This window comes from Pseudonocardia halophobica, from assembly GCF_050948485.1.
GTDB lineage: Bacteria > Actinomycetota > Actinomycetes > Mycobacteriales > Pseudonocardiaceae > Pseudonocardia > Pseudonocardia halophobica.
This window is the reverse complement of record NZ_CP192046.1, coordinates 3,227,687-3,283,087: the sequence shown is the minus strand read 5'-3', so window position 1 is coordinate 3,283,087 and position 55,401 is coordinate 3,227,687. Positions and strand designations below refer to the sequence as shown.

General features: G+C 74.5%; 53 protein-coding genes and 1 pseudogene (2 of these 54 only partly in view). 22 read left to right on the top strand and 32 right to left on the bottom strand.

Annotated elements, in window-relative coordinates:
* Positions 1 to 701, bottom strand: partial view of an alpha/beta fold hydrolase gene (locus ACQP04_RS15825; protein WP_433507790.1) — the 5' portion only. The gene continues 175 nt to the left of window position 1, outside the view; the window shows 701 of its 876 coding nt (coding positions 1–701); it begins with the start codon at positions 699 to 701; its stop codon lies beyond the left edge, outside the window.
* Positions 702 to 878: 177 nt separating this feature from the next.
* Here ACQP04_RS15825 and ACQP04_RS15820 point away from each other — a divergent pair, with 177 nt between their 5' ends.
* Together ACQP04_RS15820 and ACQP04_RS15815 are read left to right on the top strand one after the other, a co-directional pair.
* Entirely contained in the window at positions 879 to 2,033 is a 1,155-nt protein-coding gene (locus tag ACQP04_RS15820) for an LLM class flavin-dependent oxidoreductase (RefSeq protein WP_433507789.1), read from the top strand.
* A 19-nt stretch (positions 2,034 to 2,052) separates the two neighbouring features.
* The gene (locus tag ACQP04_RS15815) at positions 2,053 to 3,426 is read left to right on the top strand and encodes an NtaA/DmoA family FMN-dependent monooxygenase (protein ID WP_433507788.1); all 1,374 of its coding nucleotides are present in this window, start codon (positions 2,053 to 2,055) and stop codon (positions 3,424 to 3,426) included.
* A 3-nt stretch (positions 3,427 to 3,429) separates the two neighbouring features.
* On the opposite strand, the gene ACQP04_RS15810 is transcribed toward ACQP04_RS15815, so the two are convergent.
* The 3 genes from ACQP04_RS15810 to deoC all read right to left on the bottom strand — a co-directional run bounded on the left by ACQP04_RS15810 (position 3,430) and on the right by deoC (position 5,033).
* The gene (locus tag ACQP04_RS15810) at positions 3,430 to 4,197 is read right to left on the bottom strand and encodes an SDR family NAD(P)-dependent oxidoreductase (RefSeq protein ID WP_433507787.1); all 768 of its coding nucleotides are present in this window, start codon (positions 4,195 to 4,197) and stop codon (positions 3,430 to 3,432) included.
* 90 nt (positions 4,198 to 4,287) lie between these two features.
* Positions 4,288 to 4,572, bottom strand: a complete 285-nt coding sequence (locus ACQP04_RS15805; RefSeq protein ID WP_433507786.1) for a hypothetical protein — start codon at positions 4,570 to 4,572, stop codon at positions 4,288 to 4,290.
* Positions 4,569 to 5,033, bottom strand: coding sequence for a deoxyribose-phosphate aldolase (deoC, locus tag ACQP04_RS15800; protein ID WP_433507785.1), 465 nt, complete (start codon positions 5,031 to 5,033; stop codon positions 4,569 to 4,571). Before deoC ends, ACQP04_RS15805 begins: the two co-directional genes overlap by 4 nt.
* A gap of 293 nt (positions 5,034 to 5,326) precedes the next feature.
* Between deoC and ACQP04_RS15795 the strand changes: the two genes are divergently transcribed.
* Complete coding sequence (locus ACQP04_RS15795) at positions 5,327 to 5,629, top strand: hypothetical protein (protein ID WP_433507784.1); 303 nt, start codon at positions 5,327 to 5,329, stop codon at positions 5,627 to 5,629.
* Between the two features lie 6 nt (positions 5,630 to 5,635).
* Here ACQP04_RS15795 and ACQP04_RS15790 read toward each other — a convergent pair whose 3' ends face one another.
* Genes ACQP04_RS15790 through ACQP04_RS15780 form a run of 3 tightly spaced genes read right to left on the bottom strand, consistent with a single transcriptional unit; the run spans position 5,636 to position 7,265 of the window.
* Entirely contained in the window at positions 5,636 to 6,265 is a 630-nt protein-coding gene (locus ACQP04_RS15790) for an anti-sigma factor family protein (protein ID WP_433507783.1), read from the bottom strand.
* On the bottom strand, positions 6,262 to 6,840 hold the full coding sequence (locus ACQP04_RS15785) for an RNA polymerase sigma factor (protein WP_433507782.1): 579 nt from the start codon (positions 6,838 to 6,840) through the stop codon (positions 6,262 to 6,264). Before ACQP04_RS15785 ends, ACQP04_RS15790 begins: the two co-directional genes overlap by 4 nt.
* 23 nt (positions 6,841 to 6,863) lie before the next feature.
* Positions 6,864 to 7,265, bottom strand: a complete 402-nt coding sequence (locus ACQP04_RS15780) for a hypothetical protein (protein WP_433507781.1) — start codon at positions 7,263 to 7,265, stop codon at positions 6,864 to 6,866.
* Positions 7,266 to 7,606: 341 nt separating this feature from the next.
* On the opposite strand from ACQP04_RS15780, the gene ACQP04_RS15775 reads away from it, so the two are divergent.
* The gene (locus ACQP04_RS15775) at positions 7,607 to 8,395 is read left to right on the top strand and encodes a peptidoglycan-binding domain-containing protein (RefSeq protein WP_433507780.1); all 789 of its coding nucleotides are present in this window, start codon (positions 7,607 to 7,609) and stop codon (positions 8,393 to 8,395) included.
* A gap of 90 nt (positions 8,396 to 8,485) precedes the next feature.
* Here ACQP04_RS15775 and ACQP04_RS15770 read toward each other — a convergent pair whose 3' ends face one another.
* Positions 8,486 to 9,142 (bottom strand): response regulator, encoded by a 657-nt coding sequence (locus tag ACQP04_RS15770; protein WP_051737959.1) that lies wholly within the window; start codon positions 9,140 to 9,142, stop codon positions 8,486 to 8,488.
* 54 nt (positions 9,143 to 9,196) lie between these two features.
* On the opposite strand from ACQP04_RS15770, the gene ACQP04_RS15765 reads away from it, so the two are divergent.
* On the top strand, positions 9,197 to 10,432 hold the full coding sequence (locus ACQP04_RS15765; RefSeq protein WP_433507779.1) for a sensor histidine kinase: 1,236 nt from the start codon (positions 9,197 to 9,199) through the stop codon (positions 10,430 to 10,432).
* 3 nt (positions 10,433 to 10,435) lie between these two features.
* Here ACQP04_RS15765 and ACQP04_RS15760 read toward each other — a convergent pair whose 3' ends face one another.
* The 6 genes from ACQP04_RS15760 to ACQP04_RS15735 all read right to left on the bottom strand — a co-directional run bounded on the left by ACQP04_RS15760 (position 10,436) and on the right by ACQP04_RS15735 (position 17,118).
* Positions 10,436 to 10,798, bottom strand: a complete 363-nt coding sequence (locus tag ACQP04_RS15760; RefSeq protein ID WP_433507778.1) for an STAS domain-containing protein — start codon at positions 10,796 to 10,798, stop codon at positions 10,436 to 10,438.
* Positions 10,795 to 11,883, bottom strand: coding sequence for a cobalamin B12-binding domain-containing protein (locus ACQP04_RS15755; RefSeq protein WP_433507777.1), 1,089 nt, complete (start codon positions 11,881 to 11,883; stop codon positions 10,795 to 10,797). The genes ACQP04_RS15760 and ACQP04_RS15755 overlap by 4 nt, the downstream gene beginning before the upstream one ends.
* Positions 11,880 to 13,538 (bottom strand): PP2C family protein-serine/threonine phosphatase, encoded by a 1,659-nt coding sequence (locus tag ACQP04_RS15750; RefSeq protein ID WP_433507776.1) that lies wholly within the window; start codon positions 13,536 to 13,538, stop codon positions 11,880 to 11,882. The genes ACQP04_RS15755 and ACQP04_RS15750 overlap by 4 nt, the downstream gene beginning before the upstream one ends.
* A gap of 139 nt (positions 13,539 to 13,677) precedes the next feature.
* On the bottom strand, positions 13,678 to 14,436 hold the full coding sequence (locus tag ACQP04_RS15745; RefSeq protein ID WP_433507775.1) for an ATP-binding protein: 759 nt from the start codon (positions 14,434 to 14,436) through the stop codon (positions 13,678 to 13,680).
* 61 nt (positions 14,437 to 14,497) lie between these two features.
* Entirely contained in the window at positions 14,498 to 15,847 is a 1,350-nt protein-coding gene (locus tag ACQP04_RS15740; protein WP_433507774.1) for a GAF domain-containing SpoIIE family protein phosphatase, read from the bottom strand.
* Between the two features lie 122 nt (positions 15,848 to 15,969).
* Positions 15,970 to 17,118 carry a PucR family transcriptional regulator gene (locus tag ACQP04_RS15735; RefSeq protein WP_433507773.1) on the bottom strand — a complete coding sequence of 383 codons (1,149 nt, stop codon included), beginning with the start codon at positions 17,116 to 17,118 and terminating at the stop codon, positions 15,970 to 15,972.
* Positions 17,119 to 17,257: 139 nt separating this feature from the next.
* On the opposite strand from ACQP04_RS15735, the gene ACQP04_RS15730 reads away from it, so the two are divergent.
* Complete coding sequence (locus ACQP04_RS15730) at positions 17,258 to 18,163, top strand: proline dehydrogenase family protein (protein WP_433507772.1); 906 nt, start codon at positions 17,258 to 17,260, stop codon at positions 18,161 to 18,163.
* Between the two features lie 22 nt (positions 18,164 to 18,185).
* On the top strand, positions 18,186 to 19,820 hold the full coding sequence (gene pruA / locus ACQP04_RS15725; protein WP_433507771.1) for an L-glutamate gamma-semialdehyde dehydrogenase: 1,635 nt from the start codon (positions 18,186 to 18,188) through the stop codon (positions 19,818 to 19,820).
* A 122-nt stretch (positions 19,821 to 19,942) separates the two neighbouring features.
* On the opposite strand, the gene ACQP04_RS15720 is transcribed toward pruA, so the two are convergent.
* The gene (locus tag ACQP04_RS15720) at positions 19,943 to 21,097 is read right to left on the bottom strand and encodes an acyl-CoA dehydrogenase family protein (protein WP_433507770.1); all 1,155 of its coding nucleotides are present in this window, start codon (positions 21,095 to 21,097) and stop codon (positions 19,943 to 19,945) included.
* A 198-nt stretch (positions 21,098 to 21,295) separates the two neighbouring features.
* Between ACQP04_RS15720 and ACQP04_RS15715 the strand changes: the two genes are divergently transcribed.
* Positions 21,296 to 22,312, top strand: coding sequence for a Dyp-type peroxidase (locus ACQP04_RS15715; RefSeq protein WP_433507769.1), 1,017 nt, complete (start codon positions 21,296 to 21,298; stop codon positions 22,310 to 22,312).
* A 54-nt stretch (positions 22,313 to 22,366) separates the two neighbouring features.
* Here the strand turns inward: ACQP04_RS15715 and ACQP04_RS15710 are convergent, their stop codons facing one another.
* Positions 22,367 to 24,301 carry an ABC transporter ATP-binding protein gene (locus ACQP04_RS15710; RefSeq protein ID WP_433508373.1) on the bottom strand — a complete coding sequence of 645 codons (1,935 nt, stop codon included), beginning with the start codon at positions 24,299 to 24,301 and terminating at the stop codon, positions 22,367 to 22,369.
* A gap of 62 nt (positions 24,302 to 24,363) precedes the next feature.
* The gene (locus tag ACQP04_RS15705) at positions 24,364 to 26,097 is read right to left on the bottom strand and encodes an ABC transporter ATP-binding protein (RefSeq protein WP_433507768.1); all 1,734 of its coding nucleotides are present in this window, start codon (positions 26,095 to 26,097) and stop codon (positions 24,364 to 24,366) included.
* Positions 26,098 to 26,368: 271 nt separating this feature from the next.
* Here ACQP04_RS15705 and ACQP04_RS15700 point away from each other — a divergent pair, with 271 nt between their 5' ends.
* Positions 26,369 to 27,835 carry a DUF2235 domain-containing protein gene (locus ACQP04_RS15700; protein WP_433507767.1) on the top strand — a complete coding sequence of 489 codons (1,467 nt, stop codon included), beginning with the start codon at positions 26,369 to 26,371 and terminating at the stop codon, positions 27,833 to 27,835.
* Between the two features lie 37 nt (positions 27,836 to 27,872).
* Positions 27,873 to 28,586, top strand: coding sequence for a dienelactone hydrolase family protein (locus ACQP04_RS15695; protein WP_433508372.1), 714 nt, complete (start codon positions 27,873 to 27,875; stop codon positions 28,584 to 28,586).
* 4 nt (positions 28,587 to 28,590) lie between these two features.
* Here ACQP04_RS15695 and ACQP04_RS15690 read toward each other — a convergent pair whose 3' ends face one another.
* Positions 28,591 to 29,439 (bottom strand): dioxygenase family protein, encoded by an 849-nt coding sequence (locus ACQP04_RS15690; protein ID WP_433507766.1) that lies wholly within the window; start codon positions 29,437 to 29,439, stop codon positions 28,591 to 28,593.
* Between the two features lie 126 nt (positions 29,440 to 29,565).
* Between ACQP04_RS15690 and ACQP04_RS15685 the strand changes: the two genes are divergently transcribed.
* Complete coding sequence (locus ACQP04_RS15685; protein ID WP_433507765.1) at positions 29,566 to 30,537, top strand: aldo/keto reductase; 972 nt, start codon at positions 29,566 to 29,568, stop codon at positions 30,535 to 30,537.
* A 4-nt stretch (positions 30,538 to 30,541) separates the two neighbouring features.
* Here the strand turns inward: ACQP04_RS15685 and ACQP04_RS15680 are convergent, their stop codons facing one another.
* Positions 30,542 to 32,359: an ABC transporter ATP-binding protein gene (locus ACQP04_RS15680; protein WP_433507764.1), complete on the bottom strand. Its 1,818-nt coding sequence runs from the start codon at positions 32,357 to 32,359 to the stop codon at positions 30,542 to 30,544.
* A gap of 78 nt (positions 32,360 to 32,437) precedes the next feature.
* On the opposite strand from ACQP04_RS15680, the gene ACQP04_RS15675 reads away from it, so the two are divergent.
* Positions 32,438 to 32,935 (top strand): MarR family winged helix-turn-helix transcriptional regulator, encoded by a 498-nt coding sequence (locus ACQP04_RS15675; RefSeq protein WP_433507763.1) that lies wholly within the window; start codon positions 32,438 to 32,440, stop codon positions 32,933 to 32,935.
* A complete protein-coding gene (locus ACQP04_RS15670; protein WP_433507762.1) occupies positions 32,932 to 33,435 on the top strand; it encodes an SRPBCC family protein in 504 nt (167 codons plus the stop codon). The genes ACQP04_RS15675 and ACQP04_RS15670 overlap by 4 nt, the downstream gene beginning before the upstream one ends.
* Before the next feature lie 86 nt (positions 33,436 to 33,521).
* Here ACQP04_RS15670 and ACQP04_RS15665 read toward each other — a convergent pair whose 3' ends face one another.
* Positions 33,522 to 34,808 (bottom strand): Glu/Leu/Phe/Val dehydrogenase dimerization domain-containing protein, encoded by a 1,287-nt coding sequence (locus ACQP04_RS15665; protein ID WP_433507761.1) that lies wholly within the window; start codon positions 34,806 to 34,808, stop codon positions 33,522 to 33,524.
* A 208-nt stretch (positions 34,809 to 35,016) separates the two neighbouring features.
* On the opposite strand from ACQP04_RS15665, the gene ACQP04_RS15660 reads away from it, so the two are divergent.
* A complete protein-coding gene (locus ACQP04_RS15660) occupies positions 35,017 to 36,006 on the top strand; it encodes a LysR family transcriptional regulator (protein ID WP_051737747.1) in 990 nt (329 codons plus the stop codon).
* Positions 36,007 to 36,009: 3 nt separating this feature from the next.
* Here ACQP04_RS15660 and ACQP04_RS15655 read toward each other — a convergent pair whose 3' ends face one another.
* From ACQP04_RS15655 to ACQP04_RS15645, 3 genes are all read right to left on the bottom strand, one after another.
* The gene (locus tag ACQP04_RS15655; protein ID WP_433507760.1) at positions 36,010 to 36,972 is read right to left on the bottom strand and encodes an MBL fold metallo-hydrolase; all 963 of its coding nucleotides are present in this window, start codon (positions 36,970 to 36,972) and stop codon (positions 36,010 to 36,012) included.
* A 13-nt stretch (positions 36,973 to 36,985) separates the two neighbouring features.
* On the bottom strand, positions 36,986 to 38,314 hold the full coding sequence (locus tag ACQP04_RS15650) for an MFS transporter (RefSeq protein ID WP_433507759.1): 1,329 nt from the start codon (positions 38,312 to 38,314) through the stop codon (positions 36,986 to 36,988).
* Positions 38,315 to 38,414: 100 nt separating this feature from the next.
* Positions 38,415 to 38,948 (bottom strand): MarR family winged helix-turn-helix transcriptional regulator, encoded by a 534-nt coding sequence (locus tag ACQP04_RS15645; RefSeq protein ID WP_037048237.1) that lies wholly within the window; start codon positions 38,946 to 38,948, stop codon positions 38,415 to 38,417.
* Between the two features lie 440 nt (positions 38,949 to 39,388).
* On the opposite strand from ACQP04_RS15645, the gene ACQP04_RS15640 reads away from it, so the two are divergent.
* The 3 genes and pseudogenes from ACQP04_RS15640 (at position 39,389) to ACQP04_RS15630 (ending at position 41,988) form a co-directional block, all read left to right on the top strand.
* Positions 39,389 to 39,574 carry a hypothetical protein gene (locus ACQP04_RS15640; protein WP_433507758.1) on the top strand — a complete coding sequence of 62 codons (186 nt, stop codon included), beginning with the start codon at positions 39,389 to 39,391 and terminating at the stop codon, positions 39,572 to 39,574.
* Positions 39,561 to 41,237: pseudogene (locus tag ACQP04_RS15635) on the top strand (ATP-binding protein); the annotation flags it as partial. The gene ACQP04_RS15640 and the pseudogene ACQP04_RS15635, both read left to right, overlap by 14 nt.
* Before the next feature lie 58 nt (positions 41,238 to 41,295).
* Positions 41,296 to 41,988: a SpoIIE family protein phosphatase gene (locus ACQP04_RS15630; RefSeq protein ID WP_433508371.1), complete on the top strand. Its 693-nt coding sequence runs from the start codon at positions 41,296 to 41,298 to the stop codon at positions 41,986 to 41,988.
* 27 nt (positions 41,989 to 42,015) lie between these two features.
* On the opposite strand, the gene ACQP04_RS15625 is transcribed toward ACQP04_RS15630, so the two are convergent.
* Positions 42,016 to 42,384 (bottom strand): hypothetical protein, encoded by a 369-nt coding sequence (locus ACQP04_RS15625; RefSeq protein WP_433507757.1) that lies wholly within the window; start codon positions 42,382 to 42,384, stop codon positions 42,016 to 42,018.
* A gap of 83 nt (positions 42,385 to 42,467) precedes the next feature.
* On the opposite strand from ACQP04_RS15625, the gene ACQP04_RS15620 reads away from it, so the two are divergent.
* The 4 genes from ACQP04_RS15620 (at position 42,468) to ACQP04_RS15605 (ending at position 45,810) form a co-directional block, all read left to right on the top strand.
* Positions 42,468 to 43,616: a glycosyltransferase 87 family protein gene (locus ACQP04_RS15620; RefSeq protein WP_433507756.1), complete on the top strand. Its 1,149-nt coding sequence runs from the start codon at positions 42,468 to 42,470 to the stop codon at positions 43,614 to 43,616.
* Between the two features lie 111 nt (positions 43,617 to 43,727).
* The gene (locus tag ACQP04_RS15615) at positions 43,728 to 44,819 is read left to right on the top strand and encodes a HoxN/HupN/NixA family nickel/cobalt transporter (protein WP_433507755.1); all 1,092 of its coding nucleotides are present in this window, start codon (positions 43,728 to 43,730) and stop codon (positions 44,817 to 44,819) included.
* Between the two features lie 32 nt (positions 44,820 to 44,851).
* Positions 44,852 to 45,589, top strand: a complete 738-nt coding sequence (locus ACQP04_RS15610; RefSeq protein WP_433507754.1) for an SDR family oxidoreductase — start codon at positions 44,852 to 44,854, stop codon at positions 45,587 to 45,589.
* A 74-nt stretch (positions 45,590 to 45,663) separates the two neighbouring features.
* On the top strand, positions 45,664 to 45,810 hold the full coding sequence (locus tag ACQP04_RS15605) for a DUF1059 domain-containing protein (protein WP_063739802.1): 147 nt from the start codon (positions 45,664 to 45,666) through the stop codon (positions 45,808 to 45,810).
* 3 nt (positions 45,811 to 45,813) lie between these two features.
* On the opposite strand, the gene ACQP04_RS15600 is transcribed toward ACQP04_RS15605, so the two are convergent.
* A complete protein-coding gene (locus ACQP04_RS15600; RefSeq protein ID WP_433507753.1) occupies positions 45,814 to 46,695 on the bottom strand; it encodes a crotonase/enoyl-CoA hydratase family protein in 882 nt (293 codons plus the stop codon).
* Between the two features lie 113 nt (positions 46,696 to 46,808).
* On the opposite strand from ACQP04_RS15600, the gene ACQP04_RS15595 reads away from it, so the two are divergent.
* Positions 46,809 to 47,351 carry a hypothetical protein gene (locus ACQP04_RS15595; protein WP_433507752.1) on the top strand — a complete coding sequence of 181 codons (543 nt, stop codon included), beginning with the start codon at positions 46,809 to 46,811 and terminating at the stop codon, positions 47,349 to 47,351.
* A gap of 13 nt (positions 47,352 to 47,364) precedes the next feature.
* Here the strand turns inward: ACQP04_RS15595 and phaZ are convergent, their stop codons facing one another.
* The 7 genes from phaZ to ACQP04_RS15560 form a co-directional block, all read right to left on the bottom strand.
* The gene (phaZ, locus tag ACQP04_RS15590) at positions 47,365 to 48,216 is read right to left on the bottom strand and encodes a poly(3-hydroxyalkanoate) depolymerase (RefSeq protein WP_433507751.1); all 852 of its coding nucleotides are present in this window, start codon (positions 48,214 to 48,216) and stop codon (positions 47,365 to 47,367) included.
* A 25-nt stretch (positions 48,217 to 48,241) separates the two neighbouring features.
* A complete protein-coding gene (locus tag ACQP04_RS15585) occupies positions 48,242 to 48,535 on the bottom strand; it encodes a hypothetical protein (protein ID WP_433507750.1) in 294 nt (97 codons plus the stop codon).
* Between the two features lie 29 nt (positions 48,536 to 48,564).
* Positions 48,565 to 49,560 carry an inositol 2-dehydrogenase gene (gene iolG / locus ACQP04_RS15580; RefSeq protein WP_433507749.1) on the bottom strand — a complete coding sequence of 332 codons (996 nt, stop codon included), beginning with the start codon at positions 49,558 to 49,560 and terminating at the stop codon, positions 48,565 to 48,567.
* A gap of 694 nt (positions 49,561 to 50,254) precedes the next feature.
* Entirely contained in the window at positions 50,255 to 51,250 is a 996-nt protein-coding gene (locus ACQP04_RS15575; protein ID WP_433507748.1) for a LacI family DNA-binding transcriptional regulator, read from the bottom strand.
* Positions 51,251 to 51,283: 33 nt separating this feature from the next.
* Positions 51,284 to 52,168: a bifunctional helix-turn-helix transcriptional regulator/GNAT family N-acetyltransferase gene (locus ACQP04_RS15570; protein ID WP_433507747.1), complete on the bottom strand. Its 885-nt coding sequence runs from the start codon at positions 52,166 to 52,168 to the stop codon at positions 51,284 to 51,286.
* A gap of 10 nt (positions 52,169 to 52,178) precedes the next feature.
* The gene (locus ACQP04_RS15565) at positions 52,179 to 54,215 is read right to left on the bottom strand and encodes an ATP-dependent Clp protease ATP-binding subunit (protein ID WP_433507746.1); all 2,037 of its coding nucleotides are present in this window, start codon (positions 54,213 to 54,215) and stop codon (positions 52,179 to 52,181) included.
* Positions 54,216 to 54,273: 58 nt separating this feature from the next.
* Positions 54,274 to 55,401 carry the 3' portion of a cytochrome P450 family protein gene (locus ACQP04_RS15560; RefSeq protein WP_433507745.1) on the bottom strand. The gene runs 69 nt beyond the window's last position, so 1,128 of the gene's 1,197 nt are visible here — the last part of the coding sequence; the start codon falls outside the window, past its right edge — the gene reads right to left on this strand; it ends in the stop codon at positions 54,274 to 54,276.

The window sequence follows — 55,401 nt, the reverse complement described above, 5'->3', positions numbered from 1 at the left end:
ACCGTGGTCGGGACGGTGATCCGGTTCGCCGGCGGCTCCTCGGCGAGCGAGCGCGCGATCATGCCGGAGCCGCTGCGGTACCAGCCGACCGACGCCGTGAACGCCCCCGGCGCCGAGTAGCGCTCGGTCAGCCGGTCGAGTCGCTCCTCCTCCACGGTGAAGTCCGGACCCGACCAGTGCTGCCAGAAGTGCCGCAGGTAGGCGCGCACCGCGTCGGGCCGGCCGTCGATCACCTGCTCGGGCAGCCCGAGCCGGTGGAAGTGCTGGTACCAGAACTCCGCGGCGGCCTCGGGCTCCAGCACGCGCCGGCCCGCGCCGGGCAGCGGCGGCGCGAGGACCAGCGCCGCGACCCGGTCGGGGTGCTCGGTGGCCAGGGTCTGCGCCACCCGGCTCCCGACGTCGTAGCCCGCGACGACCGCGCGCTCGATGCCGAGCTCGTCGAGCAGGGCGAGCGCGCTGCGGGCCTGGCCCGCCGCAGCGACGTCGCCGCCCTCGTGCTTGTCCGACTCGCCGAACCCCCGCAGGTCGGGCCACACCACGTCCGCCGTGCCCGCGTCGGCGAGCAGGTGCGCGACGGCGGCCCAGTCGCCGCGGTCGCCCGGCCAACCGTGCAGCAGCAGCACGGGGCTGCCGGTCCCGGCCCGCTCGTAGGCGAGCGCGTAGCCGTCGGCGTCCGGGGTCGTTCGTGTGCTCCCTGCCACGCTGAAGGACCTTACGACGTCGTCTTCGGCCCGGCCCGCGGTTAGTGTCGACGGTGTGGTCCCCGGGGTACTGACGCAGCGGCGGTGGATCGACCGCTGCCTCGTCACGACCACCGGCTGTCGCGCCCGCTGACGCGCACGCCCCTTCCTCGACCCGTCCCCAGGGAGAGCTGTCGGATGACCCCCCTGCACCTCGCCGTCGCCCTCGAGGGCACCGGCTGGCACCCCACCTCGTGGCGCGAGCCCGAGGCGCGGCCCACCGCGTTGTTCGACGCCGGCTACTGGGCCGACCAGGTCCGCGAGGCCGAGCGCGGCCTGCTCGACCTGGTCACGATCGAGGACGGCTTCGCCATCCAGTCCTCGCGCCCTCATCAGCCGGACGAGCGCACCGACCAGGTCCGCGGGCGGCTCGACGCGCTGCTCGTCGCGGCCAGGGTCGCACCGCTGACCTCGCACATCGGGATCGTGCCCACAGCGGTCACCACCCACACCGAGCCCTTTCATTTCTCGAAGGGCATCGCGACGCTCGACTACGTGAGCACCGGCCGCGCCGGGGTGCGGGTGCGGGTGTCCACGCGCCCGGACGAGGCGGCGCTCGTCGGGCGGCGGGAGATCGCCCGGGAGGACGCGCCGGAGCTGTTCGACGAGGCCGCGGACTGGGTCGAGGTCGTCCGCCGGCTGTGGGACAGCTGGGAGGACGACGCCGAGATCCGCGACGCGGCGACCGGCCGGTTCGTCGACCGGGACAAGCTGCACTACATCGACTTCGAGGGCCGGTTCTTCTCCGTGCGTGGCCCGTCGATCACCCCGCGGCCGCCGCAGGGGCAGCCGCTGGTCGCCGCGCTCGCGCACCGCGACTACGCCTACCGGCTGGTCGCGCGCTCCTGCGACCTGGGCTTCGTGACCCCGCAGGAGACCACCGACGTGGCCCCGATCCTGGGCGAGATCCGCCGCGAGCAGGAGGCGGCCGGCCGGGCGGAGGAGCCGCTGCACGTGCTCGGCGACGTCGTGGTGTTCCTCGACGACAGCGCCGAGGCCGCCCGGGACCGCAAGGGCCGCATGGACACCCGGCTCGGCCGCGAGCTGATCAGCGACGCCCGGATCGTCGTCGGGACCCCCGCCGAGCTGGCCGACCTGCTGCTGGAGTGGCAGGAGGCCGGGCTCGCCGGCGCCCGGCTGCGCCCCGGCTCCGTCGACCACGACCTCGTACAGATCACCCGCGGGCTCGTTCCCGAGCTGCAGCGCCGCGACGCCTTCCGCACCGCCTACGAGGCCGACACCCTGCGCGGACTGTTCGGCCTCGACCGCCCCGCCGACCGCTACGCCGCCTGACCGCACGGGAGGACACCGCATGCCGCGCAAGCAGATCCACCTCGCCGCGCACTTCCCCGGCGTCAACAACACCACGGTGTGGAGCGACCCGGAGGCCGGCAGCCACATCGAGTTCGACTCGTTCCTCCACTTCGCCCGGACCGCTGAGCGGGCGAGGTTCGACTTCCTGTTCCTCGCCGAGGGGCTGCGGCTGCGCGAGCAGAACGGGCTGATCTACGACCTCGACGTCGTCGGGCGGCCCGACACGTTCACGATCCTGGCCGCGCTCGCGGCCGTCACCGACCGGCTCGGGCTGGCCGGGACGATCAACTCGACCTTCAACGAGCCGTACGAGGTCGCCCGCCAGTTCGCCTCGCTCGACCACCTCTCCGCGGGCCGCGCCGCGTGGAACGTCGTCACCTCGTGGGACGAGTTCACCGGCGAGAACTTCCGTCGCGGCGGCTTCCTGCCGCAGGAGAAGCGGTACCTGCGCGCCAAGGAGTTCCTCGCCGCCACCTGGGAGCTGTTCGACTCCTGGCGGGGCGACGAGATCGTGGCCGACAAGGAGACCGGCGAGTTCTGGCGGCCGGGCGGCGACTTCGCGATCCGTTCGGACCAGTTCGACATCCACGGGCGGTTCCCGGTGCCGCGCAGCCCGCAGGGCCGCCCGGTGATCCTGCAGGCCGGCGACTCCGAGGAGGGCCGCGAGTTCGCCGCCTCCGGGGCGGACGCGATCTTCACCCGGCACGGCACGCTCGAGGCGGGGCAGGCCTTCTACGCGGACGTCAAGGGCCGGCTGGCGAAGTACGGCCGCTCCCACGACGACCTCAAGATCATGCCGGCGGCGACGTTCGTGCTGGGCGACACCGAGGCCGAGGCCCAGGAGAAGGCCCGGCACGTCCGGAACCAGCAGGTCAGTCCGGCCACCGCGATCAAGTTCCTCGAGCAGCTGTGGAACCGCGACCTGTCCGACCACGACCCGGACGGCCCGCTGCCCACCGTGGACCCCGTCGTCGGCGAGAACACGATCTCCCGCGGGCGCGCGAGCGTCCGGATGTACCGGGACCCGCTCGCCACCGCGAACGAGTGGCGCGAGCTCGCCGAGGCCAAGCACCTCAGCACCCGTGAGGTGATCATCGAGGTGACCGGCCGGCAGAACTTCATCGGCACCCCGGGCCGGATCGCCGAGCTGCTCGACGAGTTCGTGCAGGCGGACGCGTCGGACGGGTTCGTGCTCGTCCCCCACATCACGCCCGGCGGGCTCGACGAGTTCGCCGACACCGTGGTGCCGCTGTTGCAGGAGCGCGGCGTCTTCCGGACCGAGTACGAGGGCACCACGCTGCGCGAGCACCTCGGCCTGAAGCCGGCACCGACCACCGCGGCGGCGGACCTGGGGACCGCCGTCGCGAAGTGACCCTCAGCGCTGGTGCTGGCCGTCGTCGACCTTGATCACCGTGCCGGTGACCAGCTCCGACGCCGGCGAGCACAGGTACAGCAGCGTGCTGTCGAGCTGCTCCGGGGCGCCGAGGCGCTTGCGCGGGAAGGGTTCCGCCAGGCCCTCGGCGTCCGTGTGCAGGCGCTCGATCATGCCCTCCATCATCTCGGTGAGGAAGGCGCCCGGGGCGATGCCGTTGACGTTGATCCGGTGCTGCGCCCACTCCACGGCGAGCACCTCGGTCATCCGGTTCAGCGCCGCCTTGCTCACCGAGTACAGCGCCGCCGCGCCACCGTTGCGGTAGTCGAAGGCGCTCATCGACGAGATGTTGACGATCCGGCCGGGCCGCTCGGCGGCGATCAGCCGCCGGCCCACCTCGGTCGCGAGCAACCACGGGCCGCGGACGTTGGTGTCGAGCACGGCGTCGACGACCTCGAGCGGCATCCGGTGGGCGCGCTTCGCGTCGGGGACGCCGGCGTTGTTCACCAGGATCGTGACGGGCCCGAGCTCGGCCTCCACACGGTCGACCGCGGCCGGGATCTCCTCCGCGCGCGAGACGTCCAGCTGCACGGGCAGGCACCGCCCCCCGGAGGCCTCGATCTCCTTCGCCAGCTCCTCCAGCCGGTCCGCGCGGCGGCCGCCCGCGGCGACCACGGCGCCGGCGCCGGCGAGGACCTCGGCGAAGCGCCGGCCGAGACCGGACGTCGCACCGGTGACGAGGGCGACCTGCCCCTCGAGCTCACGGGACACGGGCACACTCCACGGGCGTCGGTGACGGGGGCGGACCGACGCTAGGCCGCGGGCCGCGATCTTGTCAAACGTTCGTTCAGATGAGCCAGGTCAGTAGGACGCGCCGTCGGTTCGCGCGACCACCGTGTCCGAGGGTCGGGTCGGCGCGCTCCCCCTCCGGTCGCCCGCAGCCCGCGCGGCCGCGCCCTCGAGGATCACCGCGGTCGCGCTGGTGCCGAAACGGGTGGCGCCGAGCTCGTGCAGGGCGAGCACGGTGTCCAGGTCCCGCACCCCGCCGGACGCCTTGACCTGCACGGACGGACCGACCGAGGCCCGCATGAGGGCGACGTGCTCGGCCGTCGCGCCGCCGCCCGCGAATCCCGTGGACGTCTTCACGAACGCCGCCCCCGCCGCCTCGGCCGCGTGGCAGCCCGCCACGATCTCGTCGCGGTGAGGAAGGCCGTCTCCAGGATGACCTTGACCACCCGCTCTCCCGCCGTCCCGACTACGGCGGCGATGTCCGCCTCCACGTCGTCGAGCAGGCCGCTGCGCAGCCGGCCGATGTTCAGCACCATGTCCAGCTCGACGGCGCCGTCGGCGAGCGCCTGCCGGGCCTCGGCCACCTTCGCCGCCGTCGACGTGGTCCCGTGCGGGAAGCCGAGGACGGTGCCGACCGCGACGCCGCTGCCGGCCAGCGCGGACACCGCGTGGGCGACGTCGGACGGCCGCACGCACACGCTGAACACCTTGTGCCGCTCCGCCATCGCCAGGTCGGCGTCGACCTGCGCGCGGGTGAGCTCGGGCTTGAGGACCGCGTGGTCGATCATCGCGGCGATCGCGGGGGCGTCGAGGGTCATGCGCGTGCTCCGGGGGCGGCGGACGGGTCGCGGGCGACGCTACCGGAGCCGCCCGCGGCCGCACGGGATCGAACGGAGCGGCACTGACCGGCACCGGACCGGACGCGGCCGCACGGAGAGCGGCGCGGAGGCGGGCGCGGCCGCACGGAGCCGCACCGGGTCGGCGGCCGGCGGAGGTTCGGCCGCCGACCGGCCGACGGACCTTGCCCGCCCACCCCGGCCGTCCGTACCTTGCAGCGTCGACGGGCCGTCGACCACCACCTGCGGCCCCGGGCCGACGGGAGGCCGCCAGGATGCCGGAACCGTCCGAGGGAGGCAGGGCCCGCCGGTCCGTGGACCGCGCCCCGCGAACCCTGCACGAACGGCTCGTCGACGTGCTGTGCGACGTCCGCTACCCGGCCGAGCGCTGGGAGATCATCGCCGGGGCCGCGGCCCGGGGCGCCGACCGGGTGACGGCGTACCGCCTCGCCCGCCTGCCCTACCGCACCTACCCGGACCTCGACGCCGTGCTGGCCGGCGTGTTCGCCGCGCAGCCGGCGACCCCGGCGGTGCCGACGGTGTCGACGATGCCGCGGCCCGGGCGCGCCGGGTCCTGACGCGCCCTAGGGCCGCGGCACCTCACCCGACGCGACCACCCCGCCCGCCGCGTCGGCGATCCGGACGCTCGCGACGGCGTCGGCGGGGCTCTCCACGCCCCACCACTCCGTGCCGCCCGAGGCGTCGTAGACGGTGGAGGCGGCCACCGTGCCGTCCTGCCGGAGGAGGTCACAGGTCAGTCGTCCCGGCTGCGCCACGTCGAGGTAGACCGACAGGAAGTCGGGCCGCGACCGGCTCACCAGGACGTCGCCCACGTGCCGGTCGCCCATGAGCAGCGGGGCGGCGACCATGGGCGCCGCCGGGGCGGTCGTCGTGCCGGCGATCCAGCCGCCCGCGAACGCGGCCCCGACCAGCGCGGCGGCCGCGGCGACCCGGCCCCAGCCGGGCAGTCGTCGTCGGGGCCGCACCGGGCCGATCCTGCGGAGCACCCGCTCCTCGAACCCGGCCGGCGGCTCGACCGGCGGGACGAGCGCGCGCAGCCGGTCGTGGACGCCGGCGAGCCGGGTCACCTCGTCGCGGCACGGCGGGCAGGCCTCGAGGTGGGCGAGCACCTCGGCGCGCTCGTGCCCGCCGAGCAGGCCGAGTGCGAGCTCCGGCGCGAGCTCGCGGCAGCGGGCGCACTCCGCGCCGGTCACGACGGGCCCCGCTTCGGCTCGAGGACCGCCGCCAGCCGCACCATGGCCGTCCGGATCCGGGTCTTCGCAGTACCCACCGGGATGCCCTCGCTCTCCGCGACCTCGCGGGCCGTCAGCCCGCGGAAGGCGGCGAGCACCAGGGCGCGCCCCTGCTCGGCGGGCAGTGCGCGGATCGCGGCCCGCAGCTCCGCGGCGGACTCGGCCGCGAGGGTGGCGCGCTCCGGGCCGTCCGGGCCGGCGCCGAGGACCTCCTCCAGGGCCATCGGGTCGACGGGGGCGGCGCGGCGGGCGCGCACGGCGTCGATCGCGAGGTGGTGGGTGATCGCGGTGAGCCAGGTGGTCACCGAGCCGCGCCGCGGGTCGAACACCGCGGCGTGCCGCCAGGCGCGCTCGAAGGCCTGCTGCGCGACGTCCTCGGCCTGGCGCGGGTCGCCCAGCACCGCCATCGCGACGCCGAAGACCCGGCTCTGGAAGCGCCGCACGAAGGCGACCGACAGCTCGGCGTCCCCCGAGGCCAGGCCGGCGAGCAGCAGGTCGTCGGGGAACCCGTCGACCGGCCTGGCCCGCCACGCCATCCCGCGCCCTCCGGCGCCGGCGCTCAGGCGCGGGCCCGGCCGGTGCCGAAGGACCACACCAGCAGCCACACCGCCCCCACCAGGCAGATCATCGCGAGAGGCACGTGCACCGCCATCACCCCACCGCTGCCCAGGGCGGCCTGCAGAAAGGTCACCACGAACAGGACCGCGGCGAGGATCGGCGGCCACCACGGGCCACCCGTCGCGCGGACGACGAGGAAGGCGGCGATCGCCGTCAGCCCGGTGAGCACGTGCACCACGATCGCGCCGCCGGAGTGCAGCGCCAGGGCGGTCGCGCTGCGGGACAGGATCTCGCCGGCCGACACCCCCTGCACGACGATCATCAGCACGGACAGCGCGGCCAGGACGCGCAGCAGGGTCACGACCGCCGGCGAGACGGCGGACGCGGCGTGCGAGCGGGTCATGGGGCTCCTCTCCTCGGCCGGGCTCCCCCGGCCCGGGTGCTACGGAAGGATGGGCGCGCGGGATTGCGAGCGCCCCCGATCGTGACCGTCCCGTGACCTCCCCCGGGGCGGGCGGCCGTCGAGAAGGAGCTGAGGGCTCTGCGGGGCGGCCTCCGGAGCGGTCAGCTCCTGATGATCATCGGGCACCGGACCGGGCGCCCGACGCCCGCTGTCCTCCGATCGCCCGACAGCGGGGTCGGGCGGGACATCGACCGGCGGACCGACGGTGGCGGGGGGCCTCCCGCAGGAGAGTTCTTCTCGACGGAGCGACCGCCCCGGACCCACCTCGGAAGGAGAATCCGATGAGCACCACCGACACGATCAGCACCCCCGCCCCGCAGGACCCCCGCGACGCCGACGGCGCCCCGCAGGCGTCCGCCGGCGCCGGAGCCGGCCGCACCGCCAAGGCCCCTGCCGACGACCCGTTCGCCGACGCCCCGTACTCCGAGGCCCTGTACTCCTGGAGCCGGTCCCACGGCGCCTACGTCGGGCCCGACGACCCGGCCGACGTGCCCGGACGGAAGGAGACCTGGCGCCGCGTCGGGTTGACCGTCGGCGCCCTGGTGGTGGCCGCCGGCGTCGCGACCGGCCTGGTCTACGGGCTCGGCTACGGCCACGACGCCGCTCCGATCCCGGCCGACCCCGGGCTCGCAGCCACGGCGCCGGCCGACCCCGGGAGCGCCGCCACGGCGCCGGTGCGCCACGCGCCGATGCCGGCGCACCCCGTGACCGGTAACGGCGGCACGAGCGCGAACGGCGGCTCGTCGAGCGGCGGTCACGTCACCCCGCCCGCGCCGCCGGCGCCCTCGGCCGCGATCGAGACCCTGCAGAAGGAGCTCGGCCAGTTGAACTACTACGAGGGCCCCGTCACCGGCCTGATGAACACCCAGACCACGCAGGCGATCACCTACCTGCAGCGCGACGCAGGCCTCCCGCAGACCGGCCAGATGAACGCCGCCACCCGGGCCGCGCTCGCGAAGATGCTGGCGAACGGGAACAACCAGATGAACGGCGGCAGCCAGATGAACGGCGGCAGCCAGATGAACGGCGGCAGCCAGATGAGCGGGATGGGAGGGATGCCGGGCATGTGAGGCCCACGCACGAGGATCGGCCGACGGCCCGCGCAGCCCGCGCGGGCCCGCCGCCGTTCCCGGAGCGGAGCGGCACCGACCTAAGGGTGCCTACTCCACCAGCCCACGCCGCATCGCGACCGCCACCGCCGCCGCCCGGTCGGACACGCCGAGCTTCTCGTAGAGCCGCTGGGTGTGGGTCTTGACCGTGCTGACCCCGATGACCAGCTCCTTCGCGACCTGCGGGATCGACAGCCCACGCGCGAAGGCCGCCAGCACCTCGCGTTCCCGCTCGCTGAGCACCGGCCCGTCCGACGCGGCCCGCATCCGGATCTCGCCCGCCAGCCCGGCCGCCAGCTCGGGCGGCACGACGGTGCGGCCGTGGGCGACGTCGAGCACCGCCTGCACGATCTCCGCGCGGCGGGCGTCCTTCGCCAGGTAGCCGGCCGCCCCCTCCTGCAGCGCCTGGTAGACCACGGCGCTCTCGGTGTGGGCGGAGAGCAGCAGGATCCGCGTCGGCAACCCGTCCCGGACGACGGCGCGGACCACCCCGAGGCCGTCGATGTCGGGCATCTCGTAGTCCACCAGCGCGACGGCCGGGGACTCGGCCCGGATCACCTCGAGCGCGGCGCGGCCGTCGCCGGCCTCGCCGACCACCTCGATCCGGCCGCTCTGCACGAGTCCGCGCGCCACGCCGTCGCGGAAGAACGGGTGGTCGTCGGCGACCAGCACGCGGATGCGCGCGTCGCCCCCTCGGCCGGCGGTCACGGGTGAAGCATAGGGAGGATCAGGATGCGGGGACCACGACCGAAGGGTGGATGGATGAGCACTCCGACCGGCGCACCCGTCCCGCCGGGAGGGCCCGCGGTGCTGGCGGTGGCCGTCGAGCACGCCCGCCGAGGGGTCCGGCTGCAGGTCGCCCTGCGCTGGGTGCTGGTCGCGTTCGTGGCCCTGACGGTGGCGTTCGTGCCGCCGGCCCACGACATCGTCACCTGCGCGGTGATCGCCGCCTGCTACGCGCTGTTCGCGCTCGCGATCGCCGTCCGGGTGCAGCGCGGCGGCGACCGCGCGGTCCGGCTCGCATGGGTCGCGCTGCTGGGCGACCTCGTGGTGCTCGCGGCACTCACCCTGCTCACGGGGGTCTCGACCCCGCAGAGCTGGACCTCCGACGTCGTGACGACGGGGTTCCTCCTGCTCCCGGTGCTGGCCGCGACCCAGCTCCGCCCGCGGGTGTGCGCGGCGGTCGTGGTCCCGACGGTCGTCGTCTACCTCGTCGCGGGGATCGCGACCATGGAGGCGAACCTGGAGCCGTGGAGCTCCCTGCTGCTGCGCACGGCGATCGCGGCCGGGGTGGCCGCGGGCTGCGTCGGGCTCTCCCGGATCCAGCGCTCCCGGGTCGCCCAGATCGGGCGGCTCGTGCAGACCCGCGGCGAGCTGCTCGGCGAGCTCGGCGACCTCGAGCAGCGCGAACGCACCTCGCTCTCCGAGCACCTGCACGACGGCGCGCTCCAGTACGTCCTCGCGGCGCGGATGGACCTCGACGACGCCCGCGACTCCGGCGACCCCGAGGCGTTCGAGCGGCTCGACCGGGCGCTCACCGAGACCTCCCGGCTGCTGCGCTCCACGGTCGCCGAGCTGCACCCCGCGGTGCTGGCGAAGGCCGGGTTGCCGGCGGCGGTGCGGGAGCTGGCGGCGACCGCGGCCGCCCGGGGCGGGTTCGTCGCCGACGTCCGGGCCGACGGCTGGCCCGCCGACCTGCGCACGACCGCCGATCCCCTGCTCCACCGGACCGCCCGCGAGCTGCTGGCCAACGTCGCCGAGCACGCCCGGGCCCGCACCGCGGACGTCACCCTGACCTTCCTCGGCGGCCGCGCCCGCATGGTCGTCGCCGACGACGGCGTCGGGATCGGGCCCGGCGCCGCCGGCCCGCGCGGCGGACACATCGGCCTGGCCTCCCACGCGGTGCGGATCGAGGCCGCGGGCGGGCAGCTGACGATCGCCCCGGGCCCCGCCTCCGGCACCGTCGTGACGGTCGAGGTGCCGGCCGACCCGGCCTAGGCGTCAGGTGTCGAACTTCTCCGCGCGGGAGGGGGTGGCCTCGGCGGTGAGGTACTCCAGCGTGCGGGTGAGCTCGAGCAGGCGGGTGAGGCCGGGCTGGAGGTTGTCCAGGTGCAGCCGCGCCCCCACGCCCCGGATGTGCCGGTGCGCCATGAGCAGCGCGGCGAGGCCGTAGGAGTCGCAGAAGGCGACCTCGGCGCAGTCCAGGTGCACCGCACGCAGGCCCGGGTGCGCCACGAGGTGCTCGACCAGGACGCGGTTGATCTCGTCGGCGTGGTCGTAGTCGAGGTCGCCGGCGATCGTGAGCCGGCCGGTGCGCCGCCCGGCGAGCGCCCAGGTGCAGGTGAGTCGCTGCCCCGCCGTCACGCGGACTCCTTCGTGCCGACGAGGGAGGCCGAGAACTGCGCCTGGGCGCCCTCCAGCAGGGCCGTGGCCCGCGGGAAGTCCCGCAGCTCCTCGCCCAGCAGCTCGAGGGCGGGGACCAGGAAGGCCGCAGGCACCGACCGGGCCTCGAGGATCTCCGCGGTCCAGCGGAGGAAGCGGCCGAACAGCTCGTCGTCGCCGGTGTAGAGCGAGGTCGCCAGGAACTGCACGATGTGGTCGAGGTCCTCGGCGGTGTGCTGGCGCTGCTGGTCGGTGTAGCGCGCCATCACCGGCAGCTTCAGCTCCAGCCCCGTGTACATTGCCTTGACCAGCTGCGGCGCGGTCCGCGTGACCATCGTGTACTCCTGGTCCGCGAGGTGCGGCAGGTCGTCGATGGCCTGCGTGCTGTTCTCCGGCCGCGGCAGCGGGCCCTCCGCGAGCCGGTCCGCCGCGGCGCGGGCGTCGGGCGCCCAGGCCTCGGCCCCGAGGAGCCGGGCGTAGCGGCCGTCCGAGCCGAAGGCGGCGCCGCCCGCGATCACGGGGACGCCGGTGGCACGGCAGGCGGTGATGGTGGCGTGTGCGGTGGGCAGCCGGGTCGCGATCGAGCCCGAGATGGCGACGGCCTCGGGGGCGGTGCGGTGCAGGTGCTCCACCAGGTGCGGCGCGGGCACCTGGGCGCCGAGGTAGTCGACCCGGAACCCGCGCAGCCGCAGCACCTCGGCGAGCAATCGGGCCGGCAGGGCGTGCCATTCGCCGTCGACGCAGGCCACGGCGACCCGGCCGCGGTGCGGCTGGGTGCGCACCCGGTGCCCGACAGCGCCGATCACGCGCTCGTCGATGGCGGTGGCGGTGTGCTCCTGCGCCACGCTGATCCGGTTGGCCGCCCACTCGCGGCCGACCTTGCGCTGCACGGCGCCCACGACGTCGAGGAGCACGGCCTCGGGGTCGACGCCGGCGTCGAGCGCGCCCAGCACGGCGTCGGTGGCCGCGTACTCGTCGCCGGCGATCGCGGCGGACCACAGCGCGTCGGTGTACTTGCGGAGGGACTCCTCGGGCCCGGTCGGGGTCCGGGTCGTCGGACCGGTCATGCGGTGTACCTGCCTCGTCCGTGCCCCCCGACCGCGGTCAGGTGCTGCCCGCGGGGAGCCGTGATCGCCAGTACGGCCATATCGTCGTGCGTGCCGCGGCCCAGCCACTGCGACGCCAGCATCTGCACCCGCTCGACCACGGCCTCGGCCGGCATCCCGGCGCACTCGCCGAGCGCCCGGTACAGGCGGTGCTCGCCGAACAGCTCGTCGCCGAAGGGACCGCCCTTCGCCTCGGTGATGCCGTCCGTGTACATCAGGCACGTCTCGCCCGGGCCCAGCGTCACCTCGGCCGTGGTGGCCCCGACGTCCGGCATCGCGCCGATGAGGGTGCCGCGCGTGGGGACCTCCTCGACCCGCCCGTCCGCCCGCACGACCAGCGGGGCCGGGTGGCCACCGCAGGTCAGGCGCAGCCGCACCCCGGCGCCGTCCCGGGCGACGGAGGCGAGCACCAGCGTGGCGAACCGCGCGTCGTGGGTGTTCAGCAGCGCACCGTTGAGCAGGCGCAGCATGCGCAGGTGGTCGTCGGCGAGCGGGAGCAGCGCGTGCAGGGTGCTGCGGATCTTCCCGGTGAGGACGGCGGCGTCGAGACCCTTGCCGCAGACGTCGCCGAGCACGACGAGGGACTCCTCGTCCTCCTCGCTCGCCGGGTGCACGTCGTAGAAGTCCCCGCCGATGCGGTCGCCGTCCTGCGAGGCGCGGTACCGGGCCGCGAACTCCACGCCGGAGAGCTGGTGCACCGTGGGCGGCAGCAGGTCCCGCATCAGCGTCTCGGTGATCGACGCCTGCTGGTCGTACATCCGGGCCGCGGACATTGCCACGCCGGCTCGGGTGGCGAACAGCCGCGCGACCACCTCCTCCTCCTCGCTGAACTCGGCGGCGCCGGCGCCGCGCACGAGGATCAGCGCACCGGCCGGCACTCCGTGCCCGGGCAGCGGGGTGACGACGATCGAGCCGACCTCGCCGAACCCGGTCGGTCGCAGCCACTCCGGGACCGACATCGGGTCGAGCCAGCGCGAGGGCACGGGCGGGAAACCCTGCAGCGCCTCGGCCAGGCCGGGGACCTCCTCGGCGTCGACGTCGAGCACGTCGTGCACGACGGCGCCGCCGCGGACGGCGGTCACCGTGGGGTACCGGCCGCCGCGCCCGGCCGGGGCCATGACGATCGCGGCGTCGCAGAGGTTCTCGGTCGCCAGCGTGACCGTGGTCTCCATGCAGCGCTGCAGGTTCAGCGACCCGAGCAGCGCGGTGGAGACCTCGGTGAGGAAGGCCGTGCGGGCCTGCTCGGTGCGCAGCGCCTCGCGGGCGAGCCGGGTGTCGGTGTCGTCGACGAGCCACCAGGTGACCGTGCCGTCGTCGTGCCGGACGGGGTGGCCCTCGAGGCTGCGCCGGTCGACCCAGCCCTGCGCGGCGTCGCCGGGGCCGCGGCCGGGAGGGCAGTCGCCGGCGAGGGACGCGTGCGACTCGGCCAGCCAGCCGGGGGCGGTCGCGGTGAGGGTCTCGCCGACGCGCACGCCGGGCAGCAGCGTGCGCGCGGCCCGGTTGAGGGCCTGGACGATCCCGGCAGCATCCGCCACCACGGCCGGGTACGGCGCGGTGTCGATCCGCGCGTCGATCTCGAGGACCGCCGCGCTCGTGGGGTGCTCGGGCTCTGTCACGGGTACGGGAGCGCCGGGGCGGCCCCTTGTCACCTCATCCCGTTCGGGTCGGGTCCGATCAGTGTCGCGCATGCCGATGGCTCTGTCCAAAGGGCATGAACGCCGTGCAACCGTCCCGAGCGCCTGGGGATTCCCCGGATCAACGCCATCCCGGCACCACGTGGGCCCACACGACCTTGCCCTCGCCCCGGTCGACGACGGCCCACTCCTCGGCCAGCGAGTCGACGAGCTGGAGGCCACGGCCGCGCGCAGCGCCGGGATCGTGCGGCCGGAGGACGGGCGGCAGCGGTGAGCGGTCGCCGACGGCGATCCGCACGCCGGTCCGGTCCAGCGTCACGGTGAGCGTGAAGGTGGTCTTGGCGTGCTCGACGGCGTTGGCGGCCAGCTCGTTCACCACGAGCGCGACGTCCTCGGGGTCGCCCGGGAAGGCCCACGCCGCCAGGCGCCGGTCCACCTCGCGCCGCGCGCGGCCCACCATCTCGGGCTCGGGTGGGAAGGTCCAGCTCGCATCGACGACCGCCGGGCGGCGTTCGGCCCGGTCGAGCGCAAGGTCGAGGCCGTGGGCGACGGCGACCCGGTCGGCCACCCCGGCCGCGCGCAGCATCTGCCGGAGCTGGCCGTCCCGGGCCACGAGGGCGAGCCGGGCGTCCGGCCACCCGCCGGCGTCGCGCGCGGCCCGGGCCAGCACGGCGAGCAGGCTGAGCCGCTCGACCCGCAGCTCGTCGAGGTCCACGACGACCCGGTCGTAGCCCTGCAGGAGCCCCGCGAGGTGCGCGACGGCGTCGGGCGCGGTCTCGGGGGCGAGCCGCCCGACCAGGTGCACGTGGGCCGTCCCGCCCGCCGCCGCCGTGACCGCGCGCAGCTGGGACGAGGCGTCGTCGTGCTCGGGAACGGTCACCCGGCCCCCTTCCCCGTCGCCCACGTCGCTCTCCCGGTACTCGTACACCTCACCCCGGGCGCTAACGCCTCGTGAGGTGGGGGTCCCCGATCCGGACGACGACCACGCCCGCGTCGTCCGGCGAGCGGCCGTCCGACCGGGCCCGGGCGGCCCCGACGAGCGCCTCCGCGGTCTCCTGCGGTCCGGTGCCGGGCGGCAGGCCGGCGAGCACCGCGGCCAGCCCGGACTCGTCGAACTGGTCGGGGTCGCCGACCCGGTGCGCCTCGGTCACGCCGTCCGTGTAGAGCACCAGGTCGTCCCCCGCGGCGAGCTCGAGGCGCTGCGTCCCGAGCGCCGCGCCCGAGGTCAGGCCCAGGATCATGCCGCCGCCCGTCAGGTGCTCCACCCCGCCGCCGGCGCGCCGGACAAGGCCCGGCGGATGACCCGCACCGACGACGTCGACCTGCCAGGTCCCGCCCGCCGCGGGCCGGTGGAACGTGGCGTAGGTGGCCGACACGAAGCCGATGCGGCCGCCGAACAGCGGGTCCGCGTACCAGCCGCGGAGCACCTCGTTGACCGTCCGCAGCACGGCCGCCCCGTCCCCGTCCGCGGGCTCGCCCAGGGCCGCCGTGCGGACGGCGGAGCGCGCCAGCGCCGTGGTGCGGGCGGCCGCGGCGCCCTTGCCGCACACGTCCCCGACGACGAGGCCGAAGCCGCCGGCAGCGGGCACGACGTCCCAGAAGTCTCCCATCACCTCGACGCCGGTCCCGCCGGGCACGAAGCAGGCACCGATCGTCACGCCGGGGAGCGTGGGAGGGTGCGGCGGCAGCAGGCTCGCCTGCAGGGTGCGGGCCAGCTCCGCGGCCTCGGCGGCGTGCCGCTCGGCCTCCGCGGCCGCACGGGCGGACTCGGCCAGCGCTAGGCGCAGCGCGATCTCGCCGCCGGCCGCGCGGGCCAGGCCGCGCAGGCCCTCGCGCTGCTCGTCCGTCCACTCGCGGACCACCCGGTCCATGGCGCAGAAGTTGCCGACGACGTAGCCGTCGGGATCGAGGATCGGCACGCCGAGCCAGGCGGCTGCCTCGAACTCCTTGATCTGCGGGAGATCGCGCAGCCGCGGCTCCAGCGACACGTCCGGGGCGTAGATCTCCTCGCCGGCGTCGATCACGACGTGGCACGCGGCGTCGTGGACCGGGGACTCGTACGTCCCGGCCGGGCCGGTGATCGCCTCGGGATACGGCGCGCCCTTCAGGAACGAGCGCACGTCGTCGACGACCGTGAGCGCGACCATCGGGGTGCCGAGGATGATCGCCGCCAGCCGGGTGAGCCGGTCGAACGCCTCCTCCGGTCCGGTCTCGAACAGGCGCGTGGCGTGCACGGCCGCGACCCGGCCGGGCGACTGCACGCCCGTCCTGTCGGCGCTGTTCGCGCTCACTCCCACCTCACCGTCCGCTGCCGGGGTGCGATCCGCGACCGCACTGGGCTGAACGGTGCCGAACTCGAATAACCCTCCCGATGCTAAGGGCCGCGGTGTGCCGGGTGCCCACCGACCGGCCTTCACCCGACCAACGGCCGGAAGGTCAGGGCCAGGTGGAGGGTGAGCCGGTCCCTGCCGTCGGCCAGGTCCAGGCCGGTGAGCTGGGCGATGCGCCCCAGCCGGTAGTAGAGGGTCTGCCGGTGCACGGCGAGCGCCTCGGCCGTCCGCTGCGCGTTGCCGGCCAGGTCGAGCCAGGTCGCCGCGGTCTCGGCGAGCACCGGGTGGTCGAAGAGCGGGCGCACCGCGGGGTCGATCGCGCCCTCGCGCAGCGCCGGCCGCGGCCCGCAGGCGAGCAGCCGGTAGGTGCCCAGGGCGTCCCACCGCGCCACCGGGCGCAGCCGGGGCACCTCGTGCGCGACCCGGGCGGCGAGCCGCGCCTCGCGGACGCTGTCCCGCAGCCCGACGAGGTCCGCCCGCTCGCCGCCGACGCCCGCCACCAGCCGGGCCTGCTCGACGCCGTCGAGCCGGTCGGCGTAGAGCCGGCGGGCGGCCTCGGCGAGGTGGTCCGCGTCGGCCGACGGCGTCAGCAGCACTACGGTCGGGTCGGCGGGATCGTCGGCGGCGGTCGCGACGGCCGCCCGGGGCAACCGCCAGAGGTTGAGCGGGGGGACCGGGCCGCCGTCGGCGAGGTGCAGGGCGATCGCGCGGACCGGCACGTCGCGGGCCAGCGCGCCCAGCCGGTCGATCTCGGCGGCCGCGATCTCGGCGGTCGCGGGGTCCCCGGCCAGCAGGTCGTGGGCCCGTTCGGCGAGGTACTCCCGGGTGCGCGCCTGACCGGCCATGATCGTGCCGGCACGTGCGGCGTGCCGCATCACGCGGTCGAGCCGCTCGTCGGCCTCCGGCCCGGCGAGCCGCCCGGCGGCGTCGAGCACCCAGACGTAGCCGTAGGTCACGCCGTTCCAGCGCGCCGGCAGGCACACCCGCGCGACGACGCCGAAGCCCGGGTCGGCCGGCGTGCGCACCGGCCGCTCGCTGGTCGCGATGCCGAACCGCTCGAACCAGTCCTGCACCTCGGGAGCGGAGCGGCGGTGCAGGATCGAGCGCTGCCGGACCGGGTCCAGCTCGTCGGGGTGCGCGCCGTAGCAGACCAGGTTGAAGTCCCGGTCCTCGAGGACGACGGGCTCGCCCAGCACGCGGGAGACCTCGTCGACGAGCTCCTGCAGCTCCATCGGACAAGTGTATGAGGATCTGGCCCACAAGCTCGGACATCCGGCCATGGGCTCGGAAACGGGAACTCCCTACCGTGGGCTGCACACCGGCGCCCGTCGGCCCTGTCCGCCGCGCCGGGGGCCGGAAGGGAGACCTGCCGTGTTCAGCACGTCCGTCCTCGCCGTCAGCCGCCGACCGCTGGTGCGTCGCCTCATGACCGGTGCGCCCGCCGCGCGCCGGGTCGTCGACCGCTTCGTCGCCGGTGACACGCTCGACTCCGCCCTCGCCACCACCGCCGACCTCACCGCCGCCGGCCTGCTCGTCACCCTCGACCACCTCGGCGAGGACACCACCGACGCCGCCCGGGCCGCCGCGATCCGCGACGCGTACGTCGCCGCCCTCGACGGGCTCGCCGCGCACGGCCTCGCCGACCGGGCCGAGGTGTCGGTCAAGCTCTCGGCCCTCGGCGCGGCCCTGCCCGGCACCCTCGCCCTCGACAACGCCGCCGCCATCTGCGCCGCCGCCGACCGCGCCGGCACCACCGTGACCGTGGACATGGAGGACCACACGACCGTCGACACCACGCTGGAGACGGTCGCGAAGCTGCGCGCCGAGCACCCGTGGGTGGGCGCCGTCGTCCAGGCCGCGTTGCGGCGCACCGAGGGCGACTGTGCCGATCTCGCCCGGGAGGGTTCCCGGGTGCGGCTGGTCAAGGGCGCGTACGCCGAACCCGCGTCCGTCGCGTACACGGCGAAGGCCGAGGTCGACGCCTCGTACGACCGCTGCCTGCGCATCCTCATGGCCGGCCCCGGCCACCCGATGGTCGCCACGCACGATCCCCGCCTGATCGCCCTGGCCGAGGGGTCCGGCCGCGACCCGGCGACCTTCGAGTTCCAGATGCTCTACGGCGTCCGGGTCCCCGAGCAGCACCGGCTCGCGGCCGCCGGGTACCGGATGCGCGTCTACGTCCCCTACGGCGCCGACTGGTACGGCTACTTCGCCCGGCGGCTCGCCGAACGCCCCGCCAACCTGGGCTTCCTGCTGCGCGCCCTCCTCACCCGCTGATCCGTTCTCCGAGGAGTCGATCATGGATGCGATCACCACCGTCCCCGAGCCGGCGAACGAGCCGGTGCACACCTACGCGCCCGGCACGGCCGAGCGCGCCTCGCTCGAGGCCAAGCTTGCCGAGCTGCGCGGACAGCGGCCCGACCTGCCGATGACCGTCGCCGGGAAGCGCCGGATGGCCTCCGGCGAGCGCTTCGACGTCGTCGAGCCGCACCGGCACCGCTCGATGATCGGGGTGTCGGCCAACGCCACCGACGCCGACGTGGCCGAGGCCGTCGCCGCCGCGAAGGCCGCCGCCCCGGAGTGGGCGGCCCTGCCCTTCGACGAGCGCGCCGCCGTCCTGCTGCGTGCCGCCGACCTGCTCGCCGGGCCCTGGCGGGACACGGTCAACGCGGCCACGATGCTCGGCCAGTCGAAGTCCGTGCAGCAGGCCGAGATCGACGCCGCCTGCGAGCTGATCGACTTCCTCCGGTTCAACGTGCACTACGCCCGCCGGGTGCTCGCCGAGCAGCCGCGCAGCGTCCCCGGCGAGTGGAACCGGATGGACCACCGCCCGCTCGACGGGTTCGTCGTGGCCATCACCCCGTTCAACTTCACCGCCATCGCCGGGAACCTGCCGACGGTGCCCGCGCTGATGGGCAACACGGTCGTCTGGAAGCCCACGCCGACCCAGCAGCTCGCCGCCGAGTACACGATGCGGCTGCTCGAGGCGGCCGGCCTGCCGCCCGGCGTGATCAACCTCGTGACCGGCGACGGACTGGCCGTGTCCCGCGTCGCGCTCACCGACCCGGGATTCGCGGGCCTGCACTTCACCGGCTCCACCGCCACCTTCAAGACCCTGTGGCGCACGCTGGCCGACAACCTCGACCGCTACCGCAGCTACCCGCGGATCGTCGGCGAGACCGGCGGCAAGGACTTCGTGGTCGTGCACCCGTCGGCCGACCCGGCTCCGCTGACGACCGCGCTGGTCCGCGGCGCGTTCGAGTACCAGGGGCAGAAGTGCTCCGCGGCCTCCCGCGCGTACGTGCCCCGCTCCTTGTGGCCGGCGCTGCGCGAGGAGCTCGCCGAGGTCACCGCCTCGCTCACCTACGGCGACGTCACCGACCTGCGCAACTTCGGCGGCGCCCTGATCGACGCCCGCGCCTTCGGCCGGGTCCGCACGGCGCTGGACCGGGCCAAGAACACCGCCTCGCTCGACGTCCTGGTCGGCGGGGGCAGCGACGACGCCGAGGGCTGGTTCGTCGACCCCACCGTGCTCGTCGGCAGCGACCCCGGCGACGAGGCCTTCACCACCGAGTACTTCGGACCCGTGCTCGCCCTGCACGTCTACGACGACGCGGACTGGCTGCCCACCTTGGAGCTCGTGGACCGGACCAGCGCCTACGCCCTCACCGGCGCCGTCTTCGCCACCGACCGCACGGCGATCGACGACGCCCACCGGGTGCTCCGGCACGCCGCGGGGAACTTCTACGTCAACGACCGCCCGACCGGCTCGATCGTCTCCCGGCAGCCCTTCGGCGGCAGCCGCGGCTCGGGGACCAACGACAAGGCGGGCTCGATGCTCAACGTCCAGCGCTGGACCAGCCCCCGGGCGATCAAGGAGACCCTCGTCCCGCCCACGGACCACACCTACCCGCACATGCACCGAGACAGGTGAACGGCGCTCTCGCTCACACCTGGTGAGCCGGCGGCCCGTTCGCTCATCCGGCGCGCCTACCTGCACGAACGGCGCTCTCGCTCATACCTGGTGAGCGAGAGCGCCGTTCGCTTCTCGAGGAGTCAGTCGAGGCCGCCGCGCTTGACGAGCTGGGCGGCGATGACGTTGCGCTGGATCTCGTTGGTGCCCTCGCCGACGATCATCAGCGGGGCGTCCCGGAAGTAGCGCTCCACGTCGAACTCGGTGGAGTAGCCGTAGCCGCCGTGGATCCGCACGGCGTTGAGCGCCACCTCCATCGCGATCTCGGAGGTGAACAGCTTCGCCATACCCGCCTCCATGTCGCAGCGCTCGCCGGCGTCGAACTTCTCCGCCGCGAACAGGATCAGCTGGCGCGCGGCGGTGAGCTTGGTGCCCATCTCGGCCAGGTAGTTCCCGATGGACTGGTGCTGCCAGATCGGCTTGCCGAACGACTCCCGCTCCTGGCTGTAGCGCAGCGCGTCGTCGAACGCCGCCTGCCCGACCCCCAGCGCCCGGGAGGCCACCTGGATCCGGCCGGTCTCCAGGCCCTTCATCATCTGCGCGAAGCCCTTGCCCGGGACCTCGCCGAGCACCGCGGAGGCCGGCACGCGCATGTCGTCGAAGATCAGCTCACAGGCCTCGACGCCCTTGTAGCCCAGCTTCTTCAGGTCCTTGGACACCGTGAGCCCTGGGCCGTGCTCGACCAGCAGCACCGAGATCCCGCGGTGCTTCGGCTCGGCCTTCGGGTCGGTCTTGCACAACAAGGCGATCAGGCCGGAGCGGCGGGCGTTGGAGATCCAGGTCTTGGACCCGTTGATCACGTACTCGTCGCCGTCCAGCCGCGCGTGCGTCGCCATGTTCTGCAGGTCCGACCCGCCGCCGGGCTCGGTGAGCGCCATGGTCGCGCGCAGTTCGCCGGTCGCCATCCGCGGCAGGTAGCGGTCCTTCTGCTCCTGGGTCCCGAAGGTCAACAGCAGCTTCGCGACCACGGTGTGCCCGCCCATCGCGCCGGCCAGCGACATCCAGCCGCGGGCCAGCTCGGCGGTGACCAGGGCATAGCAGGGCATCGACACCGGCGCCTCGCCCCACGGCTCGGGGATGGCCAGGCCGTAGATCCCGAGCTCCTTCATCTGCTCGATGAGCTTCTCGGGGTACTCGTTCGCGTGCTCGAGGTCCCGGACGACGGGCTTCACCTCGCGGTCGACCCAGTCCCGCACCGTCTCGACGACGGCCCGCTCCTCGGTGCTCAACGTGCTCATGCTCGGACCCCTCGTCGCGCCTCTCAGGATTCTGTAGAATATAGAGGCCGGTGCCGCAGCCCGGCCAGGCCGTGCCGGTGTGAGACCGTCCACCCTGCCCCCGCCCGCGGACGTCCGCACCCGCTGGGCCCGGGCCGCCCCTCGACCGCGCAGCCCCGACCCGCGATCATGGCGGCGTCCCGGCAACCGGAGGTGCCCGTGCCCGAACCCCAGGCGGTCCTCGCCCCGCTGACCGAGAGCGCCGTGTTCCTCACGCTCGTGGTCGAGCCGGGCGGCGAGGCCGCGGTGCACGACCTGCTGCCGGACGTCGCCGGGATGATCCGGTCTGTCCGGTTCCGGATGCCCGAGGAGGGCCTGACCTGCGTGCTCGGCATCGGGTCCGACGCGTGGGACCGGCTCTTCGCCGGTCCCCGCCCGGCGCACCTGCACCCCTTCCGCGAGCTCACCGGCGAGCGGCACCACGCGCCGGCCACCCCCGGCGACCTGTTCCTGCACATCCGGGCCCGCCGCACCTACCCCTGCTTCGAGCTGGCCCGGCGGATCGTCGCGGCGTTCGGGCCGGCCGCGCGCGTGGTCGACGAGGTGCAGGGCTTCCGCTACTTCGACCGTCGTGACCTGCTCGGCTTCGTCGACGGCACCGAGAACCCGACCGGCCGAGCGGCGTCTGACGCGGTGCTCGTCGGCGACGAGGACCCGGACTTCGCCGGCGGCTCGTACCTGATGGTGCAGAAGTACCTGCACGACCTCGACGCCTGGACCGCCATGACCGTGGAGGAGCGCGAGCTCGCCATCGGCCGCCGCATGCTCGACGACGTCGAGCTCGACGACGCGACCAAGCCCGCCGACTCCCACGTCGCCCTCACGACGATCGAGGAGCCGGACGGCACCGAGCGCGAGATCATGCGGGACAACATGCCCTTCGGCTCGATCGCCGCGGGCGAGTACGGCACCTACTTCGCCGGCTACGCCGCGGACCCCGGCGTGACCGAGCTGATGCTCACCCGGATGGTCGTGGGCGACCCGCCCGGGCACTCCGACCGCATCCTCGAGGTGTCGCGGGCCGTGACCGGTGGCCTGTTCTTCGTGCCCACCGCCGATCTCCTCGACGACCCGCCGCCCCTCCCCCAGCCCGCGGAACCGGCCGCGACCGCGCCCGCCGACCCGCCCGCCGTGCACGCGGGCCTGGGCATCGGGGGGCTGCGCGGCCCGCGCTGACCGAACCGGACCTCAGGGCCGCCGGAGCAGGACCGAACAGCCCTGAGGTCCCGCTCACTCCTGCGCGGCCGCGCCGGCGAACTGGGCCTGGTAGAGCCGGTGGTAGGCGCCGCCCGCCGCGAGCAGCCCCTCGTGCGTGCCCTGCTCGACGATCGAGCCCTCCTCCATGACCAGGATCAGGTCCGCGTCCCGGATCGTGGAGAGCCGGTGGGCGATCACGAAGCTGGTGCGCTCGGCCCGCAGCGCCGCCATGGCCCGCTGCACCAGCAGCTCGGTGCGGGTGTCGACGGAGCTGGTGGCCTCGTCGAGGATCAGCAGCGAGGGATCGGCGAGGAAGGCCCGCGCGATCGTGATCAGCTGCTTCTCCCCCGCGCTGACGCCGGTGCCCTCCTCGTCGATCACCGTGTCGTAGCCCGCGGGCAGGCTGCGGACGAACCGGTCGACGTAGGTGGCGCGGGCCGCGGCGAGGATCTCCTCCTCGGTGGCGCCCGGCCGGCCGTAGGCGATGTTGTCCCGGATCGTGCCGTGGAAGAGCCACGTGTCCTGCAGGACCATGCCGATCCCGGAGCGCAGGTCGGCGCGCGCCATGCGGGCGGTGTCGACGCCGTCGAGCGTGATCCGGCCGGCGTCGAGCTCGTAGAACCGCAGCACCAGGTTCACCAGCGTGGTCTTGCCCGCGCCGGTGGGCCCGACGATCGCGACCGTCTGGCCCGGCTCGGCGACCAGCGAGAGGTTCGTGATCAGCGGGCGCTCGGGCTCGTACCGGAACGAGACGTGCTCGAACGCGACCCGGCCGCGGCGCTCGGTGCGCACCTCGGGCAGCACCGGGTCCGGGGTCTGCTCCTCGGCGTCGAGCAGCTCGAACACCCGCTCGGCCGACGCCACCCCGGACTGCAGCAGGTTGGCCATCGACGCGGCCTGGGTGAGCGGCTGGGTGAACTGCCGGGAGTACTGGACGAACGCCTGGACGTCCCCCAGCGTGAGCGAGCCCGAGGCCACCCGCAGCCCGCCGATCACAGCCACGAGCACGTAGTTCAGGTTCCCGACGAACATCATCGACGGCATGATGATCCCGGAGATGAACTGGGCCCGGAAGCTCGCGCCGAAGAGGTTCGCGTTCTTCTCCTCGAACTGCGCCTCGACCTCGGCGCGCCGGCCGAACACCCGCACCAGCTCGTGCCCGGTGAAGGCCTCCTCGATGTGCCCGTTCAGGATGCCGGTGTTGCGCCACTGCGCCACGAACTGCGCCTGCGAGCGCCGCCCGATGGCCCGGGTGAGCCAGATCGACACCGGCACGGTGATCAGCGCGATCAGCGCGAGCAGCGGCGAGATCACGAGCATCATGGCCAGAACGCCGACGATCGTGAGCAGCGAGGTCAGCAGCTGGCTCAACGTCTGCTGCAGCGACTGCTGCACGTTGTCGATGTCGTTGGTGACCCGGCTGAGCACCTCGCCGCGCTGCCGGCCGTCGAAGTACCGCAGCGGCAGCCGGTGGATCTTGTCCTCGACCTCGCGGCGGAGCTGGAACACCGTGCGCTGCACGATCCCGTTGAGCAGGTAGCCCTGCGCGTACGAGAACGCCGACGCCGCCAGGTAGATCGCGAGCACGGCGAGCAGCACCAACCCGAGCGCACCGAAGTCGATCCCCTGCCCCGGCACCACGCCCTGGCTCTCGATGAGCGTGGCGACGGTGTCGTTGCCGGCCAGGCGCGCCTGCTCGGCGGCCTCGGCCGCGGTGAGCCCCGCGGGCAGCTGCGCGCCGATCACGCCCGCGAAGATCACGTCCGTGGCGTGCCCGAGGATCCGCGGCCCGACGACGTTGAGCGTCACGCTGATCACGCCCAGCGCGACGACGAGCAGCACGCCCAGCCGCTCCGGCGCGAGCCGGCCGATCAGCCGCTTCGCCGACGGCCCGAACGTCGCGGCCTTCTCGGCGGGCTGGCCGATGCCGGCCCAGGGCGGTCCGCCGCCGCGGCGCTGGGCGGCCATGCCGCGCGCGGCGGAGACGGTGTCCGCATCCTGCCGGGGGCGGCCGCCGGGGGCGGTGGTGGTCACGCGGCCTCCTCGACACCGAGCTGGGACTCGACGATCTCGGCGTAGGTGGGGCAGTCCGCCAGCAGCTCCTCGTGCCGTCCGACGCCGACGACCACGCCGTCGTCGAGGACGACGATCCGGTCCGCCGCCGACACCGTGGAGACCCGCTGGGCCACGACCACCACGGTCGCCGCGGCCGTGACCGGGACCAGCGCGGCCCGCAGCCGGGCGTCCGTGGCGAGATCGAGGGCGGAGAACGAGTCGTCGAACAGGTAGATCGGCGGCCGCTTGACCAGGGCCCGGGCGATGGCGAGCCGCTGCCGCTGGCCGCCGGAGACGTTCGTGCCGCCCTGCGAGATCGGCGAGTCGAGGCCCTCCGGCATGGCGCGCACGAAGTCCTCGGCCTGCGCGATCCGCAGCGCCTCCCACAGCTGCTCGTCCGTGGCCACCGGGTCGCCGTAGCGCAGGTTGCTCGCGACCGTGCCGGAGAACAGGTAGGGCTTCTGCGGCACCAGCCCGGTCCGCCGCCAGAGTTCCTCGGGGTCGAGGTCGCGCACGTCGACCCCGTCGACCAGCACCGCGCCCTCGGTGACGTCGAACAGCCGCGGGACCAGCGAGAGCAGCGTGGTCTTGCCCGCGCCCGTGCTGCCGATGATCGCCGTGGTCTCCCCCGGCCGCGCGACCAGGTCGATCCCGCGCAGGACCGGCTCGGCCGCCCCCGGGTAGCGGAAGGTGGCCCCGCGGAACTCCAGCACGCCCTCGACGGCCTCCGGGACGACCGGCTGCGGCGGCGGCGAGACCGACGACTCCGTGTCGAGCACCTCGGTGATCCGCTCGGCGCAGACGGCGGCGCGCGGCACCATGATCGCCATGAACGTGGCCATCATGACGGCCATGAGGATCTGCAGCAGGTAGGCCAGGAACGCCGTGAGGGCGCCGATCTGCATCTCCCCCGCGTCGATCCGGATCGCCCCGAACCAGAGCACGGCCACGCTCGACGCGTTGAGCACCAGCATCACGATCGGGAAGATCAGCGCCTGCAGCCGGCCCGCGGCCGTGGCCACGTCCGTGACCTCGTGGTTGACCACGCCGAACCGGGCCCGCTCGTGCGGCTCGCGGACGAAGGCCCGCACCACGCGGATGCCGGTGATCTGCTCGCGGAGCACGCGGTTGACGGCGTCGATCCGCTCCTGCAGCAGCCGGAACTTCGGCACCATCCGCACCACGACCGCGCCGATGCTCAGCGCCAGCACGGGCACCGAGACCGCGACCAGCCACGAGAGCCCGGCGTCCTCCTGCAGCGCCATGACCACGCCGCCGACGCACATGATCGGCGCCGACACGAGCATGGTGCAGCTCATCAGCACCAGCATCTGCACCTGCTGCACGTCGTTCGTGCTGCGCGTGATCAGCGAGGGCGCCCCGAAGCGGTTCACCTCGCGCACCGAGAACTCGCCGACCCGGTGGAAGACGGCCGCCCGCACGTCCCGCCCGAAGCCCATCGCCGTGTGGGAGCCGAACCAGACCGCGGCGATCGAGCAGACGACCTGGATCAGCGAGACCACGAGCATCCAGCCGCCGGTGCCGAGGATGTAGCCGGTGTCGCCGCGGGCGATCCCGCGGTCGATGATGTCCGCGTTGAGGCTGGGCAGGTAGAGCGCCGCCATCGTCCCGATCAGCTGCAGGACGACGACGAGGGCGAGCGGCCTGCGGAAGGGTTGCAGGTACCGCCGCAGCAGGCGCAGCAACATGCGTCGACACACCCCTGTCGTGAGTGGCCCGCCACGGGCGGACGTGTAGTGGGAAGCCGACGATAGCCGCGGGGTCCGACGGTTCCGGCGGACGATCGTCGCGCCGTGCAACAGTAGTCCGTCCGGGGCAGCGGGCCGACCGGATTTCCCGACCATGGACCTCCGGACTACGTAGTTGTCGCACTGGCCGGGGCCGCCCGGCGGGCGGACCCTCGGGGGCAGTGATCGGAACGGCGCTGATCGGGCACCGTTCGGGACCGGGGAGGTCGGGATGCGTCGGCTCGTGGTGTGCTGCGACGGCACCTGGCAGAACGTCGCCGCGGACAGCAACGTGGCCCGGCTGCACCGGGCGCACCGCCCCGGACCGGGCTCGCCGCCGGCGAAGTACGTGCCCGGCGTCGGCACGGCGTCGCTCGACCCGGTCGGCAACCTGCGGGCCGGGCTGACCGGCGCCGGCCTCGACCGGTCGATCACGGACGGGTACCGGTTCCTGGTCGACACCTACCGGCCCGGCGACCGGATCTCGCTGTTCGGCTTCAGCCGCGGCGCCTACACCGCGCGCAGCCTGGGCGGGATGGTCGGCCGGGTCGGGATCGTCGACGGGACCGGGCTCGACCCCGCCGCCCGCGACGACGCCGTGCGGCGCGCCTACCGGCGGTACCGGGACCTGCGGAACCATCCGGACGACCCGGACTGGAGCACGGGGCTGGTCCTGGCCTACGAGCCGGACGAGCCGACGTCGCCGGTCGAGTTCGTGGGCGTCTGGGACACCGTCGGCGCGCTCGGCATCCCGGTCTACGTGGGCATCCCCGACCTGGTGCACTCCCGCGAGCACTACACGTTCCTCGACGTCACGCTGGACCGCCGGATCCCCGTGGCCCGGCACGCCGTGTCGCTCGACGAGCTGCGCGGCCCGTTCCGCCCCACGCTGTGGGACCCGCCCGCCCCGGGGCAGGACATGAAGCAGGTCTGGTTCCCGGGCGACCACGGGGACGTCGGCGGCGGGTACCGCGGGAAAGGGCTCAGCGACACCGCGCTGGCCTGGATGGCGGCCGAGGCCGCGCACCTGACCTTCGACCTGGCGGCGGTGACCGGGTTCGCCCCGTCGGCCACGGCGCCGTCGCACACGATGGCGGACGGGCTGGTGGGCGCGGCGCTGGAGATCGCCTTCCAGCCGCGCCCGCGGACCGTGCCCCGCATCGACGCGGCCCGGCCCGAGCCCGCCGTGTCGGACGTGGCGCTGGAGCGGCAGGCCGCGCAGGGCTACCGCAGCACGACGACCCTCGCCGCCGGGCAGTCGGCCCGGCTCACCGTTCCCGCGGACCGCGCGTGGACCGCGACCGGCCTGTGGCTGGAGAAGGGCGAGTACCGCTTCACCGCGGAGGGCCGCTGGACGAGCGCGGGGCGGGCGTGCGGGCCGGAGGGCCGCCCGGGGCGTTCCGGGGCACTGGGCGGGGTGTTCTCCGGGCTGGAGCGGGTCCTGCGCCGCGTGTCGGGCAACGACCGCGCGGAGCTCGCCTTCACCCGCCGGCACGACGACCTCCCGTGGCTCTGCCTGGTCGGGTCGGTGGCGAACGCCCCGAGCCCGGACGCCGACGACACGCTGATCGCGATCGGTGCGGGCACGACGGCGGAGGTACCGGCCGAGGGCTACCTGTACGCCTACCCGAACGACGCCCTGGGCTGCTACGGCAACAACTCCGGCGAGATCACGGTCGAGGTGGAGCGGCTGTCCTGATCGGACGGGCGCGCTACCGTGCCTCCTCGTGACCGACATCGACCTCACCGCGCGGGCCGCGGCGACCGGCGGCTCCCCCACCCTCCGCGGGTACCTGGCCACACCGGAGGGCGAGGGGCCGTGGCCGGGCGTGGTCGTGGTGCACGAGGCCTTCGGGCTCGACGACGAGATGCGCCGGCACGCCGACCGGCTCGCCGCCCGGGGCTACCTGGCGCTGGCGCCGGACCTGTTCAGCGCGGGCGGCGCCAGGAAGTGCCTGGTCTCGACCTTCCGCGCCCTGCTCTCCGGTCAGGGTCGCGCGTTCGCCGACATCGAGGCCGCCCGGGCCGAGCTGGCCGGGCAGGACGACTGCACCGGCAAGGTCGGTGTGATCGGCTTCTGCATGGGCGGCGGGTTCGCGCTGCTCACGGCCTCGCGGGGGTTCGACGCGTCCTCGGTCAACTACGGGCAGCTGCCCAAGGACCTCGACGCCGCGGTGGCCGGGGCGTGCCCGATCGTGGGCAGCTTCGGGGCGAAGGACATCTCGCTCAAGGGCGCCGCCGGGAAGCTGGAGGCGGCGCTGACCCGGGCCGGCGTGCCGCACGACGTCGCCGAGTACCCGGCCGCCAACCACTCGTTCCTCAACGAGCGGCAGAACGGGCCCCGCGCCCTGCGCCCGCTGCTGCGGGTCACGGGCATGGGGCCCGAGCCGGAGAGCGCCGCCGACGCGTGGCGGCGCATCGACGCCTTCTTCCGGCAGCACCTGGCCTGATCGATCAGGCGGCGGTGAAGGAACGCCTGGACAGGCCCCACCAGAACCCGTCGATCGTCGCCTCGCGCGGTGCCTCGGGATCGGTGGCGGCGCCGAGGGTCACGAAGAGCGGGGTGAAGTGCTCGACGGTCGGGTGCGCGTAGGGCATGCCGGGCGCCTTGGCGCGGTAGGCGGCCAGCTCGTCGATGTCGCCGCGGCGCAGGGCCTCGGCCGCCCACGCGTCGAACTGCCGCGACCAGCCGGGCGCCACCCCGCCGGTGATCGCCTCGCGGGTGAGGAACGGCAGCCCGTGCGTGGTGAAGCCGGAGCCGATCACCAGCACGCCCTCCTCGCGCAGCGCGCGCAGCTTTCCGCCGAGGCCCAGCAAGCTCGTCGGGTCGGCGGTGGGCAGGCTCAGCTGCAGCACCGGGAGGTCCGCCTCGGGGTACATGACCTTGAGCGGCACCCAGGCCCCGTGGTCGAGCCCGCGGCCGGTCTCGTGGACGTTCTCACTGCTCAGCGCGCCGAGGACCCGCCGGGCGAGCGCGCCCGCCTCCGGGGTGTCATAGCGCATCCGGTAGTACATCGGGTCGAAGCCGCCGAAGTCGTAGACCGGGGTGACGTGCCCGGCGCTGCTGGAGATCGCGAGCGGCGCCTCCTCCCAGTGCGCCGACACGATGAGCACGGCCTTCGGCCGCGGCATCGAGCGCGCCCAGGTGAACAGCTCCTCCATCCACGCCGGGTCCTCGAACAGCGGTGGGGCGCCGTGGCTGAGGTAGAGGGCGGGCAGCGGTCCGTCGGCCGGCGTCCACGCGGCGTGCTCGCCGGCCCGCGCGACCCGGGCGAGGTGCGTCTCGTAGGGGTGCACGGGCATCTCCCACTCCGTTCCCACTCTTTGTTCAACGTTCAACTGAACTCTCAACCAAGATAGGTCGCCCCGGGACGACTGTCAAAGGCCGAGATCGGGAAGGCCTGGGGGAGACAGCCGGGAGGAGGACGTATGCAGTACGTGAAGCTGGGATCGACCGGCCTGGACGTCTCGCGCATCTGTCTGGGGGCGATGAGCTTCGGCGAGCCCGGGCGCGGTCGGCACGACTGGACGCTCGGCGAGGACGACGCGCGCCCGATCATCCTGCGCGCGTTCGAGGCCGGGGTGAACTTCGTCGACACCGCCAACGTGTACTCCGCGGGCGGCAGCGAGGAGATCCTCGGGAAGGTCCTGGCCGAGTACGGGCACCGGGACGAGATCGTGCTGGCCACCAAGGTCAACGGCCGCATGCGGCCCGGGCCCAACGGCCAGGGCCTCTCGCGCAAGGCGATCCTGAGCGAGCTCGACGCCAGCCTGCGCCGCCTCGGCGTGGATTACGTGGACCTCTACCAGATCCACCGCTGGGACCCGCACACGCCGATCGAGGTCACGATGGAGGCGCTGCACGACGTGGTGAAGGCGGGCAAGGCGCTCCACATCGGGGCGTCGTCGATGTGGGCCTGGCAGTTCGCCAAGGCCCAGCACACCGCCGAGCGCCACGGCTGGACGCCGTTCGCGACCATGCAGAACCACTACAACCTCCTCTACCGCGAGGAGGAGCGGGAGATGCTGCCGCTGTGCGCCGACCAGGGCGTCGGCGTGATCCCGTGGAGCCCGCTGGCCCGCGGGCGGCTGACCCGGACCTGGGACGCCACGACCGCCCGCACCGAGACGGACGAGTTCGGCCGCACCCTCTACCGGGACGAGGACCGCGAGATCGTGGACCGGGTCCTGGAGCTCGCGGAACGGCGGGGGCTGCTGCCGGCGCAGATCGGGCTGGCCTGGCTGCTGAGCAAGCCCACGGTGACCGCGCCGATCGTCGGGGCCACCAAGCGGCAGCACCTCGAGGACGCGCTCTCCGCCGTCGACGTCACGCTGTCGGCGGAGGAGGTCGCGTTCCTCGAGGAGCCGTACCGGCCGCACGAGGTGGCCGGCTTCGCGTGAGCGCTCACGCGGCGAGGGTGGCGTAGCGGCCGCGGTCGGCGACCAGCGTCTCGTGCGTCCCCCGCTCGACGACGCGGCCGTGGTCCAGCACGGCGATCTCGTCGGCGTCGCGGACCGTGGAGAGCCGGTGCGCGATCGTGATGGCGGTGCGGCCCTTCGCCAGCTCGGTGAAGGCCCGCTGCACCGCCCGCTCGGTCTCGGTGTCGAGGGCGCTCGTGGCCTCGTCGAGGACCAGCACCTTCGGGTCGCGCAGCAGCGTGCGGGCGATCGCGATCCGCTGCTTCTCGCCACCGGAGAACCGGTACCCGCGGGAGCCGACGACCGTGTCGTAGCCCTCGGGCAGGCTCGCGATCAGGTCGTGGACCTGGGCGGCCCGGGCGGCGGCCTCGATCTCGGCGTCCGTGGCGTCGGGCCTGGCGTGTCGCAGGTTCTCCCGCACGGTGGAGTGCAGCAGGTAGGTCTCCTGGCTCACCACGCCCACGATCCTGGCGAGGTCGGCCAGGCGCATGTCCCGGACGTCGACGCCGTCGATGGTGATCCGTCCGGCGTCGGGGTCGCGCAGCCGCGGGACCAGCGAGGCCAGGGTCGACTTGCCGGAGCCGGTCTCCCCCACCAGGGCGAGGGTGGTGCCGGCGGGCACGTCGAGGTTCACGCCGGCGACGGCCGCGGTGTCGCTGCCCGGGTAGGCGAAGGTCACGTCCTCGAAGCGGACGTGCCCGCGCACCCGGGCGAGGTCGACGGCGACGGGCTCGGCCGGGTCGTCGACCTCGACCGGCAGGTCCAGGTACTCGAAGATCCGGGCGAACAGGGCCAGCGAGCTGACCAGCGAGACGCCGACGTCGAGCAGGCCCGTGAGCGGCCGGAACAGGCTGCCCTGCAGGCTCGTGAAGGCGATCAGCGTGCCGACGGTCATCGCGCCGGCGGCGATCGGCAGGCCGGCGGACAGGTAGATCACCGCGGGGATCGCGGCGAAGATGATGCTCATCGTGGCCATCCGCCAGCGGCCGGCCAGCTGGCTGCGCAGCTCGAGGTCGACCAGACGCGTGGAGGAGGCGGTGAAGCGGTCGACGAGGGCCGGGCCGGCGCCGAGGGTCTTGCTCAGCTGGATGCCGGAGATCGAGAGGCCCTCCTCGATCGTCACGTTGAGGTCGGCGAGCTCGCGCTGCTGACGCGCGGTGATGCTGCGGCGCATCCGGGCGACGCGGCGGGACAGCAGGATCGCGGGCGGCAGTACGAGCAGCGAGATCAGCGTGAGCTGCCAGGACAGGGCGACCATCGCGACCAGGGTGGCGACGGTCGTCGTGAGGTTCGAGGCGATCGACGTGGCCGTGGAGGTGACCACGGACTGCATGCCGCCGATGTCGTTGGTGATGCGGGACTGCACCTCGCCGGTGCGGGTGCGGGTGAAGAAGCCGAGCGACTGGCGCTGCAGGTGCGCGAAGACGTCCGTGCGCAGCCGGTGCATGACCTGCTGGCCCACCCGCGTCGAGATCCAGGTCTGGACCACGCCGAAGGCGGCGGTCACGGCGGCGACGGCGACCATGCCGCCGACCAGCCAGGCCAGCAGCGGGACGTCGCGGTTCGGCAGCGCGACGTCGAGCACCTCGCGGAGCAGGAAGGGCGAGGCCATGCCCACCACGGACGAGGCGACGATGATCGCCACGACCAGCGCGAGCGGCCCGCGGTACGGGCTGAAGAGCCGGCCGATCCGGCGCAGCGAGACCTCGCGGGCCTGCTGCTTCTCGGCGGCCGACGGGGCGCGTCGGCCCGGGCGCTCCGGACGGTCCGGACGGCCCTGGGTGTGCTGTGTCTGCGGATCCAAGTGCGTGTCCCCTCTCGACGTTTTGCTGAGGTTACCTCAACATGAGGGAGCAACACGAACCGCTGGTACGGTATTCCCGTGAGCGAGGGGGAGGAGACGCTGGCCGAGGCCTTCTGGGCCGTCGCGCGCATCCTCCGTGGCCGCAACAAGGAGGCGCTGGCGCCGTGGGACGTCACGCCCTCGCAGTTCCGGGCCGTCGCCACGCTCGCCCGGCACGGCCGGATGCGCCTGTCGACGCTCGCCGAGCACCTGCGGATCGCCCCGCGCTCGGCCACCGAGGTGGTCGACGACCTGCAGGAACGCGGCCTCGCCGAGCGTACGCCGGACCCGGCGGACCGGCGGGCCACGCTCGTCGCGCTCACCGCGAAGGGCGTCACGCTGGCCCACGAGGTCCGGGCGGCGCGGCAGGCCGAGTCCGAGAGCCTCTTCGCCGGGCTGGACGAGCGGGACCGCGCGGACCTCGCCCGGATCCTGCGGACGCTGCGCGCCGCGGGGCCCGACGAGCCCGGCCGGCCCGTGCCGTCCGACCGGGGTGATGTGCAGCCGCGAGCCGGAACGGGAACCTCGACGCCGTGAACCGCTTCACCACGACCACCGAGTCGGAGGCCGTCGTCGCCGCCGAGCGCGGCGACATCTGGGCCGTCCTCACCGACCCGGAGCTGCTCCCCCGACTCACCCCCCTGCTGACCAGCATCGAGACCGACGGCGACCGCTGGCGGTGGAGCATGATGCGCCTGGCCGTGCTCGGCGTGGGCATCCAGCCGACCTTCACCGAGCGGATGCGCTTCATCGACGGGCCCGAGGAGTCCCGCATCGACTTCACCCACGAACCGCCCGCGGACACGCACGAGTTCACTGGCGCCGAGGGCTGGTACCGGCTGCGGGACGCCGAGGGCGGCACGCACCTGGCGATCCGGCTGACCCTGCACGTCGAGCTGCCGCTCTCCCGGCTGGCCTTCCCCGCCGTCGTCGGGCTGATGAACGTCACGCTGCAGCGCACCGGGGACCGGTTCGTCACCAACCTCCTGCGCCACCTCGACGCCGACGAGGTCCCCGGCAGCCGCGTCACCCGCTGACACATCGCCCCGTTGCTGACACATCCTCGCCGCCCGTGTCAGCTCCCCGACCACGCTGTCGGGGGGCCGCCGGGCCTACGCGAACGTCAGGGGATGACGAGCGCGGACCGCGCCGCGGTGTCGTCGAGGTCGCTCACGGCGAGGCCGAGGCCGGTCAGCCGCGGCGGGACGCCGTCGGACACCCAGCGGTCCAGCAGCAGCCGGACCTTGTCCGCCATCTGCGTGCGCAGCATGGTGAAGGACTCCTCGGCGGTCACGGCGTCGTCGCGGGTCATGCCGACCCGGCCGAGCAGCAGCCACCAGGCCCAGGCCGCGGCTCCGGCGTTGGCCACGAAGTCCGGCACCACCGGGACGCCGCGGGCGGCGAGCATGGCCTCGGCCTCCGGCGTGGTGGCGGCGTTCGCGGCCTCGACGACGACCTTGGCGGCCACGTCGTAGCTGTTGTCCGGGGTGATCGCGTAGGAGATCGCCGCCGGCACGAAGACGTCGGCCGGCAGCCCGACGACCGCGGAGCGGGGCAGGCGGGCGACGCCGGCGGGCAGCCGGGTGCGATCGATCTCGCCGAAGCCGTCCCGCAGCTCGAGCAGGGCCGGGACGTCGAGGCCGTCCGGGTCGTAGAGGGTGCCGGCGGCGTCGGCCATCGCGACCACCCGCATGCCGGCCTCGTGCAGATACCAGGCCGCGGCGCCGCCCATGGTGCCGATGCCCTGGACCGCGACGGTGGTGCCCTCGACCGCCCAGCCGAAGGCGGAGGCGGCGCCGAGGCAGGCGTGCGCCACGCCGTAGCCGCCGATGACGTTGCCGAGCAGGCCGCCGGGGACGCGCGCGTCGAGACCCTGCCGGACGCGCTCGAGGGTGGCGGCCGGGTCGGCCGAGCGCGAGATGGCCGCGTGGTAGGACTGGCCGAGCCCGATCCGCTCGAACACCTCGTCGATCAGGTGCTGCGGCACGCCGAGGTCCTCGGCGGTGACCCAGTGGCCGTCGATCCACGGGCGCACGGCCTGGCAGAAGCGCTCCAGCACGCCGACCGCGCGCGGGTCCTTCGGGTCGAAGTCGATGCCGCCCTTGGCCCCGCCGACGGGCAGGTCGAAGGCGGCGGTCTTCGCGGCCATGCCCCGGGCCAGGTCCTCGACCTCGGACAGGGTGCAGCCGGCGCGCATGCGGGTGCCGCCAGTCGCGATGCCGGACCGCAGCGTGTGCACGACGAGGTGGCCGCGGGCGCCCGTGACGGGGTCGGTCCACGTCACGCGCAGGTAGGGCTCGCGGTCCCGCGGGGCGGGAGCGGCGGCCGTGGGAAGGACTGCGGGCACCGGCGCGGCCGGCACCTCGATCGGCGTTCCCAGCGGCCCCATCGGCTCCTGCATCGTGGTCACGTCGGCGGACCTCCCGGTCTGTTGCTCGGGGCACGACGGACCGCGCCGGGCCCGTGCGGGCGGCGGCGTGGGGTCGTGCCGGGGTGGCCGGCGATCTCCGCCGGTGCCCCACTGTGCGGCAGCGGCGCGGCCGGCGTCCATCAAGGAATCGTGGAGGATCGCGTTCACGGTTCCTGCACGAGCGGAACCGCCCGCCTACGGTGGGCCCGTGGAGCTCTCCCTGTCGCGCCTGCGCATGCTCCGGGAGCTGCACCGGCGGGGCACGGTCACCGCCGCGGCGGCGGCCCTGCACTACACCGCGTCGGCCGTGTCGCAGCAGCTCGCGCAGCTGGAACGGGACGTCGGCGGCACCCTCTTCGAGCGGCTCGGCCGCCGGGTGCAGCTCACCGAGCTGGGCATGGTCCTCGCCGAGCACGCCGAGGAGATCCTGGCCTCGGTGGAGCGCGCCGAGCTCGCCGTCGAGGAGGCCCAGCAGGCCCGGTCGGTGCGACTGACCGCCGGGGTCTGGGCGTCGGTGGCCTCCGGCCTGCTGCCCGACGCACTGGCCTCGCTCGCCGCGGAGCACCCCGGCATCCAGGTGCGGACCCGCGAGCTCGCGCCCGAGGAGACCGCGGGCGCCGTCCGCGACGGCGCCCTCGACTTCTCGTTCGTGATCGACTACTCCGGGCACCCCATGTCCTGGGACCCCGCGCTGACCCGGGAGGTCGTGGCCGTCGAGCGGCTGTACGCGGCGGTCCCGGCGGGCACCGTCCCGGGCGCGACGGTCACCCTCGGCGAGCTGGCCGACCAGCCGTGGATCCTCGCCGGCCCGCGCTCGCACTTCGGCCGGGCGGTGCGCGTCGCCTGCCGCCGCGCCGGGTTCGACCCCGCCACCACGCACGAGGTCGAGGAACAGTTCACCGCCCTGGCCCTGGTCGCGGCCGGGCTCGGCGTCACGCTGGTCTCGGACCTCGGGCTGGTGCAGCGCCCGCCCGGCACCGACGACGCGATCGACGTCGTGGCCCTGACCGAGCCCGTCATGCGCACCGTCTCGATCGCCTACCGGACCAGGGCCACCCGACGGCCCGCGCTGCACCTGGTGATCGCGGCGGTGCGGGAGGCGGCCGCGGCGAAGGGGCTGGGAGCCGAGGCGAGCTTCGGGCTGCCCGCCACGGACGGCGCCGCGGACCCGCACGGTCCGCGGTTGCCGCTCCCCTGACCGTCAGCCCTGCAGCTGGGCCCAGACCTCCTGGTCGCGCTCGGCGGTCCAGATGACCGGGCGCTCGATGCCGGACAGCTCGTCCCACAGCCGCGAGACGTCGAACGGCAGGCAGTGCTCGAAGATCGGCCAGTGGCCGTAGTCGTCCACCAGCGCGGCGTGCGCGGCCTCGAACGCCTCCTTGAGCGTGCCGCCGCGCTGCTGCACCCCGCCGACCTCGCGGATCATCACCTGCAGGAACCCGCGGGTCTGCTCGACCGCCGCGTCGACGGCCGCGCGGCCCTGGGTGACCGCGCCGCGCCCGCCGACGAGCTGCTCGGCGCCCACCGCCTTGACCCGGTCGAGGGTGGCGCCCGCCCAGTCCCGGTGGAACGCGTCGCCGGTGTACAGGGCCGCCTCGGCCTCGACGAGGTCGCCGGCGAAGAGGATCTTCTGCCGCGGCAGCCAGGCGGTGATGTCGCCCTCGGTGTGCCCGCGCCCGTGGTACTGCAGCACCAGATCACCGCGGTCGCCACCGAGATCGACGGTCAGCCGGTCGGCGAAGGTCAGCGTCGGCCACGTCAGCCCCGGCACCGAGTCCGCCGCCTCGGCCAGCCGCGGCATCCGCGCGAACTCGCTGGCCCAGTCCTCCTTGCCGCGCTCGGCGATCAGGGCCCGCGTGTTCTCGTGGGCGACGATGATCTCCGCGTCGAACGCGCTGGCCCCCAGCACCCGGACGGCGTGGTAGTGCGAGAGCACGAGGTAGCGGATCGGCTTGTCGGTGTGCTCGCGCAGCCGGGTCAGCCACTTCCGCGCGGCCACGGGCGTGGCCAGGGCCTCGAAGCAGACGAGGAAGTCCTCGCCCTCGACCGCCCCGATGTTCGGGTCGCCCTCGGCCGTGAGCGCGTAGACGCCGTCGGCCAGGATCTCGAGCGTCTGCTCCTTCGCGGCCAGATCGGCCGAGGAGGCGAAGGGCTTGGCGGCCATGGTGTCCTCCTGCTCAGCTCGCGGTGACGAAGGCTTCACGCTCGGCGGGCGTGCCCTCGCGCAGGGCCAGCACCGCGGCCAGCGTGACCAGGCACATCAGGAACATGTAGGCGGAGACCGACAGCGAGGTCCCGGTGACCGCGATCAGCCAGGTCGCCAGCAGCGGCGCGAACCCGCCGCCCAGGATGGCACCGAACGCGTAGGCGAACGAGACACCGGAGTAGCGGACCGGCGCCGGGAACATCTCCGCGTAGGTCGCGGCCTGCTGTCCGTAGGTGAGGCCGAGGCCGAAGGCCAGCACCACGACCGCGACGAGCAGCAGCCCGACCGAGCGGGTGTCGAAGAGCAGGAAGAACGGGAAGCACCACGCGGCCAGCGCGACGATCCCGATCAGGTAGGTGCGCCGGCGCCCCCAGGTGTCCGACCAGCGCCCCGCCATCAGCGTGAACACGCCCCACGCCACCGCCCCGACCATGCCGACCACCAGCATCGTCGTGCTGGAGAGCCCGAGCTGACGCGTGCCGTAGGAGGTGATGAACGCGATGAGGATGTAGCCGATCATGTTGTTGGCCACGAACAGCCCGATCGCCACGAGCAACTCGCGGCGGTTCTTCCGCAGCACCTCGGCCAGCGGGGCGGACCGGCGCTCGCGACGGTCCCGCAGGTCCTCGAACACCGGGCTCTCCGAGACCCGCGCCCGCACCCAGAACCCGACGACGATCAGCACGATCGACAGCAGGAACGGGATCCGCCAGCCCCACGCCTGGAACTGCTCGGGGGTGGTCGTCGCCGACACGGCGAAGAAGACGAGGTTGGCCAGCAGCAGCCCGATCGGCACCCCGATCTGCGGGTAGGCACCGTAGTAGCCGCGCCGCCCGGGCGGGGCGTGCTCGACCGACATCATCGCCGCGCCGCCCCACTCCCCACCGGCGGAGAGGCCCTGCAGCATCCGCAGGGCGACCAGCAGGATCGGCGCCGCGACGCCGATCGAGGCGTACGAGGGCAGCAGGCCGACGCCGACCGTCGACAGGCCCATCAGCAGCAGCGTGCCGACCAGCACCGGCTTGCGGCCGAACCGGTCGCCGAGGTGCCCGGACACCACGCCGCCGATCGGGCGCGCGATGAAGCTGACGCCGATCGTCGCGAAGGAGGCGAGCAGGGCCGCGGTGCCGTCGAGGCCCGGGAAGAACTGCTTGCCGAACACCAGGCCGGCGGCCGAGGCGTAGACGAAGAAGTCGTACCACTCGATGGTCGTGCCGACGAGGCTGGCGCCGATCACCCGGCGCAGCTGGCTCGACGGCGGGTGGACCGCCGAGGCGGCCGATCCCGGGGTCTGCGTCATCGGAAATCCCCTCGTTCCCGGCGCTGGGAAAACGGTCAAAGCCTTGACCGTGCGGAACGGTAACCCGTCCCGGGCCCGACGGCCAGGGGTCCGGCCCGGTTCAGCGCCGGTTGACCCACTCCGCGGCGTGGGCGGCGCCGGCGAGCTTGGCGAGCAGCCCGTTGAGGGCGGCGAGGTCCTCGGGGTCGAGCAGCCGGGCCCACTCGGACTCGCGGGCGTTGTGCCGCAGGAAGGTCTCCTCGATCGCTGCGGTGCCCTTCTCCGTGAGCGCGAGGACCACCGAGCGGCCGTCCGCCGAGCCGGGCGTGCGGTCGAGCAGGCCGGCGGCGCTGAGCGTGTTCGTCAACGCGGAGACGGCGGCCCGGCTCATCCCGGACAGCTCGGCCGCCCGCCGGGACTCCTGCGGCCCGGCCACCCAGATCGTGAAGAGCAGCCGCCAGGCCGACCAGCTCCAGCCCGCCGGCCGGTGCACCGTCGACTCCAGGTCGTAGACCAGCCCGCTCGCGACCCGGGTGAGCAGCAGGACCATGGCCATCGCCGAGCGGTCGGTCCCCGGGAGCCGGCGCTGGGTCTCGTCGATGGCGATGCCGGCGAGGGACAGGAAGTCGCTGTCGGGCGGCGGGTCGACGGACACGGCCGGATCCTACGGCCGTCCCCCCGGGGAGCGGCCGGACGCCGCCCACTGGTCGACGAGCGAGTCGAGCGTGAAGTCGACGTCGACCGCGACGGTGGGCGCGATCCGGGACAGGGCCGAGCACTGCTCCTCGATCCCGCCGGTCCAGCCGACAACCAGGTCCGGAGGCAGGGCGGCGACGGCCTCGACGCTTCCCCTGTTGTCGAGATCGTCCGGTTCGCCGGAGCGCGCCCTACCACGGGGCGGGCTCGCGGACGGCACCACGGCCGCTGAAGCCGCCCGCGGGCGCCGTACAGCCCGCTGCTGCGCGCCGACGGGAGCGTCGGCGGGGTCCTCGACATCGCCACGGAGACCACCCGGCAGGTGCTGGCCACCCGCCGGCTCGCCGCACCCCAGCAGCTCGGCCAGGTCCCGGCGGCCCCCTCGGCGAGCCGGTGGCGGTGAGCCGCGCCCTCACCGCGACCCTCGCCACGGCCCGCGCCGACCTGCCGTTCGGCACCGTCCACCTGCGCAGCGAGAGCGAGGGGATCGTCGAGGTCGCGAGCTTCGGGCTCACCGGCCCGCTCCCCGCCGACGGCGCCGTGGCCGCCGCCGTCGCCGAGGCGGTCGCCGGTGGTGGGGGGTAGACGGTCGCGGGACTGGCCCGGCGCGCACCCGGGCCTCGTGGCGGGCGGCGGCGCGGGCGAGCCGGACGCCGCCGTCGTGCTGCCGCTCGACGGGCCGGGCGACGACGGCCCGTTGGGTGCGGTGGTCCTCGGCACCAGCCCCGCCCTGCTGCTCGACGACGCCTTCCGCTCCTTCACCGAGCTCGTCGCCGGCCGCGTCACCTCGGCCCTCACCGACGCGGTGGCCGCCGGCCGCCAGCGCCGCCAGGTCGAGGAGCTGGCCGAGCTCGACCGCGCCAAGACCGAGTTCTTCACCACCGTGAGCCACGAGCTGCGGACCCCGCTCGCACTGATCACCGGCCCCGCCGAGGACGCGCTGGCCGACACCGCGGCGCCGCTGCCCCCGGCCCAGCGCGACCGCCTGGAGCTGGTGCGGCGCACCGCCGGGCGGCTGCGTCGGCAGGTCGACGCCCTGCTCGACTTCGCCGCCCTCGAGGAGCGCCGGCTCACGCCCGACCGCGTCGCCGTCGACCCCGGCGCACTCACCCGCGGGATCGCCGAGTCGTTCGCGCCGGCCGTCGAGCGGGCGGGCCTCGCCCTCGCCGTCGACTGCCCGGACCTGCCGGCCGTGCGGCTGGACCCGGACCAGTGGGAGAGGATCGTCCTCAACCTGCTGTCCAAAATCGTCAACAACACCCTGCACGGCGGCGTCACCGTGCGGCTGCGGCGGGAGGCGGCCGCGCTGGAGCTCTCGGGGGCCGACACGGGGATCGGCATCCCCGCCGACCAGGTCCCGCTGCTGTTCCGGCGCTTCCACCGGGTCCGCGGCGCCGCCGCCCGCTCGCACGAGGGCTCCGGGATCGGGCTGGCGCTGGTGCGGGAGCTCGCCGAGCTGCACGACGGCACGGCGTCCGTGACCAGCACGCCCGGGAGCGGCAGCACCTTCACGGTGCGGGTGCCGACCATGGCTGCCGGCGACGAGGAGATCCGCGCGGTCCGGCCCGCGGCCGTCGGCCGCTTCCGGGACGAGGCCCTGCAGTGGACGGCGCCGGCGGCCGGACCCGCGGCGGACCCGCTCCCGACCGCCGCGCCGGCCGAGGCCCGCCGTGAGCCCGACCTCCTGCTGGCCGACGTGATGATGCCCGGCCTCGACGGCATCGGGCTGGTCGGGGCGCTGCGCGCCGATCCCGCCACGGCCACGCTGCCGACCATCCTGCTGTCCGCCCGCGCGGGCATGGAGGCCGCCGTCGGCGGGCTCACCGCGGGTGCCGACGACTACCTCGCCAAGCCGTTCTCCTCCGCCGAGCTGCTGGCCCGGGTGCGCACGCACCTCGATCTGTCCCGGGCGCGGGCCGGGGAGTCGCGGCGGCTGCGCCGGCTCGCCGAGGCCACGATCGCCGTGCACGACGCCCCGGACACCCCCGGCGCCCTCCGGCTGCTGGTCGGGGCCACGCACGGGTACGACGTGGTGGCCCTGCCCGACGGCACGACCGGAGTGGTGGTCGGGGACGTCGTCGGGCGCGGGCCCGATGCGGCAGCCGTCATGGGGCAGCTGCGCAGCGCCGCCCGAGCGCTGCTGCTCGAGCGCCACTCCCCCGCCGACGTGCTCGGTGCGCTCGACGGCTTCGCCGCGCTGACCCCGGGGGCGCGCTGCAGCACGGTGCTGTGCGCGATCGTCGACCCCGCGACGTCGATGCTGCGCTGGTCCCGGGCCGGGCACCTGCCCGCGATCCTCGCCGACGCTGGGTGGGTACCGGCTGCTGGAGGACGGGCTGTCCGTGCCGCTCGCGGTGCTGCCGGGGGCGCCCCGGCCGGAGGCCGTCGCCGCGCTCCCGCCGGGCGGCACCCTGCTGCTCTACACCGACGGCCTCGTCGAGCGCCGCGGCGAGGAGGTCGACCTCGGGATCGCCCGGGCTGGGGCCGCCCTGGGCGAGCTCGCCGCCGATCCCGGCACGCCGGTCGGGGACGTCCTCGACGGGCTCACCGCGCGGCTGCTCGGCCCCGGCCCGGACGACGACGTCGCCGCGCTGGTCTACCGGCACGAGGCCGGGCCGCGCGCAGGCCGGGAGGTCCGGTGGCACTACGAGCCGCTGCCCGGCGCGACGATCCGGATACGGCACCGGCTCGTCGAGCTGCTGACGGGCTGGGGCGTGCGCGGCGATGCCGCGCAGGACGCCGAGCTGGTGCTGACCGAGCTGGTCGCGAACGTGGTCGACCACGCCCGGACCCCGTTCGTGGTCGGCGTCGGGCTCGACGACGGCACGCTGCGGCTGTCGGTGCGGGACGGGTCCGCGAGCCTGCCGGCCGTCCGGCCCGTCGACCCGCTGGCGGTCCGGGGGCGCGGGACGCAGCTGGTGGAGGCCCTCACGCTGCGCTGGGGGCACGAGGGCGACGGCGAGGCGAAGACCGTGTGGGCGGAGCTGCCGGCGGTGTGAGCCCCGCCGGCCCGGGTGGCGCTGCGGTCAGGCGTCGCTGCTCGCCAGGAGGCGCTCGGCGTCCGCCCGCTCGCACTCCTGGACACTGCCGGGCAGCGCGTCGCGCAGGGACCAGCGGGACACCGTGCCGTCCGGCCCGGTGAGCAGGCCGCGGGCCAGCGCGGCGTCGATCCGGCTGCGGACCTCGTCCTCGAGGTCGACGTCGCACGCGAACAGCACGCGCAGCCGCACCCGGCTGCCGGCCCGCGACGACGCGGTGTGGTGCGACGCGATCGGGCACGGCGGCTCGTGCTCCCAGGTCCCGCACAGCGCGGCGGTGATCGCGGCGCCCGGGGCGGCCCGGTCGCCGTCCTCGGCGAGCTCGATCTCGGCGGTGTGCGCGAAGGCGGAACGCATGGCGCCAGCATGGCAGAAGATGTGGTCGTCGTCACACTCGCCCGGTTCGCGGTCGCGCTGACCCGCCGTCCTACGGTCTCCCGGTGACGCTCCCCCGCCCACGGGTCCGGGCCCGCGCCGCCTGGGCGGGGGCGGCGGTGCTGGTCGCGCTGCAGCTCGCGGTACTCGCGGCCTGGCCCGGCGCGCACGCGCTGATGATCGACCTGCAGGTCTACCGGGCCGGCGGTGAGCACGTGCTGCACCACCAGCCGTTGTACGCCGGCGGGGTCCTGCTCGACCTGCCGTTCGTGTACCCGCCGGTGGCCGCGGCGCTGTTCGTGCCGTTGACGCTGCTCCCGCTGCCGCTGCTCAAGATCCTCTGGACCGCGCTCGGTGTGGTGCTGCTCGTGCTGGTGGTGCGGCGGTCGGCCGCACTGGTGGGCACCGTGCTGCCGGCCGGCACGGTCGCGCTGCTGGTGGCGACCGCGCTGTGGCTCGACCCGGTGCGGACGACGTGCTACCTCGGGCAGATCAACGTCGTGCTGCTCGCGCTGGTGCTGCTCGATCTCACCGGCCGCCCCTCGCGGTGGCGCGGCGCCGGGGTGGGGCTGGCCGCGGCGCTCAAGCTCACCCCGCTGCTGTTCGTGGTGTACCTGCTGCTCGTCGGGCGGCGCCGGGAGGCCGCCGTCGCCGTCGGGACGTTCGTGGCGGCCACGGGGCTCGGGTTCGCCCTCGCTCCGGCCGAGTCGGTGCAGTACTGGGTGCGCGGGACGTTCGCGGCCGCGAACCGGATCTCGGACGTCGCCGCGACCAGCAACCACTCGCTCGACGGTCTGGTGGCCCGGCTTCTCGGGGAGAACGCGCCGGTCTACCTGGTGCTGGCCGGGCTGCTGACCGCCGCCGCGCTGACGGTGGCGGTGCGGGCACACCGACGCGGGGAGGACCTGCTCGCGCTGATCGTCGTCGGACTGGCGTCGGCGGCGGTGGCCCCCTTCGCGTGGTCGCACCACTTCGTCTGGTGCGTGCCGCTGCTGGTACTGCTCGTCGTCCGGCGGGCGTGGGTGGGGCTCGGCGCCCTCCTGCTGGCGACCGCCGCCGTGATCACCCGGCTGCCCGGCCCGGACGTCGGCCCCATCCCCGCCACCGGCGCAATCTCCCTGCAACCCGACGTGTACCTGGCGGGCTTCGTCGCCCTCCTCGCGGCCGCCACGCTCCACCTCACCCGCCCGAAAATGCGCAGTGTGGCTCCATAACGTCGACTCCGGGCGTCATTTCGGGCGTTGTGGAACGATCACGCGATTCGGTCGGCCGGGAATGGGCGCACCGGCTTCCATCTGAAGAACTGTGCATGCGAGCATCGGCTCGTGACCGCTCCCCGCACGGCGTCCCCGTCGCGCACCCGTTTCGACCGCACGGACCGCCGGCACCTCGCGGGGATGGCGGCGGTCATCCTGCTGCTCACCCTGGGCGGCTGGACGCTGCTGGCCGCGGTGGTCGCGCCGCAGCACCTCGCGCTGGCCTCGGGCGGCACGTTCGGGCTCGGCGTCGGCCTCACCGCCTATCTGCTCGGCATGCGGCACGCCTTCGACGCCGACCACATCGCCGCGATCGACAACACCACCCGCAAGCTGGTGAGCGAGGGGAAACGCGCCCGCGGCGTCGGGTTCTGGTTCTCCCTCGGCCATTCCTCGGTGGTGTTCGTGCTGGCGCTGCTGCTCGCCCTCGGCGTCCGCACGCTGGTCGGGGAGCTGGGCGACGACTCGTCGTCGGTGAAGGAGACCCTCGGCCTGGTCGGCACCCTGGTCGGCGGCGGGTTCCTGGTCCTGATCGGGCTGCTGAACCTGCAGGCGATGATCGGCATCGCGCAGGTGTTCGCCCGGATGCGCACCGAGCCGCTCGACGACGAGGCCCTCGAGCGGCACCTCGCCTCCCGCGGCCTGCTGGCCCGGATCCTCGGCCGGACCCTGCGGGCGGTGTCGAAGCCCTGGCACATGTACGTGGTCGGGTTCGTGTTCGGCATCGGGTTCGACACCGCCACCGAGGTCACGCTGCTGGTCCTGGCCGGCGGCGCCGCGGCGGCGCAGCTGCCCTGGTACGCGATCCTGGTCATCCCGGTGCTGTTCGCGGCCGGGATGAGCCTGTTCGACACCGCCGACGGGGTGTTCATGTCCGCCGCCTACCAGTGGGCGTTCGTCACGCTGGTACGCAAGGTCTTCTACAACCTCACCGTCACCGCGCTGTCCGTGGTCGTGGCGCTGGTGATCGGGCTGATCGAGCTGCTGCAGCTGCTGGGCGAGAAGCTGCACGTCACCACGGGGCCACTGGCCACGCTGGCCGCGCTCGACCTCGAGGTGATGGGGTACCTCGTCGTCGCCCTGTTCGTGGTCACCTGGCTGGGGGCGCTCGCGGTCTGGCGCTACGGGCGGATCGAGCAGCGCTGGGCCGTGGCGGACTGATCTCCCGCCGCCGGTTCCGGTAGAACCTCCGCATGCAGCGCACCGCGGTCGTGACCGGAGCGGGATCGGGGCTGGGCCGGGTCATCGGCCGCGCCCTCCTGGAGGACGGCTGGGCGGTCGCCCTGGCGGGGCGGCGGCCCGAGCCGCTGGCGGAGACCGCCGAGGGGTTCGCCGACGCGCTCGCCGTACCCACGGACGTCGCCGACGAGGAGTCGGTCGCGGCGCTGTTCCGCGCGGCCGTCGGGGCGTGGGGCCGGGTGGACCTGCTGGTCAACAACGCCGGCACGTTCGGCCCCACGGGCACGCCCGACGAGATCGAGGTCGCCGCCTGGCGCGCGGCCGTCGACACCAACCTCACCGGCTCGTTCCTCTGCGCCCGGGCGGCGTTCGCGGTGATGCGCGAGCAGGACCCGCAGGGCGGCCGGATCATCAACAACGGCTCGATCTCGGCGCACGTCCCGCGTCCGGGCAGCGCGGCCTACACGGCCACCAAGCACGCGATCACCGGCCTGACCCGGTCGATCTCGCTCGACGGCCGCCCGTACGGCATCGCCTGCGGGCAGATCGACATCGGCAACGCGGCCACGGACATGACCGCGGGGATCGCCACGGGGGCCCGCCAGGCGGACGGGTCGGTGCGGCCGGAGCCGACCTTCGACGCCGGGCACGTCGCCGACGCCGTCCGCTACATGGCGAACCTCCCGCTCGAGGCGAACGTCCAGTTCCTCACCATCACGGCCACGACCATGCCGTTCATCGGGCGGGGCTGATCACACGGGGGACGATCACAAAGGCCGCCGTCCCGCATTAGGGTCGGTGCATATCCCCCTGAGAGGAGAACACGATGAAGACGCGGCTGAACTGCCCGTGCGGCGAGCAGATCCAGGGCACGGACGAGGACGACCTCGTCGCCAAGACCCAGGCCCACCTCAAGGAGAAGCACCCGGGCCACGAGTACTCGCGCGACGAGATCCTCTTCATCGCGTACTGAGGCTCAGTCGTCGGCCTGCCACGGGGCGAAGGGCGGCAGCGCACTGGCCCGACCGGTGAACTCCGCCGGCCGCTTCTCCAGGAACGCGCGCACGCCCTCCTTCCCGTCGGCGATCGACGTGTAGAACATCGCGAGCGAGTCGACGCGGTGCGCCTCGACCGGGTGCGGCGCCGCGCTGTTGCGGTACATCATCTGCCGCATCAGCGCCGTGGCCACCGGCGAGTGCCCGTCGACGAACTTCCGGGCGAGCGCGTACGCCGTGTCCAGCAGTTGGTCGGCGGGCACGACGGACCGGAGCAGGCCGCCGTCGAGCGCCTCCTGCGCGGTCAGGATGTCGGCCGAGTAGACCCACTCCAGCGCCCGGCTGATCCCGACGATCCGGGGCAGGAACCAGGTCGAAGCCGCCTCCGGCACGATCCCGAGCCGGCCGAACACGAAGCCGATCCGCGCGTTCTCCGAGGCCAGCCGCACGTCCATCGGCAGGGTCATGGTCGCCCCGATGCCCACCGCGGCACCGTTGATCGCGGCGATCACGGGCTTGGTGCAGCGGTAGACGGCGAGCGAGACCTGCCCGCCGGTGTCGCGCACGCCGCCGACGATCTCCGGGTCCTCGAAGCGCTCCTCGAGGTCCCGCAGCGTCGGCTGCTGCGACTCGTCGAGGCCGAACACGTTGCCCTCCGACGACAGGTCCATGCCCGCGCAGAACGCCCGGCCGGCCCCCGTCACGACGATCGCGCCCACCTCGTCGTCGGCGCTCGCCCGGTCGTAGGCCGCGATCAGCTCCTCCGCCATGGTCACGGTGAACGAGTTGAGCTTGTCCGGCCGGTTGAGGGTGAGCGTGAGGATGCCGTCGCGCACCGTGTAGTCGAGGGTCTCGTACGTCATGCCCCGATCATCCCTCTCCCGTGCGTGCCGACTGCCCCTCCAGGGGCAGTTGCCGCGCACGACCCCGGGCGACCTGCGGTAACACCACGGCGCGCCGGGGCGACACCGGCAACGTGACCGACAGCGCGCGCAGGCCCCACCGCCCTGGCCCGCTGGGTTGGGCGGGAGCGCTGTGCGTCGGCCTGGGCGTGGCCGCCGCCTACCTCGGGTTCGCCACGCTGACCTGGACCTCCACCGCGATCGCGGTGCTGCTGGTGGTGGTCGCGGCAGGGGTGCTGGCGCTGTCGGTGGTCGCGCAGCCGGGCCCGATGCGCGCCGCCGCGGTGCGGACGGGGCTCACCTGGGCCGCCTACGTCGCCGCCCTGTTCGGCTGGCGGGTGCCGGTGACGGGCCCGGACTTCGCGCTCGGCGGAGCGGTCGTCGCAGCGGTGCTGGTGGTCGCCGTGGCAGTGGTACGGCGGCGGCCCGGGACGGCCGGCGCGGTCCTGGCCGTGGCCGTGCTGGTCGGGCTCGCGCTCGCGATCGGAGTGGCCCTCCGGGAGCTCGCGCTCGGTGGGCCGGCGGGCGGCGCGGCGCTGGTCGTGGCCGGGTGTGCGGCGGCGGTGACCTACGTGGCGGTGACGCCCGTGCTCGGCCGTCGGTCGTCCGACGCCTGATCACACTGCCTGATCACGCCGTCCGGTGTGCGCCGCCTCGTGGCGGAGCGGCCAGGAACCGGTCGATCACCGGGGCCAGCTCGTGGGACTCGGTGAGCAGCGCCAGGTGCCCGCCGCGGTACACGTGCAGGTGCGAGTCGGGGATGCCACGGCGCAGGACCCGGGCGTTGACCAGCGGGATGATCGGGTCGTCGTCCCCGGAGACGATCAGCGTCCGCGCCGCGATCAGGCGCAGGACCGGTAGCGTGGTCCAGCCCGCGCCGGCGAGGAGCTGGTAGAGGTAGCCGCGCTCGTAGCCCGCGGGGTCGCCGTCGTCGGACGACTGCAGGAGGCGGGCGGCGCGCTCGGGGTGGGTGCGCATCGAGCCGCCGTAGATCTCACCGGCGACCTGCGCTGCGTACGCGGGGTCGCGGTAGCGCCGCGGGGTCAGCATCTTGCTCAGCACCGCGGGCCGCGCCGGCACCATCAGCGAACCGGTGCCGGTGGCCACGAGCACCAGGCGGCGGACCCGGTCCCGCCCGGTGAGCGCGGTCTGCTGGGCGAGCCCGCCGCCCCAGGAGTAGCCCAGGACGTCGACCTTCCCGTAGCCCAGCTCACGCACGAGCTTGCCGACGGTCAGCGCGAAGGTCGCCATGTGGTACGGCATCCGGGGCCGCGGCGACCCGCCGACGCCCGGAACGTCGAACCGGATCACCTCCAGCTCACGGGGCAGCGCCTCGACGAACGGCTCGAGCATCTCGAGGCGGGCGCCGATGCCGTTGAGCAGCAGTAACGGGGTCCGGGAGCCGTCGCCGCGACGGATCGCGACGCGGAGCGTGCGCCCTCCGACGGTGCGGGTGGACACCTCGCCGAGGGTGCCGGTCATGCGACCAGTCTGGCCGATCTCCGGCTCAGCGTCCCGCGGACATGGCCCTCACCACGAGTGCCTCGAGGATCTCCGGGCGGGACTCGGGTGCCCGGACCTCGACCACGACCTCGCCGTCCTCGCGGTGCACCGCGAACCGCACGAAGGCGCAGCCGGGGTCCGTCGTCAGCAGCCGGCGGGCGTCGGCCTCGACCTCGTCCGAGCCGTCGAACGCGAGCAGGAGCAGGCCCGGGGCCATGCGCTCGGCGTCGCGCAGGGCGTCGGCGAACAGGTCGTCGAGGGTGCGCGCCCTGGCCGGCGCGGTGGCGAGCATCGTCATGCTGATCCCAACGCCACCGCGCCCCCAGGTCATCCCGCGATGCGAACAGCGGTTCCGGTGCGGAGGCTCTCCGCGGCCGCGTCGGCGAGGACGAGCGCGGCCCGGCCGTCGGCGAAGCTCGGCGAGGGCGCGGTGCCGGACTCGACCGCCGTCAAAAAGTGGTCGAGCTCGAGGGCGTAGGCGGCGCTGTACCGCTCGAGGAAGAAGTTCTGGTACGGCGCGGCGGCCTCGCTCCGGTCCGGGCCGGCGTACCGCACGCTGGTCGGCAGCTGGTTCTGCGCGGTGAGCATGCCGGTGGCGCCGAACGCCTCCACACGCTGGTCGTAGCCGAACACGCAGCGCCGCGAGTTGGTGATCTGCGCGAGCGCCCCGTCGGCCGAGCGCAGCACCACCACGGCGGAGTCGATGTCCCCGGCCTCGGCGATGTACGGCTCGATCAGGTTGGCGCCCATGGCCTGCACCTCGACGACCTCGCCCAGCAGGAAGCGGGCCATGTCGAAGTCGTGGATCGTCATGTCGCGGAACAACCCGCCGGAGGTCTCGATGTACGCCTTCGGCGCCGGGGCGGGGTCGCGACTGGTGATCACGAGCTGCTCGAGACGGCCGATCTCACCCGCCGCGACCCGGTCGCGGATCTCGCGGAACGACGGGTCGAAGCGGCGGTTGAAGCCGACCATCACGGTCGGGGACAGCGCGCCGATCTCGGCCCAGCAGGCGTCGACGCGCGCGAGGTCGAGGTCGATCGGCTTCTCGCACATCACGGCCTTGCCGGCCTTAACCGCGGCGGTCAGCAGGTCGACGTGGGTGGGGGTCGGCGAGGCGACGATCACCGCGCCGACGGACTCGTCGGCCAGCACCGCGGCGACGTCCGAGCTCGCCTCGGCCTCGTACTGCCCCGCGAGCTCCTTGGCTGCCGCCTCCATCGGGTCGCACACCCACGCCAGCTCGGCCCGGGGGTGGGCGGCGACGGCGGCGGCGTGCACCCGCCCGATCCGTCCGCATCCGAACAGGGCCACTCGCAGCATGGGAGCTCCTTCGCACCGTCGCGCCGGTGGGCGCGGGGCGTGGTTTAGATCGATCTAAGCGATGCGGGGAGAAGTGTGGGGCCGAGCGTGGAGGTGCGTCAAGTCCCGGTGGCGGCAGACCGGTGGCCATCGGACCGCGCGACCACGAGCACGTCCGATGGTTCCTCGGACCGCTCCGCCACGACCGCCCCTGGGCTCGCGCGTCGACGCCCGGCACACCCGCTAGCGCGCGGCACAGCCGGCTGCGCCCTCCACACCCGTCGAGACCCGGCGGCCCGGGCTCGGCACACCCGGCGGGACCTGTCACACCTGTCGGGGCCCGCTGCAGCGGGTGTGCGGCGGCCGAGGGGGTGTGTGGCGGGGCCGAGAGGGTGTGTGGCGGGGCCGAGGGGGTGTGTGCCGGGGCCGAGAGGGTGTGTGGCGCGGAGCGGGTGGGCGGCGGAGCGGGTGTGCGGCCGCCTCAGCGGACGCGCCCCGGGGCCAGCAGCCCTCGTCACCGCCCTTCGAAGCCCCGCCCTTCGAAGCCCCGCCCTTCGAAGCCCCGCCCTTCGAAGCCCCGCCCTTCGAAGCCCCGCCCTTCGAAGCCCCGCCCTTCGAAGCCCCGCCCTTCGAAGCCCCGCCCCTCGGATTCCCGTCCCTGTGGATCCGCTCTCGGATCCCCGCTCCTTGATCCCGCCCCGCGCAGCCGAGCCGTTCACACCCCCGGCACCCCCGTCGTCCCCCGCACCACGAGGCGGGGGCGGAGGCGGATGCGGCGGGGGGCGGGTGTCTCCTCCCCCTCCACCCGCTCCAGCACGCAGCCGACGGCGAGGCGGGCGATCTCCGCTGCGTCCTGCGCGACCGTGGTGAGGTCGACGTGGGCGAGGCGCGAGAGCTGGCTGTCGTCGTAGCCGACCACCGAGACCCGGCCGGGCACGTCGACTCCCTGCCGGCGTAGGGCGTCGAGCACGCCGACGGCGCACTGGTCGTTGTTCGCGAGGATGGCGGTGGGCAGGTCCGGGAGCAGCTCCGACACCGCCGCGGCCCCGGAGACCTCCGTGTTGTCGCCGGGCAGGATCCGCACGGCCAGCCCGTGCCGGAGCATCGCGTCCCGGTAGCCCTGCCGGCGCTCCTCCGCGCCGGGCTGCTCGCCACCGTCGACGTGCACGATCGCCCGGTGCCCCAGCCCGACGAGGTGGTCGACCGCGGCCGCGACCCCCTCGTCGTCGGCGCTCTCCACGGCGTCGACCTGCGCGGAGCCCGCGCCGACCCGCCCGACGTCGACGACCGGTAGCCGCGCCGCGAGCCCCTCCAGCTCGGCCGGGCCGTATCGCCCCGCCAGCAGCACCAGCGCCTCGCAGCGCGACGCGAGCAGCGCCTCGACCGCCCGCTCCTGCCGCCGCACGGGCGAGACGGCGCCGAGCACGACCGTGTAGCCGCGCTCCTCGGCGGCCGGGTAGAGGCCGTCGAGCAGGTCGGCGTGGAAGGCGTCCCGCGCGGTGAAGACGACGCCGAGGAGCCGGCTGCGGCGCCGGCGCAGCACCTGGGCGGTGGGGTCGGGGACGTAGCCGAGCTCGGCCGCCGCGGCCCGCACGCGTTCGCGGGAAGCGGCGCTGGGCCCCCGCTCCTCGCGGATCACCAGGGAGGCGGTCGCCCGGGAGACCCCGGCCCGCGCCGCGACGTCCTTCAGCGTGGGGCGGCGGCCCGCCATCAGCGACCTCCCCCGGGACGGCTCGCGGCGACCCTACCCGGCAGGATCGAGTTCCTTGGCGAACCAGTGCTGGGCGTAGGGGTTGTCGTTGAAGGGCGGGACCTCGCGGTAGCCCGCCGACCGGTAGAGCGCGATCGCCTCGACGAGCGTCCCGTTCGTGTCGAGCCGCGTCGCACGCAGCCCGTGCACGCGCGCCCGCTCCTCGATCTCGGCCAGCAGCCGCCGGGCCAGACCGAGACCCCGCGCCGCGGGCGCGACCCACATGCGCTTGATCTCCGCGACGTCGGGACGGAACCGCACGCCGACGCACCCCACCGGCTCGCCGTCGAGCATCGCGACCAGGAACTCCCCCTTCGGCGGGGTGAACTCGGCGGCTCCGGCGGCCGGTCCGACCGTCGGGTCGAAGCCCCCGTCGAACCGTTCGGCGAGCTCGGTGGCGTAGGCGCGCAGGCAGTCCTGCGCCTCCGGTCGGGTCGGCGGCGTGACCGCGACCCGCACCGTGGAGGCGACGAGCAGGCGCTCGACCTCGGCCGTCGCGGCGATCAGCCGGTCGCGCTGCCGGGGGTTCAGCGGCTCGAGGATCGACGCGGCCAGCGCGTCCGACCGGCGGTCGAGCTCGACCCGCTCCACCCGCCCGGCCGCGGTGAGCCGCGCGCGCCGCACCCGCCCGTCGGTCGCGTCGGCGTCGACGGTGACGAGCCCCGCCGCCTCCAGCGCCCGCAGCATCCGGGAGAGGTAGCCCGAGTCGAGGCCGAGCCGGGCGCGCAGGTCCCGCACCTCTGCCCCGTCCGGGCCGATCTCCCAGAGCAGCCGCGCCTGGCCGAGCGGCCGATCGCGACCGAGGTAGCCCTCCTCGAGCGCGCCGACCCGGCGCACGACCGCCCGGTGGAACCGGCGTACCGCAGCGACCTCGTCCATACCTCTGACTCTAGTCAGAAATCAGGGACAGCTCACCGTCGTTCAGCGTCAGCCGGGCCCGCCCTCCGGCCCGGAGCTCCTCGGCGAGCAGCAGCCGCGCCAGCCGCCGCTCCACCTCGCGCGCGACGACCCGGCGCAGCGGCCGCGCCCCGTACTCGGGCCGGTGGCCGATCTCGGCCAGCCTGTCGAGCGCCTCCGGCTCCACCACGAGCTCGACGCCCTGCGCCGCCAGCCGCGCCCGGGTGCCGGCCAGCATCATCTCGGCGATCTCGCGGATCTCGGCCCGGTCGAGGGCCTCGAACAGCACGACGTCGTCGATCCGATTGAGGAACTCCGGCCGCAGGTGCCGCCGCACCGCGAACATCAGCTGCTCCCGGATGGACTCCACCGGCCGGCCCGCCGCGGCCGCCGCGAGGATCTCCTCCGCGCCGAGGTTGCTGGTCATCACGATGATGCTGTGCCGGAAGTCGACGGTGCGGCCGCGGGCGTCGGTGAGCCGGCCTGCGTCGAGCACCTGCAACAGCGTGGCGACGACGTCCGCGTGCGCCTTCTCGACCTCGTCGAGCAGCACCACCGTGTACGGGTCGCGGCGCACCGGCTCGGTCAGCTGGCCGGCCTCGTCGTGCCCGATGTACCCCGGCGGCGCGCCGATCAGCCTCGTCGCGGCCGCACGCTCGGCGTACTCGCTCATGTCGAGCCGGACCATGCGCTCGTCGGAGCCGAAGAGCGCGGCGGCCAGGGCGCGGGCCAGCTCGGTCTTGCCGACGCCCGTCGGGCCGAGGAACAGGAAGGAGCCCGACGGCCGGTCGGGGCTCGCCAGCCCGGCCCGCGCGCTGCGGACCGCGTCGGCGACGGCCTCGACCGCCCGGTGCTGCCCGACGACCCGGCGGTGCAGGTGCTCCTCCAGGTCCAGCAGGCGCCTCCGCTCGGAGGTGGTGAGGTCGGCGACCGGGATGCCGGTCCGGTCGGCGACGACCTCGGCGACCTCGCGCGCGGTGATCTCGGCGCGATCGCGCGGCCCGTTCTCCAGGACCAGCCGCTCGAGCTCGCGGTCGAGCATCGCGACGCGCTCGGAGTCCCCGGCGTCGGCGGCGACCTCGCGGGCCCGGACCAGCTCCTCGACGCGGTGGTCCGGCTGGTCGGAGCGGCCGCGCATCCCGGACCGCGCGGCCGCGCGGTCGATCAGGTCCACGGCCTTGTCCGGCAGGTACCGGTCCCGCAGGTACCGCACGGAGAGGGCGACGGCGGCGTCGATCGCGGCGTCGGTGATCCGGACCCGGTGGTGCTCCTCGTACTTCGGCCGCAGCCCGCGCAGGATCTCCGCGGTGGCCTCGGGCGTCGGCTCCGGCACCCGGACGACCTCGAAGCGGCGGTCCAGCGCGGCGTCGCGCTCGATGTACCGGCGGTGGTCCTCGGGCGTGGTCGCGCCGACGAGCTGCAGGTCGCCACGGGCGAGCGCGGGCTTGAGGATGCTGGCCGCGTCCATGGCCTGGTCCTGCGCGGAGCCGGCCCCGACCACCAGGTGCAGCTCGTCGACGAACACCACCAGCGAGCGCCCGGCCGCCACGATCTCGTCGATCACCGCGGTGAGCCGCTCCTCGAACTCGCCGCGGTACTTCGTCCCGGCGACCATCCCGGCCAGGTCGAGCGCGACGACCCGGACGTCCCGGAGCGCCACCGGCACCCGGCCGGCCGCGACCCGCTGCGCCAGCCCCTCGACGATCGCCGTCTTGCCCGTGCCCGGCTCGCCGACCAGCACGGGGTTGTTCTTCGTGCGGCGCGCCAGCACCTCGACGACCTGGGCGATCTCGGCGTCCCGCCCGACGACCGGGTCCAGCCGGCCGGCCCGCGCCTCCGCGGTCAGGTCGCGGCCGTGCCGGTCCAGCCGCCGCGTCGAGGTCCGCCGGGGACGCTCGGGACCGCGCTGCTGCGCGCGGGGCTCGTCCTCCCGGTCGTCGTCGGGGAAGCCGAGGCCGTTGACGAGCCCGCGCAGCAGGTCCTCCAACGGGCCGAGCCCGCCACCGAACGGGTCCTGGGGTTGGGGCATCGCGCGCGACCTCCGGCTCGGCGACGTGTCCCTCCGTTGTACCCGCGCGGCCGCCGTCTCAGGCAGGTCCGCCGAGGCGGACCGGCAGCTCCGTCACCCCGCGGACCAGCGTGCTGCGCCGGTGGGTGAGGTCCGAGGCGGCCAGGGCCATGTCCGGACGCGCGGTGAACAGGCTGCGCAGCGCCACCTCGCCCTCGATCCGGGCCAGCGGGGCACCCAGGCAGTGGTGCAGGCCGTAGCCGAAGGCGAGGTGCCCGCGGTCGTCGCGGCTCACGTCGAGCCGGGCGGCGTCGGCGAACCGGGCGTCGTCGCGGTTGGCCGCGGCGATCCCCAGCATGACGACGGCGCCCTCCGGGATCGTCGTCCCCGCGACCTCGACGTCCTCGGCGGCGAACCGGACCGGCGCGTTGGTGACCGGCGAGTCCCAGCGCAGGAACTCCTCGACGGCGTTCGGCCACAGGTCCGGCTTGTCCGCCAGGATCTCGCGCTGCTCGGGGTGGGTGAGCAGACCGAGGACGCCGTTGCCGATCAGGTTGACGGTGGTCTCGTGGCCGGCGATGAGCAGCAGCATCGCCATGGCGACGAGCTCCTCCTGCGACAGCGCGTCCCCGTCCTCGTCCGAGACCTGGGTGAGCGCGCTGAGCAGGGCGTCGTCCGGCTCGGTGCGCTTGCGGTCGATCAGCCCCGCCAGGTACTCCGACAGCTTCTGCGAGGCGGCGAACTTCTCGTCCTGGGGCGACTCGTCGATCATCGTCGACGACCAGCGGCCGAAGTTGTCGCGGTCCTCCGCCGGCACCCCGAGCAGCTCGCAGATCACCCGGACCGGCAGCAGGAAGGCGTAGTGCGCCATCAGGTCCACGGTGCCGTCGGCGGGCAGGTCGGCCAGCAGGTCGTCGGCGATCTCCTGCACGCGGGGGCGCAGCCCGGCCATCCGCCGCGCGGTGAACGAGCGGCTGACGAGCTTGCGCAGCCGGGTGTGGTCCGGCGGGTCCAGCAGCAGCATCATCGGCGTGGGGGCGGCCGGCATCGCGGCGCGCTGGTCGGCCGGCAGGGTGTAGCGCCAGTCCTTGGAGAACCGCGCGTCGACGAACGCGGCCCGCGCGTCCTCGTACCGCGCGATGATCCACATCGGGCCGTCGGGCAGGTCGAGCCTGCGCACCGGCTCGTCCGCGCGTAGCTCGGCGTA

Bases quoted from the DNA above. Each gene is read 5' to 3' on its own strand.
- ACQP04_RS15655 (WP_433507760.1), bottom strand. From the start codon at position 36,972: ATGGCCGCCAAGCCCTTCGCCTCCTCGGCCGATCTGGCCGCGAAGGAG.
- ACQP04_RS15700 (WP_433507767.1), top strand. From the start codon at position 26,369: ATGCGTCGGCTCGTGGTGTGCTGCGACGGCACCTGGCAGAACGTCGCC.
- ACQP04_RS15785 (WP_433507782.1), bottom strand. From the start codon at position 6,840: ATGGCGTGGCGGGCCAGGCCGGTCGACGGGTTCCCCGACGACCTGCTG.
- ACQP04_RS15705 (WP_433507768.1), bottom strand. From the start codon at position 26,097: ATGTTGCTGCGCCTGCTGCGGCGGTACCTGCAACCCTTCCGCAGGCCG.
- ACQP04_RS15610 (WP_433507754.1), top strand. From the start codon at position 44,852: ATGCAGCGCACCGCGGTCGTGACCGGAGCGGGATCGGGGCTGGGCCGG.
- ACQP04_RS15575 (WP_433507748.1), bottom strand. From the start codon at position 51,250: ATGGCGGGCCGCCGCCCCACGCTGAAGGACGTCGCGGCGCGGGCCGGG.
- ACQP04_RS15815 (WP_433507788.1), top strand. From the start codon at position 2,053: ATGCCGCGCAAGCAGATCCACCTCGCCGCGCACTTCCCCGGCGTCAAC.
- deoC (WP_433507785.1), bottom strand. From the start codon at position 5,033: ATGACCCTCGACGCCCCCGCGATCGCCGCGATGATCGACCACGCGGTC.
- ACQP04_RS15565 (WP_433507746.1), bottom strand. From the start codon at position 54,215: ATGCCCCAACCCCAGGACCCGTTCGGTGGCGGGCTCGGCCCGTTGGAG.
- ACQP04_RS15625 (WP_433507757.1), bottom strand. From the start codon at position 42,384: ATGCGTTCCGCCTTCGCGCACACCGCCGAGATCGAGCTCGCCGAGGAC.
- ACQP04_RS15600 (WP_433507753.1), bottom strand. From the start codon at position 46,695: ATGACGTACGAGACCCTCGACTACACGGTGCGCGACGGCATCCTCACG.
- iolG (WP_433507749.1), bottom strand. From the start codon at position 49,560: ATGCTGCGAGTGGCCCTGTTCGGATGCGGACGGATCGGGCGGGTGCAC.
- ACQP04_RS15650 (WP_433507759.1), bottom strand. From the start codon at position 38,314: ATGACGCAGACCCCGGGATCGGCCGCCTCGGCGGTCCACCCGCCGTCG.
- ACQP04_RS15755 (WP_433507777.1), bottom strand. From the start codon at position 11,883: ATGACCGGTCCGACGACCCGGACCCCGACCGGGCCCGAGGAGTCCCTC.
- pruA (WP_433507771.1), top strand. From the start codon at position 18,186: ATGGATGCGATCACCACCGTCCCCGAGCCGGCGAACGAGCCGGTGCAC.
- ACQP04_RS15795 (WP_433507784.1), top strand. From the start codon at position 5,327: ATGCCGGAACCGTCCGAGGGAGGCAGGGCCCGCCGGTCCGTGGACCGC.
- ACQP04_RS15710 (WP_433508373.1), bottom strand. From the start codon at position 24,301: ATGGCCGCCCAGCGCCGCGGCGGCGGACCGCCCTGGGCCGGCATCGGC.
- ACQP04_RS15585 (WP_433507750.1), bottom strand. From the start codon at position 48,535: ATGACGATGCTCGCCACCGCGCCGGCCAGGGCGCGCACCCTCGACGAC.
- ACQP04_RS15820 (WP_433507789.1), top strand. From the start codon at position 879: ATGACCCCCCTGCACCTCGCCGTCGCCCTCGAGGGCACCGGCTGGCAC.
- phaZ (WP_433507751.1), bottom strand. From the start codon at position 48,216: ATGACCGGCACCCTCGGCGAGGTGTCCACCCGCACCGTCGGAGGGCGC.
- ACQP04_RS15685 (WP_433507765.1), top strand. From the start codon at position 29,566: ATGCAGTACGTGAAGCTGGGATCGACCGGCCTGGACGTCTCGCGCATC.
- ACQP04_RS15690 (WP_433507766.1), bottom strand. From the start codon at position 29,439: ATGCCCGTGCACCCCTACGAGACGCACCTCGCCCGGGTCGCGCGGGCC.
- ACQP04_RS15780 (WP_433507781.1), bottom strand. From the start codon at position 7,265: ATGACCCGCTCGCACGCCGCGTCCGCCGTCTCGCCGGCGGTCGTGACC.
- ACQP04_RS15720 (WP_433507770.1), bottom strand. From the start codon at position 21,097: ATGAGCACGTTGAGCACCGAGGAGCGGGCCGTCGTCGAGACGGTGCGG.
- ACQP04_RS15605 (WP_063739802.1), top strand. From the start codon at position 45,664: ATGAAGACGCGGCTGAACTGCCCGTGCGGCGAGCAGATCCAGGGCACG.
- ACQP04_RS15570 (WP_433507747.1), bottom strand. From the start codon at position 52,168: ATGGACGAGGTCGCTGCGGTACGCCGGTTCCACCGGGCGGTCGTGCGC.
- ACQP04_RS15735 (WP_433507773.1), bottom strand. From the start codon at position 17,118: ATGGAGCTGCAGGAGCTCGTCGACGAGGTCTCCCGCGTGCTGGGCGAG.
- ACQP04_RS15775 (WP_433507780.1), top strand. From the start codon at position 7,607: ATGAGCACCACCGACACGATCAGCACCCCCGCCCCGCAGGACCCCCGC.
- ACQP04_RS15765 (WP_433507779.1), top strand. From the start codon at position 9,197: ATGAGCACTCCGACCGGCGCACCCGTCCCGCCGGGAGGGCCCGCGGTG.